The sequence below is a fragment of the Burkholderia stagnalis genome (assembly GCF_902830275.1).
Lineage (GTDB): Bacteria > Pseudomonadota > Gammaproteobacteria > Burkholderiales > Burkholderiaceae > Burkholderia > Burkholderia stagnalis.
The window spans coordinates 1-57,671 of record NZ_CADESW010000030.1 but is presented as its reverse complement, the minus strand read 5'-3'; the positions used below and the strand labels follow the sequence as shown (position 1 = coordinate 57,671).

The 57,671-nt window shown below is 66.6% G+C and carries 42 protein-coding genes and 1 pseudogene (1 of these 43 running past the window's edge); 29 read left to right on the top strand and 14 right to left on the bottom strand.

The window, feature by feature from the left end; all coding sequences use genetic code 11:
* Both HWY45_RS33455 and HWY45_RS33450 read left to right on the top strand, forming a co-directional pair.
* Positions 1-729, top strand: the 3' portion of a protein-coding gene (locus tag HWY45_RS33455) for a homocitrate synthase/isopropylmalate synthase family protein (RefSeq protein ID WP_059885805.1). 417 nt of this gene lie to the left of the window's left edge; the window shows 729 of its 1,146 coding nt (coding positions 418-1,146); its start codon lies beyond the left edge, outside the window; its stop codon occupies positions 727-729.
* A gap of 158 nt (positions 730-887) precedes the next feature.
* Positions 888-1,277, top strand: coding sequence for a cytidine deaminase (locus HWY45_RS33450; RefSeq protein ID WP_059558859.1), 390 nt, complete (start codon positions 888-890; stop codon positions 1,275-1,277).
* Positions 1,278-1,347: 70 nt separating this feature from the next.
* Here the strand turns inward: HWY45_RS33450 and HWY45_RS33445 are convergent, their stop codons facing one another.
* The 4 genes from HWY45_RS33445 to msrB all read right to left on the bottom strand — a co-directional run bounded on the left by HWY45_RS33445 (position 1,348) and on the right by msrB (position 5,881).
* Complete coding sequence (locus tag HWY45_RS33445; protein WP_059558956.1) at positions 1,348-2,457, bottom strand: aromatic ring-hydroxylating oxygenase subunit alpha; 1,110 nt, start codon at positions 2,455-2,457, stop codon at positions 1,348-1,350.
* A 220-nt stretch (positions 2,458-2,677) separates the two neighbouring features.
* On the bottom strand, positions 2,678-3,424 hold the full coding sequence (gene msrA / locus HWY45_RS33440; protein ID WP_059885835.1) for a peptide-methionine (S)-S-oxide reductase MsrA: 747 nt from the start codon (positions 3,422-3,424) through the stop codon (positions 2,678-2,680).
* A gap of 63 nt (positions 3,425-3,487) precedes the next feature.
* Positions 3,488-5,335, bottom strand: a complete 1,848-nt coding sequence (locus HWY45_RS33435) for a cytochrome c biogenesis protein DipZ (RefSeq protein ID WP_059885804.1) — start codon at positions 5,333-5,335, stop codon at positions 3,488-3,490.
* Between the two features lie 30 nt (positions 5,336-5,365).
* The gene (gene msrB, locus HWY45_RS33430; protein WP_059558852.1) at positions 5,366-5,881 is read right to left on the bottom strand and encodes a peptide-methionine (R)-S-oxide reductase MsrB; all 516 of its coding nucleotides are present in this window, start codon (positions 5,879-5,881) and stop codon (positions 5,366-5,368) included.
* 1,024 nt (positions 5,882-6,905) lie between these two features.
* Between msrB and HWY45_RS33425 the strand changes: the two genes are divergently transcribed.
* The 5 genes from HWY45_RS33425 (at position 6,906) to HWY45_RS33405 (ending at position 21,385) form a co-directional block, all read left to right on the top strand.
* Positions 6,906-15,851: a two-partner secretion domain-containing protein gene (locus tag HWY45_RS33425; RefSeq protein ID WP_437340670.1), complete on the top strand. Its 8,946-nt coding sequence runs from the start codon at positions 6,906-6,908 to the stop codon at positions 15,849-15,851.
* 685 nt (positions 15,852-16,536) lie between these two features.
* On the top strand, positions 16,537-18,510 hold the full coding sequence (locus HWY45_RS33420) for a two-partner secretion domain-containing protein (protein ID WP_230951004.1): 1,974 nt from the start codon (positions 16,537-16,539) through the stop codon (positions 18,508-18,510).
* A gap of 1 nt (position 18,511) precedes the next feature.
* On the top strand, positions 18,512-18,649 hold the full coding sequence (locus tag HWY45_RS33415) for a hypothetical protein (RefSeq protein ID WP_155631609.1): 138 nt from the start codon (positions 18,512-18,514) through the stop codon (positions 18,647-18,649).
* A 41-nt stretch (positions 18,650-18,690) separates the two neighbouring features.
* The gene (locus HWY45_RS33410; RefSeq protein ID WP_414143472.1) at positions 18,691-20,454 is read left to right on the top strand and encodes a ShlB/FhaC/HecB family hemolysin secretion/activation protein; all 1,764 of its coding nucleotides are present in this window, start codon (positions 18,691-18,693) and stop codon (positions 20,452-20,454) included.
* Between the two features lie 88 nt (positions 20,455-20,542).
* Positions 20,543-21,385: a peptidylprolyl isomerase gene (locus tag HWY45_RS33405; RefSeq protein WP_414143471.1), complete on the top strand. Its 843-nt coding sequence runs from the start codon at positions 20,543-20,545 to the stop codon at positions 21,383-21,385.
* A 261-nt stretch (positions 21,386-21,646) separates the two neighbouring features.
* Here HWY45_RS33405 and HWY45_RS33400 read toward each other — a convergent pair whose 3' ends face one another.
* Together HWY45_RS33400 and HWY45_RS33395 are read right to left on the bottom strand one after the other, a co-directional pair.
* Positions 21,647-22,048 carry a cupin domain-containing protein gene (locus HWY45_RS33400; protein WP_059802629.1) on the bottom strand — a complete coding sequence of 134 codons (402 nt, stop codon included), beginning with the start codon at positions 22,046-22,048 and terminating at the stop codon, positions 21,647-21,649.
* A 4-nt stretch (positions 22,049-22,052) separates the two neighbouring features.
* Positions 22,053-22,532: a carboxymuconolactone decarboxylase family protein gene (locus HWY45_RS33395; protein WP_059885797.1), complete on the bottom strand. Its 480-nt coding sequence runs from the start codon at positions 22,530-22,532 to the stop codon at positions 22,053-22,055.
* A gap of 396 nt (positions 22,533-22,928) precedes the next feature.
* Here HWY45_RS33395 and HWY45_RS33390 point away from each other — a divergent pair, with 396 nt between their 5' ends.
* The 6 genes from HWY45_RS33390 to yjfF all read left to right on the top strand — a co-directional run bounded on the left by HWY45_RS33390 (position 22,929) and on the right by yjfF (position 29,705).
* Positions 22,929-23,672, top strand: a complete 744-nt coding sequence (locus HWY45_RS33390; RefSeq protein ID WP_059885795.1) for an SDR family oxidoreductase — start codon at positions 22,929-22,931, stop codon at positions 23,670-23,672.
* A gap of 82 nt (positions 23,673-23,754) precedes the next feature.
* Positions 23,755-24,792, top strand: a complete 1,038-nt coding sequence (locus HWY45_RS33385; RefSeq protein ID WP_059885831.1) for a LysR family transcriptional regulator — start codon at positions 23,755-23,757, stop codon at positions 24,790-24,792.
* Positions 24,793-25,068: 276 nt separating this feature from the next.
* Entirely contained in the window at positions 25,069-26,031 is a 963-nt protein-coding gene (locus tag HWY45_RS33380) for an ABC transporter substrate-binding protein (RefSeq protein ID WP_059885793.1), read from the top strand.
* Between the two features lie 61 nt (positions 26,032-26,092).
* Positions 26,093-27,607 carry a sugar ABC transporter ATP-binding protein gene (locus tag HWY45_RS33375; protein ID WP_059885791.1) on the top strand — a complete coding sequence of 505 codons (1,515 nt, stop codon included), beginning with the start codon at positions 26,093-26,095 and terminating at the stop codon, positions 27,605-27,607.
* Entirely contained in the window at positions 27,604-28,644 is a 1,041-nt protein-coding gene (locus HWY45_RS33370) for an ABC transporter permease (RefSeq protein ID WP_059885789.1), read from the top strand. Before HWY45_RS33375 ends, HWY45_RS33370 begins: the two co-directional genes overlap by 4 nt.
* Positions 28,641-29,705 (top strand): galactofuranose ABC transporter, permease protein YjfF, encoded by a 1,065-nt coding sequence (yjfF, locus tag HWY45_RS33365; RefSeq protein WP_059885787.1) that lies wholly within the window; start codon positions 28,641-28,643, stop codon positions 29,703-29,705. The genes HWY45_RS33370 and yjfF overlap by 4 nt, the downstream gene beginning before the upstream one ends.
* A gap of 84 nt (positions 29,706-29,789) precedes the next feature.
* On the opposite strand, the gene HWY45_RS33360 is transcribed toward yjfF, so the two are convergent.
* Entirely contained in the window at positions 29,790-30,878 is a 1,089-nt protein-coding gene (locus tag HWY45_RS33360) for an aldose epimerase family protein (RefSeq protein WP_059885785.1), read from the bottom strand.
* 27 nt (positions 30,879-30,905) lie between these two features.
* A complete protein-coding gene (locus HWY45_RS33355; protein WP_059802644.1) occupies positions 30,906-32,099 on the bottom strand; it encodes a XylR family transcriptional regulator in 1,194 nt (397 codons plus the stop codon).
* Between the two features lie 270 nt (positions 32,100-32,369).
* Between HWY45_RS33355 and xylA the strand changes: the two genes are divergently transcribed.
* From xylA to HWY45_RS33295, 12 genes are all read left to right on the top strand, one after another.
* Positions 32,370-33,692, top strand: a complete 1,323-nt coding sequence (xylA, locus tag HWY45_RS33350) for a xylose isomerase (protein WP_059558812.1) — start codon at positions 32,370-32,372, stop codon at positions 33,690-33,692.
* 4 nt (positions 33,693-33,696) lie between these two features.
* Complete coding sequence (xylB, locus tag HWY45_RS33345; RefSeq protein ID WP_059885783.1) at positions 33,697-35,175, top strand: xylulokinase; 1,479 nt, start codon at positions 33,697-33,699, stop codon at positions 35,173-35,175.
* Between the two features lie 56 nt (positions 35,176-35,231).
* Positions 35,232-36,260 (top strand): D-xylose ABC transporter substrate-binding protein, encoded by a 1,029-nt coding sequence (gene xylF / locus HWY45_RS33340; RefSeq protein WP_059885781.1) that lies wholly within the window; start codon positions 35,232-35,234, stop codon positions 36,258-36,260.
* Positions 36,261-36,319: 59 nt separating this feature from the next.
* Positions 36,320-37,879, top strand: a complete 1,560-nt coding sequence (gene xylG / locus HWY45_RS33335; protein ID WP_059885779.1) for a D-xylose ABC transporter ATP-binding protein — start codon at positions 36,320-36,322, stop codon at positions 37,877-37,879.
* A complete protein-coding gene (locus tag HWY45_RS33330; RefSeq protein ID WP_059558803.1) occupies positions 37,876-39,087 on the top strand; it encodes a sugar ABC transporter permease in 1,212 nt (403 codons plus the stop codon). Before xylG ends, HWY45_RS33330 begins: the two co-directional genes overlap by 4 nt.
* Before the next feature lie 124 nt (positions 39,088-39,211).
* Complete coding sequence (locus HWY45_RS33325; protein ID WP_230946977.1) at positions 39,212-39,451, top strand: hypothetical protein; 240 nt, start codon at positions 39,212-39,214, stop codon at positions 39,449-39,451.
* 152 nt (positions 39,452-39,603) lie between these two features.
* On the top strand, positions 39,604-41,103 hold the full coding sequence (locus HWY45_RS33320; protein WP_059802658.1) for a sensor histidine kinase: 1,500 nt from the start codon (positions 39,604-39,606) through the stop codon (positions 41,101-41,103).
* Positions 41,085-42,464 (top strand): sigma-54-dependent transcriptional regulator, encoded by a 1,380-nt coding sequence (locus tag HWY45_RS33315; protein ID WP_059558795.1) that lies wholly within the window; start codon positions 41,085-41,087, stop codon positions 42,462-42,464. Before HWY45_RS33320 ends, HWY45_RS33315 begins: the two co-directional genes overlap by 19 nt.
* A 276-nt stretch (positions 42,465-42,740) precedes the next feature.
* Positions 42,741-43,421, top strand: a complete 681-nt coding sequence (locus HWY45_RS33310) for a hypothetical protein (protein ID WP_230941846.1) — start codon at positions 42,741-42,743, stop codon at positions 43,419-43,421.
* 43 nt (positions 43,422-43,464) lie between these two features.
* Entirely contained in the window at positions 43,465-44,010 is a 546-nt protein-coding gene (locus tag HWY45_RS33305) for a hypothetical protein (protein ID WP_059885777.1), read from the top strand.
* Entirely contained in the window at positions 43,994-45,289 is a 1,296-nt protein-coding gene (locus HWY45_RS33300; protein WP_059885775.1) for an MFS transporter, read from the top strand. The genes HWY45_RS33305 and HWY45_RS33300 overlap by 17 nt, the downstream gene beginning before the upstream one ends.
* 37 nt (positions 45,290-45,326) lie before the next feature.
* Positions 45,327-46,580: an arsenic transporter gene (locus HWY45_RS33295; protein WP_059885773.1), complete on the top strand. Its 1,254-nt coding sequence runs from the start codon at positions 45,327-45,329 to the stop codon at positions 46,578-46,580.
* A gap of 260 nt (positions 46,581-46,840) precedes the next feature.
* Here HWY45_RS33295 and HWY45_RS33290 read toward each other — a convergent pair whose 3' ends face one another.
* The 5 genes and pseudogenes from HWY45_RS33290 to HWY45_RS33270 all read right to left on the bottom strand — a co-directional run bounded on the left by HWY45_RS33290 (position 46,841) and on the right by HWY45_RS33270 (position 50,935).
* Positions 46,841-47,638 carry an alpha/beta fold hydrolase gene (locus HWY45_RS33290; RefSeq protein WP_059885771.1) on the bottom strand — a complete coding sequence of 266 codons (798 nt, stop codon included), beginning with the start codon at positions 47,636-47,638 and terminating at the stop codon, positions 46,841-46,843.
* A gap of 113 nt (positions 47,639-47,751) precedes the next feature.
* Positions 47,752-48,768, bottom strand: a complete 1,017-nt coding sequence (locus HWY45_RS33285; RefSeq protein ID WP_081069930.1) for a MerR family transcriptional regulator — start codon at positions 48,766-48,768, stop codon at positions 47,752-47,754.
* Positions 48,769-48,842: 74 nt separating this feature from the next.
* Positions 48,843-49,106, bottom strand: coding sequence for a hypothetical protein (locus tag HWY45_RS33280; RefSeq protein WP_230946976.1), 264 nt, complete (start codon positions 49,104-49,106; stop codon positions 48,843-48,845).
* Positions 49,107-49,446: 340 nt separating this feature from the next.
* Positions 49,447-49,899: pseudogene (locus HWY45_RS33275) on the bottom strand (TonB-dependent siderophore receptor); the annotation flags it as partial.
* Between the two features lie 145 nt (positions 49,900-50,044).
* A complete protein-coding gene (locus HWY45_RS33270; protein ID WP_059885765.1) occupies positions 50,045-50,935 on the bottom strand; it encodes a LysR family transcriptional regulator in 891 nt (296 codons plus the stop codon).
* 406 nt (positions 50,936-51,341) lie between these two features.
* On the opposite strand from HWY45_RS33270, the gene HWY45_RS33265 reads away from it, so the two are divergent.
* Positions 51,342-52,160: a recombinase family protein gene (locus tag HWY45_RS33265; RefSeq protein ID WP_081069929.1), complete on the top strand. Its 819-nt coding sequence runs from the start codon at positions 51,342-51,344 to the stop codon at positions 52,158-52,160.
* 25 nt (positions 52,161-52,185) lie between these two features.
* On the opposite strand, the gene HWY45_RS33260 is transcribed toward HWY45_RS33265, so the two are convergent.
* Entirely contained in the window at positions 52,186-52,767 is a 582-nt protein-coding gene (locus HWY45_RS33260; protein WP_059885826.1) for a recombinase family protein, read from the bottom strand.
* 575 nt (positions 52,768-53,342) lie between these two features.
* Here HWY45_RS33260 and HWY45_RS33255 point away from each other — a divergent pair.
* The 3 genes from HWY45_RS33255 to HWY45_RS33245 form a co-directional block, all read left to right on the top strand.
* Entirely contained in the window at positions 53,343-54,407 is a 1,065-nt protein-coding gene (locus HWY45_RS33255) for an EAL domain-containing protein (RefSeq protein WP_060080964.1), read from the top strand.
* A complete protein-coding gene (locus tag HWY45_RS33250; RefSeq protein ID WP_155631894.1) occupies positions 54,401-54,559 on the top strand; it encodes a hypothetical protein in 159 nt (52 codons plus the stop codon). Before HWY45_RS33255 ends, HWY45_RS33250 begins: the two co-directional genes overlap by 7 nt.
* Before the next feature lie 142 nt (positions 54,560-54,701).
* Positions 54,702-57,671, top strand: a 2,970-nt coding sequence (locus HWY45_RS33245; protein WP_279607759.1) for an ESPR-type extended signal peptide-containing protein, incomplete at its 3' end; no start/stop codon positions are given.

Below are 57,671 nucleotides of genomic sequence, written 5' to 3'. Positions count from 1 at the left end.
CGCTCGGAGCTCGGGTTCGTCGAGGAATACGCGGCGCATGTCGCGGCCGCCGGCGCGGACCGGATCCGGCTGTCGGACACGGTCGGCATCCTGACGCCGGAGCAGTACGGGTACATCGTCGGGCGCGTGAAGGCGGCCTCGGGCATCGCGGTGCAGTGCCATGCGCACAACGATTTCGGCCTCGCGACCGCCAATACGCTCGCGGGGTTGCGCGCGGGGGCGACGTTCTTTCACGTGACCGTCAACGGCATCGGCGAACGGGCCGGCATGCCGGATCTCGCACAGGTCGTGATGGCGCTTCGGCAGCTCTACCAGGTGGATCTCGGCATCGACACGACGCGGCTGATCGGCCTGAGCCAGCTGGTCAGCGCCGCATCGCGCGCCGAGTGCCCGCCGTGGCAGCCGGTGGTCGGCCATAACGTCTTCGCGCACGAATCGGGTATTCATGCAAACGGCACGCTGCAGAACACCAGTGCGTTCGAGCCGTTTTCGCCGGAAATCGTCGGCGGCAAGCGCCGCATCGTGATCGGCAAGCATTCGGGGCGTGCATCGATTGCCTACGTGCTCGAGCAGCAGGGGATTCGCGCGAGCGACGACGAACTGTCGGCCTGTCTCGGCGACATCCGCACGCGTGCGATGCGATACGAGCGCAGTCTCGACGAGGATGAGGTGCTGCGTCTGTTCGATCTCGTTCATGCGCGGCAGGCGCAGGCGCTGCAGCCTGCCTGAGCGGTTCGAACGCAGGGATGCATCGGGCCGCCGCGGGACGGCGAGGTCTCGCGGCGTGCCGGCCTGTTCTTATAATAGGCACCCGGGCACGTGCCGGTTTTCGATCGGGGCGCGGTTCCGCCGATTCATCCATTCACCCCACCCGAGGCATCGTCGCCATGGAACGAGACACACTGATCGAGCAGGCAAAGGCCGCGCGCGAACGCGCGTATGCGCCGTATTCGCGCTTCAAGGTCGGCGCGGCGCTGCAGGCGCGCGACGGCACGATCTTTCACGGCTGCAACGTCGAGAACGCGTCGTACGGGCTGTGCAATTGCGCGGAACGCACGGCGATGTTTGCCGCGATCGCGGCCGGCTATCGTCCGGGCGATTTCGCGCGGCTGGCCGTCGTCGGCGACACGGACGGGCCCATTGCGCCGTGCGGCGCGTGCCGGCAAGTGATCGTCGAGATCGGCACGCCCGACATCGAGGTGATCCTGAGCAACCTGAAAGGCGCGGTCGAGGTGACGACCGCGCAGGCGCTGCTGCCGGGCGCGTTCCGGCTGTAACGGGCGGCGCGGCGGCTGCCGCCGGCGCGCACGCGCACAGCGGCGGCGCGCGTGCGCGCCACCGTCTGCATCACGCGCTGTCGCCTGCCTCGCGAATCGGAATGACCGTGCGCCCGCCGCAACTGCGCAGCAGGTCGCGCAGTTCGTTGATGACCGGAAACACCTCGTGGTTCCAGTCGGCGCCCTGCGCGTCGTGCGCTTCCTGCTCGCGCTCGACGATCCAGCGGTCTTCCTTGAAGATGCGCTCCGTGAACCACACGAGCAGCGGCCACGCGAGATCCAGCGCGAACGGCACGCCCGGGCGGCGGATCGACAGCACGCCGAACGTGCGGTTGGTGCGCTGCGCCGCATCGAGCGGCACGTAGACGATCCACAGGTCCATCACCAGCGTGCCTTCGCTCGAGCGGATCCGCAGCGTCTGGTACGGATAGCCGGTGCGCACCGTCATCACGCTCTTGTCGGCCTGGTCGCCGGGCTTCTTGCTGGCGCCGAACACGAGCGCCTCGCCGACGGGCTGCTTGCCTTCCTCCCGGTTGAACGTGTAGTCCACCTCGACCCAGTCCTCGCCGCGCCGGCGGCCCAGCGAGCGTGCGCGCATCTGCCCCATCTGCCGCCGATGCAGGAACTGGTGGTTCATGTCCATCAGGTTCTCGTGCATGAACGAGTAGTGGCATTTGACCTCGCGGCCGAAGCGGCGCGTCTTGTAGGCCTTGTCGGCGACCGACGGCAACTCGGGCAGCGGCCGCGCGTCGGCCAGCGCGGCGTCGCCGGGAAACACGAAGATCAGCCCGCGCACCTCGCGGCACGGATACGCGCGCACGCCGTTGGGCAGGCGCTCGCGCCCGAGGTACGGCACGTCGATGCAGCGCCCGCTGCAGTCGTAGGTCCAGCCGTGATAGCAGCAGCGGATCGATTCGCCGGTCACGACGCCCGCGTGCAGCGGCACCTGCCGGTGCGCGCAGCGATCTTCCAGCGCGAACACCGCGCCGGACTCGGTGCGCACGAGCACGATCGGATCGCCGGCGAAGCGCACGCCGAGCGTCTTGCCGCGCTTGAGCTCGCGCGACCACGCGAGCGGATACCAGTGATCAGGATGGATCGGCACGCGCCGCAGGTCGCGCGCGGGCGCGCTGGCGGGCGGATCGATGGAATGGGTGTCCAGTACAGGCACTGCACGCATGCGCGACGCCTCCTTTCGGGTCGGGAGCGGCAACCGTCGCCGAATGCGAACGGTGGATCTGATGCAGTCTACGCGAAACTGGCCGCGCCGAGAGGGTCGGAGGCCGCATTGGGCGGCATGGCTAGGGTTGATCTCTACGCGAGCGCCGCGCGGATCGTTGTGCGCGCCTCGATCCGCGCGCCGCGCATCGCCCCGGGGATGCGCGGCGCGGGTGCGCGTGTCACAGGCGCGTCTGCCGCCACAGCACCGCGTCGGGCCGGTAGATCGACGGGAACAGCTGCTTCAGCCCCGCGACTTTCGGCATGTCGTTGATCGCGATGTACGGCGCGTCCGGGTGCAGTTCGAGATAGTTCTGGTGATAGGTCTCGGCGGCATAGAAGCCGTTGAACGTCTCGACGCGCGTGACGATCGGCGACGCGAACGCGTGCGCATTGCCGAGCTGCGCGATGTACGCGTTCGCGATCGCGCGCTGCTGCGCGTTGGTCGGGAAGATCGCCGACCGGTACTGCGTGCCGTCGTCGGGCCCCTGGCGGTTGAGCTCGGTCGGATCGTGCGCGACCGAGAAGAAGATCTGCAGCAGCCGGCCATAGGTGATCTGCGCGGGATCGTAGACGATGCTGACCGATTCCGCATGGCCGGTCAGCCCCGTGCCGACGAGTGCGTAATGCGCGGTCGCGGCCATGCCGCCCGCGTAGCCGGCCGTGACCTGCTTCACGCCCTTCACGTGCTCGAACACGCCCTGCACGCCCCAGAAGCAGCCGCCCGCGAACACGGCCGTCTCGTTGTGCGATGCAGCGGGCGTTTCGTCGAGCGTGGGCGCCGGCACGACCTGGGTCGGCTCGGCCGAGTTGACGATGCCCTGATAGCCGAACGCGGCCGCGGCGGCGAGCGCGAGCACGCCGAGATGACGCCGGACGAACGGGCCGAGCCGTCGCGGCGGGTGTTGTTGCGATGAGGGTGTGTTCACGATGTGCTCCTGCATGAATCCGGATGAAGGAAAAACGGGTGTCGGCCGGCGTGCGGCATGGGCTTAGCCGAACGTGAACGCATAGGCGCGCACGCCGGCGTCGAGAAACTCGATCGAGAACGTGCGGTCCGCGATCGGGCCGGCCTGGCGCACGAGCTGGTAGAGCCGCTGGCCGGTCACGGTGCCGTAGCCTTGCGCATCCACGTCGGCGCCGTGCGCCGCACCGGGCGCCGCGCCGTCGAGCGTGACGCGGAAGCGCACCGGGCGGCCGTTCGCGTCGGGCCCGAGCACGAGGTGCAGGTCGCGCGCATGGAAGCGGTAGACGATCCGGCCGGCCGGCGCCGCGAGCGCCGCATGCTCGGCGCCCACCTGCCACGTGCCGGCGAGCCCCCAGTCGTTGAGGCCGGGCCGCGCCGGCGCGTCGTAGCGATGCGCGGCGTCGCGCACCACGCCGCCGGGCGAGCTGAAATCCTCCGCGCGCGCATAGCCGACGTAGGTTTCCGGCGAGCGCACCGCCGCGCTGTCGGCGGCGGCCTGCGCGCCTTGCGCGGGCGCGCCGGCGAGCCCGACGGGCACGTTCAGTGCTTCCGGGTGGCCCGCCTCGGCGAGCAGCGCCTGGATCGCGCGCTCCGATTCCGCATATTCGCCTTCGCCGAAGTGATGGCGGCGGATCCGGCCCTGCGCGTCGACGAAGTAGTGCGCCGGCCAGTATTCGTTGCCGAATGCGCGCCAGATCGCATAGTTGTTGTCGATCGCGACCGGGTAGCCGATGCCGAGATCGTGCACGGCCTTGCGGACGTTGCCGATGTCGCGCTCGAACGCGAATTCCGGCGCGTGCACGCCGATCACGACGAGCCCGTACGGCGCGTACTTGCGCGCCCACGCGTTGATGTAGGGCAGCGTGCGCAGGCAGTTGATGCACGAATAGGTCCAGAAGTCGACGAGCACGACCTTGCCGCGCAGGCCGGCGGTGGTGAGCGGCGGCGAATTCAGCCATTGCACCGCGCCGTCGAGCGGCGGCAGCGTGCCTTCGACCGGCAGCGCTGCGGGGGCGGCGGCGCGCATCGCCTGCGGCTGCGACGTGGCGGCGGCCCGCATCATTGCGCCGTCCGGTTGCGCCGGTGCGCCGGCCGCGGCCATGACGGCGTCCGCCGGTGCGCCGGCTGCCGCCTTCGCGGGTTGCGAGCGCCCGCCGAGCCGGTCGACCAGCTTCGCCTCGAGGCCGCCGGTGGTCACCGTCGACAGCTGCGCGAGGGCGCCCGTATCGAGCCCGAGCGCGATCGCGCCGACGCCGGCCAGCAGCGCCGTGCCGATCCCGCGCTTGATCCATTCGCCGGCGCCGAGCGAGCGCTTCATCGCGGCGAACACCTTGCCGCCGATCAGCAGCGCGACGCCGAGCGACGTGGCCGCGCCGGCCGCGTACGCGACGAGCAGCAGCGTCGTGCCGACGTTCGCGCCGCGCAGCGCGGCGCCGGTCAGCACGAGCCCGAGGATCGGGCCCGCGCACGGCGCCCACAGCAGGCCGGTTGCGATGCCGAGCACGAACGACGAGCCGGGGCCCGCCGGACGGCCGTCGCGCTGCGCGAGGCCGGTGAGCCGGTTGCCGGCGGCGACGAGCGGGCGGGTCAGGTGCTCGGCCAGCCGCGGCAGCAGCAGCGTCAGCCCGAACACGGCGAGCAGCGCGAGGGCGGCCCAGCGGCCGGCCTGATTGGCCTGCGCGGCCCAGCCGCCGCCGACGGCGGCCAGCGTCGCGACGACCGCGAACGTGAGCGCCATGCCGACGAGCAGCGGCAGGCCGGAGCGGCGGAACGGCTGGTCGGCGCGGGCGAACACGAACGGCAGCACGGGCAGGATGCACGGGCTCAGGATCGTGAGCACGCCGCCGAGATAGGCGAGGACGATGAGCAGCATGGGGCGGTCTCCGGAAAGGTCGGGGCGGGATCAGGCGGCGGCCGGGTGGAACACCAGCGCGAGGCCGTTCATGCAATAGCGCAGGCCGGTCGGCTTCGGCCCGTCGTCGAACACGTGGCCGAGATGGCCGCCGCAGCGGCGGCACAGCACTTCGGTGCGCATCATCCCGAACGACAGGTCGGTCTTCGTCACGACTGCATGGTCGAGCGGCGCCCAGAAGCTCGGCCAGCCGGTATGGCTGTCGAACTTGGTCGTCGACGAGAACAGCGCAAGCTGGCAGCCCGCGCACGCGAACGTGCCGGGACGGTGCTCGGCGTTGAGCGGGCTGCTGTAGGGCCGCTCGGTGCCGGCCTCGCGCAGGATCTCGTACTGGGCGGGAGTGAGCAGCCGGCGCCATTCGGCGTCGGTGTGGGTGACTTCGAGGCCGGCGGCCGCGGGGGCGGCGACGGCCTCGCGCAGCAGCGCGCGGCGGCCGGCCGAGGTCAGCGCGGCAAGGGCGGCGAGACCGGTGGCGCCGGCAAACAGAAAGCGTCTGCGGGTGTGCATGATGGGCTCCTCGGGGCGGGTCCTGGAAACATGCGCCCATCGTAGGAACGGTGCGGTGTCGAAGTCCTCACGGAAAGTTAAAAGATTTGTGATGTTTGGCGGGGTGGGGCGGCGGGAGGAGGAATCTGTCCACGCCCGCGCTGACAAGGGCTTTCGGGGGGAAGGGTGATGGTCTGCCGACATCTGCCGAAAGTCTGTACGAGCCGCGACTTTTTAGTGTCCATGGTGGGCAGGCATCTACTTGGCCATGCATGGGCCAGCCTGAGGACGATATTAACTGCAGGGACAAATCCAGGCCGCGAAGGCGCTCGGAAAGTGGCATCTCCTGTCGGACGAGTGCGGGCTGTTCCTGCGCGTCGGCCCGGACGGTTCGAGAAATTTGCTTTTTCGCGTCAGAATCAATGCCGAGCAGCGCACAGTTTCGATCGAGAATACCGACGACTATCGGTGCACAGGTGCGCGACGGTGTGGACTATATCGAAGCCAAGAAGCGTGGACGCAAGACCAAGGCAAAAACAGCGGCGACAGCGAACTTCACACGCGCATGGGGAAAGTTACTCTGAAACGCTAACTCTCGTTTCTGTCCAGGAGTCCTGTAGCAGATCAAAAAAATTGTCGACCTGCTTTGCGAGAAAATCGAAGTCGTAAGACGCAGTTTCGCTTAATTCCTAAAGGACATAATGAATGTAAGAAATTTTCGCAGGGAGATTCCCTAAAGTTTCCTCGTGAAGCTGCCGTAATACAAGTTCAATAATCGTCAAATTTCGTCTCGAGCCGGTCTCAACAATATTCGGTATGCTAAGTTAGCGGAAACCATAATCTGATAGCAAGCTTCCGAGAAGCGTAGACCCGCATCAGAAGCACTCCAACAACAAGAACTACAAGTCAAAGAATGTGCATCGAGACCACCCGAAAGGCGCTTGCAGTGCGTCTGTTCCAGCGCGACATGGCACGCGGCTCAAAATGGGCCGACTGCCAAATTGCCGCTCCGACAAGCGGCATCGACGCGGCGCGTCCGTTCTGGATGCGCGTAACCGCGCTCATCATGGTCGCGGTTACGTATTTTGCGCCGGCTGTGTTTCTCGCAGATGAGGTTGCGCACGCTGAGCCGATCGTCGATCCACGTGCACCGATCACGTTCCAGCCGTCCGTCACACAGACCAGCACGGGCGTGCCCGCCATCAATATCCCGGCCGCCAACGGCAACGGCATCAGCGTTGGGCAATACCAGTCATTCGACGTCGATTCGCGAGGTTTGGTGCTCAATAACAGCACCGTGGCCGGGACTCCCTTGCTCGGCGGCACGCTCGGCGCGAATCCGAACCTGAACGGACGACCGGCATCGACGATTATCAACCAGGTCACGTCGAACGCTATTGCGACGTTGAACGGGCCGCTCGAGGTGTTCGGAGCACCCGCGACCGTCATCGTGGCGGCTCCTGGCGGCGTTTCCGTCAATGGCATGTCGCTGACGAATGCTCCCGGCGTGACCCTGACGACCGGTACGCCGCAATTCCTGACGGGCGTCGGCGGCACCGCGACCGATTTTGCGCACGCGGGTGCAGTGGCCTACGACGTGCGGTCGGGGGCCATCACGATCAGCGGCCCGGCCGGTGTGAACGGCCCCGGCGCGGGGATCGAGGGCACAGTGGGGAACATCGACCTGATCGGCCAAAGTGTCAGGATCAACGCGCCGCTGCGGGCGGATCAGCGCGTCAACGTGGTGACCGGCAACCAGATCGTCACGCCGGTGGCGACGGATGCGACCGGCACCACGTACGGGATGTCCCCGAACGGGACGACGAACACCGCTGCGGCGATCGGCAGGACCGTTGCCGTCGACGCGAACCAGTTTGGCTCGGTGACGAGCGGCACCGTCTACATCGTGTCGACCGCGGCGGGCATGGGCGTCAACACCCGAGGCCCGCTGTCGGCGACTGCGGGCAATGTGGTGGTCAATTCGAACGGCGATATCGCAGTCGGCCAGACGTTCGCCAATCAGAACGTCACCCTGACCGGCGCGGGCAACACCACGCTTGGCGGCACGGGGTTCGCGAACCAGAACTACACGGTCAACGCGAACGGCGACGTCAACGCGCCGGGCTCGGTGTCGGCCGGCCAGAACGTCACGATGACCGCTGGCGGCAATCTCAACGCGGCATCCGTCGCGGCGAACGGCGCCGCGAGTCTGATTGCTGGCCAATCGATGACGATCGGCACGCTGTCCGCGCACGACATTGCACTGCAGACGACGAATGGTGACCTGACGGTCGGCTCGGCGCTGTCCGCGCCAGGCGCGATCACGGCAACCGCCGGCCGTGATCTGAATATCAATGGGCAGGTGCAGGGCGGCAACACGGTCGCTTTGGCGGGCGGTCGCAATGCGACGGTGAACGGGGCGGTGTCGGGTATTGGCAATACGTCGATCACGGCGACGACAGGTACCACACAGATCAATGGCAACGCAATCAGCAATGCGGGGCTATCGGTCACGGCAGGGCAGAGCGCCGTTGTTGGCGGCAATGCATCGGCGCAAGGACCCTTGATGGTGACCGCGGCCAGCGGCGATGCGACGCTGGCTGGCACGGCCGTGACGCCCGGCGCGTTGACCGTCCAGGCAAGCGGCACCACGACGCTCGGCGGGCAGACGCAGGCCGGGACGGCCAGCGTGTCTGGCAGTAGCGTGGTGGTCAATGGCGCACTGGCAACGGCCGGCGACGCGACGCTCACCGCGACGAACGGCAGTTTGACCGGCAATGGTTCGATCCGCACGACTCAAGGGAACGTCAATCTGTCGGCGAGCCAGAACCTCGCCTATAGCGGCGCGGTGCAAAGCGGCGGTGCGGTAGTGGCGAAGGCTGGGCAGGACGTCACGCTGGCCGATGTTTCGGCACCGGGGGCAATCTCGATTACCGCCGGGCGCGATGCGACCGAAACGGGAAGCGTCGCAGGTGGCAGTACGGTCAGCGTGCAGGCGGGGCGCAATGCCGCCGTGAACGGTGCGGTTTCCGCCGTGGGTGATACATCGATCACGGTGCAGACGGGAACTGCCGCGGTCGGGGGGAATGTCCTGACCAACGGCGCGTTGTCGGTCACTGCCGCGCAGGACACGGCGCTGGGCGGCACGGCACAGGCCACAGGTCCGATTGCGATCGCCGCGCAGAGCGGTTCGATTACCGGAAACGGCAACCTCGCATCGTCGACCGGTGCGGTGTCGCTTTCGGCCGGCCAGAACATTGCGCTGGCGGGTGCGTTGCAGAGCGGCAGCACGCTGAGCTCGACGGCGGGAGGCAGCACGTCGCTCGGCGGTACGGTTTCGGCGCCCGGTGCGGTCGACATTCGAAGCGGCACGGACACGACGATTGACGGCAACGCCGTCGGCGGTTCGACACTGACCGTTACGTCAGGCGGCAACACTGCCGTCAACGGTTCCGCCGCGTCCTTGGGCGACATGTCGCTGTCGGCGGCCAACGGCACGCTGTCGACGTCTGGCAGCGTGACGACGCTCGGGCGTCTCACGGCCAATGGGCAGCAAGGCGCCAATCTTGGCGGCGACGTCTACAGCGCAGGCAACGCGCAGCTTAGCTCGGGGGCGGGCAATGTCGCGATCGCCGGCACGCTGGCGAGCCCCGGAACCATCACGGTAACTGCCGGGCAGGACGCGGCGATCTCTGGCAACGTCCATAGCGGGCAGAGCACATCGCTTACTGCGGCGCGCGACGTCAACCTGAACGGCGGGCTCGAGGTCGATGGCAGCGGCAATGCGAGCGTTGCCGCTGGACGAAACGTGACCGGAAACGGCGCAGTCAACGTCGCCAACGACACGACGCTGACAGCCGGCAACAACATCGGTATCACGGGCGCGATCCAGACGGGCAACAACCTGTCGGCGACGGCCGCCAACAACGTGAGCGTCGGTGCGACGATCGCAGTCGGCAGCAGCACATTGACCGCAACGAACGGCAGCGCCACGTTGGCGGGCAATGTGTTGTCCGGCGGGGCGGCGGCCATCACGGCGGGTGGCGACATCAATGCGCAAGGTAGCGTGGTGAGTCTTGGCGACCTGTCGGCGAACGCGAGATCGGGCAGTCTCACGGCTGCCGGCCCCGTGTCTACGGCAGGTAATGCCAATCTGAGCGCCGGACAGAACCTGACGCTCAACGGCCAGGCGACGGTGTCGAAGGATGCGACGCTTACCGGAGCGAACATTGCGACCCAGGGGCTGAGTGTCGGGGGCAATCTGACCGCAACGGCGAGCGGCAATCTCGACACGTCCGCCGGCCAACTGAACCAGCCGTTCAGCGCCAGTGCGCCGGCGGTGAGTGTCGGTGGCGATGCGGTGATGTCGGGTGCGAACGTTGTGACCGCGAACGCGGTGGTAGCCGGCACGACGCAGATTTCCGGCACGCAGAGCCTGACGACCGGTGGGACGGCGGCCTACAAAGGCAGCGCGACGCTGGCGGGCGGCACGGTGAATAACGTCGGCACCCAGATGGCGGCCGGCAATTTGACCGTATCCGGATCGAACGTCAGCAATACCGGTACGCTGTCGTCGCTGGCCACGACCAACGTGAACGCGTCAAACCTGACGAACAGCGGTTCGATTTACGGGGCCACGAGTGGCCTGAACGTATCGGGCACCACGACCAACTCGGGTTCGCTGCTCGCGACGAACGCGCTGAGTCTGACGACGACCGCGTTGATCAATCGCGGTGGGACGATTTTCGCGGGCGACGTCAATAACCAGAGCGCACCGACGGGCGACGTCGTCGTCACCGTCAATGGCAGTAGCGGCTCGTTCGACAACACGTCAGGCCAGATTCTGGCCCAGCATAACCTCACACTGAACCTGCCGAATCAAGCGTTCGATCCGTCGGCGGCAACGGCCGGCACGATCAACCTCGGTAATGCGCTGGCGATCAACGCGCAACAGGTCAACAACTCCGGCACGTGGGCGATGCCGGGCAACAGCGTGTCGCTGAACACGACCCAAGGCCTGACCAACACCGGCACGATCAGCAAGTCAGGCGACATCACGCTGTCGACGAGCGGCACGTTGACGAACAGCGGCACGATCTCGGCCGGCAACAACGTGAACCTGTCCGGCACGGTGCTCAACCAGACCGGCGCGACGATCACCGCGAATCAGGATGTCAATTTATCGGGCGCCGTGACGAACGCGGGGACCGTCAGCGCGGTGCGGGACGTCAATTTGAGCGGCACGAGCTACGACAACAGCGGCGCGACGACCAAGGCGGGTCGCGACTTGAATGCGAACCTGTCGGGCGACCTCGTCAATGTCGCCGGGACGATCTCCGCGCAGAACAACGTCACGATCAACGCGGCCAACGTGAACAACAGCCGTGCGGGCGGCAACACAACCAGCACCACGACGACCACGACCGACATCAACACGGCCGGTCTGGGCCGCGAGCTGCTTGCGTCGCCGATGGGAACCGAAACGCTCAGCGTGACGTACGAGAACATCGTCAGCGGATCGGTCTCGACCGACTCGGCGACGATTACTGCGCGCGTCGGCGACCTCCAGCCGTCGAGCGCGACGTCGATGAGCGCGCCAGACCTCAGCGGCGGCACGTTGTATGGCGTCGCGTTGCCCACCGTCACCCGCACAACGACCACGACGCAGGCCAGCGGCGCGGCTGGCGTGATCGCTGCTGGACAAGACCTGTCGATCACGACGGGGACGCTGAATAACCATGGCAGCACGATATCGGCCGGCCATAATGCGACGTTGAACGTCGCGGCGCTGGACAACGGTGGTGATGCGAAGGTGACGACGATCACCGACAGCATCGATGCGGCATCATATGCGGCATTCCTCACGCAGCTGAAGGCCGCTTACACCGCAGGCAGTCTTGTCGTGCTGCCGGACGCGAGTTTCACCACGACAGCGAATATCACACCTAGTCAGGTCAGCGCGCCGGCGTTGCAGACGTCGACGATTTCTTCCTATACGAGTCAGAATGCAGGGCAGATCATCGCCGGCAATAACTTGAATTTGAACGGCACGGGCTCCAACCTGACCAATGCCGGCAATCTGTATGCGGGCCAGGATCTGACGATCCACGCGAACGCGTTTACGAATCAGGGCTATCACGCCAGTAGCGTCACGTCGACGGTCGGCTGTGCTGCTGGTGTGTCCGATACGCAATGCGGCTACCAATACATCACGACGGCGTTCCCGTCGGGCTTCAGTTACGACCGACCGGGACAGGCATTCAGCGACGCCCGACCGATCATCGAGATGTACTTCCACAGCCAGTCGACGGCCTTGTTCACAAGCGGTCCCGGTAACGATTCGATCGGCATCTTTGGCGACCAGATTTCGACGCAGTCCTACAGCTATACGCAGACCAACAATACGGTCTTTGCCGGCCGCGATCTCACGATCGCCGCGCCGACGGTGTCGAACAACTACGGCAATTTGCTCGCGGGCCGTGACGTCGTGATCGGTGGAGCGGGCACGAGCCGAGATAACACAGATCCGACCAACTCGCAGACCACCCTCACGCAGAGCGCTAGCGTCACGAATTCGTCGGGAAACTTACAGGCCGGCCGTGACATCGCGATTAGCACGGCCACCCTGACGAACACGTTGTCTGCGCCGCAGCAGGTCTACCAGAACTACGGCACGACTGCACGCTACGGCTGTAGCGGGGCGTACCAGCACTACTGCGATGCGTTCGTCGATATGCAATCCGGCAGCGCATCGACGATCATCGCGAACCGGAACTTGTCGATCAGCGCGGGGGGCGTGGCCAACACGGGCAGCCTGATTACCGCAGGCGGTCAAGCGTCGATTGCCGTGGCATCGACCGTGACGAACCAGGACCAGACGCTGAACGCATATTGGCACGACGCGTTCTATGGCGGCATTGTCGGCGGCTCGCAGCCTCCGGACAATTTCGGATGCGGGAACTCCGGGACATGCTCGACGCTGTTCGGCAGCGCCTACCGGAGCAACGCGGGTATTCAGCCGCCGACGCCGTCCGCGAGCCTCCCGGGCACGATCCAGGCTCCGTCGTTGACAGTCACGGCCGGCGGGACATTGCAGAATTCCGGCAACGTGATGGGGCAACAGGTGGCGCTGACGGGCGCGACGCTCGTCAACGGCCTCACGTCCCCCAACGTCTATACGCCGCAGCCGACGGCTTCGCAGCAGGTGATCCCGCTCGGCCCGGTCGGAGTGCCGACAAACGCGGGCGCGGCGCAAAACGGCGCGAATGCAGTCGCGAATTCGGCGATCCAGTCGTCGATCGTTGCTGGCATGGTGACGCGCGGCACGACCACGGCGATCGCGTCGCAGACGGTCGGCGCGGCAGTGGCGCCGACGCTGGCGCAAGCCAGCGTGCCAGGCGCGGGCTCCAGTCTTGGCCTGAGCGCCGGTGCTGCCTCGATGCCCTCGACAAGTCCGGTTCAGACCATCTCGACGCAGTCGAACGGTCCGTCGCCGGCGTATCTGATCAACAACCCGGCTTCGCAGGTGATTGGCGGCATCGGGCCGTCGGACCTCGTGGCGAATCTGCCGGCGAACCTGCGCCCGGGCTCGACGCTGTTCTACTACGATCCCTTCAGCGAAAACCAGGTGCTTCAGCAGGTGGCACTGGCGCAAACCGGCAAGGCGAGCTTTATCGACGGGCTGAAGTTCGACAGCCAAAAGCAGAAGTCGGTGACCGAGCAGGAGAAGTCGGTGCTGTACGCGAATGCGATCGCGTATGCGAAGGCGCATAACATCGCGCTCGGTACCGCGCTGTCGTCGCAGCAGGTCGCGGCACTGGACGCGCCGATGCTTTGGTACGTCGAGGAGACGGTGCCTGAGCCGGGTTGTACCGCAACCGGCGTCGCAAGCTGCCCGACGGTCGCGGCGCTGATGCCGCAAGTGTATCTGCCGCAAAACTACGCGGTCGTGCAGCATGACGGCACCATCGTTGGTCAGGACGTGTCGTTGACGGCGACGAACAAAGGCACGATCACCAACACCGGGACCATCGCGGCAAGCGGCACGCTGTCGATCAACGCAGGCACGGTCACGAACCAGCAGCGCTCGACCGACGTCGGCACCATCTATACGTACCTGCCGGACGTGATGGGCCTGATGACGACGACCGGTACGGTGGCGCAGCAGGGCGGCTTCATGTCGGCCGCCAACTACGACCTGAACGTCGATCGGTTGAATCAGGTCGGCGGTGCACTGCAGAAGCTCGACCCGAACGGTCAAGCAAATGCGAGCGCGACGGCGGATCAGCTTGCCGCGCTGAAGAGCCAGCTCGGCGGGAATTTCACGCAGAGCACGGTCAGCGACAACCTGCATACGAGCTTCCAGTCGCTCGCCGAAAGTCCAGGTCTGTTCGAGCAAATCGGCATGGCGGTGACTGCGGTGGTGGCGTCGTTTATCACAGCGGGTGTGGCAACCGGGCTGATGGCCGGTGGCGCACTGGCGGGCACGGTTGGTGGCTCGATGGTCTCGGCAGGCGCGGGCGGTTTTAGTGCCAGCGCGATCTCGCAGGCGAGCACAGGGCAATTCAGCTTCACGGCAGCGCTCCAGAGCGGGCTGACGAGCGCAGTGACGGCGGGCCTGACGAACGGGATTACATACTCGCCGGATGCAGGCGTGGGTTGGGCGGGCCTGGGCGGTCAGATCGGTGACAACAGCCTGTCGGCGCTCGCCGGCGTCAAGAACGTGGGCGGCGCCATCGTGCCGCAAGCGGGTGCGTCGACGGCTACGACGATCGGGCAGACAGCGCTGGCGCTGGGCGCCGAGGCAACGATTCAGGCGGGTGTGCAGACGGCGATTCAGGGTGGCAGCTTTCTGACGAATCTGCGCAACAGCGCGGTCGCCGATCTTGCCGCTGCGGTCGCGTACGGCATCGGCGATGCAACGAATCCGTACTCCGTACAGAACGTCCTCGAGCACGCGGTACTTGGGTGTGCGGCAGGTGCCGCGATGGGGCAGGGATGCGGGGGCGGGGCGGTCGGAGCCGCAACGAGCGCGGTGATTTCGCCGTTGCTGGTCTATGCAGCCGCTAACAGCGGTGCCGACGCGGCTGCTCAGCAAGCCTTGGTGGGCGGACTTGCAACCGCAGTTGGCGGCGCAGCTGCTGCGGTCGCAGGGCAGAATGTTCAGGCCGGCATGACGGCGGCGCAAAACAATGCGCTGAACAACGATCTACAGCACGTCGACAAGGTCGTGCAACTGATCGACAAGCTGCGGGCTCGCAACCCCACGATCGCAGCGAAATACACCTCCGATGATCTGCTGAAGGCTGCGGAAAACGTCTACGGCGGAAATGGCGGTCCCAACGGGATGCGGGTCTGGAATAGTCTGGCGGATGCGCAAGCCAGTACTGTGGCTCGTGGCACGACTTTCTATCGGGATGCACAGGGACAATACGTCGAGTACTGGAAAGTGCCGGCGGGCGCGGAGGATGTCGCGCGCGGCATCGTTGACAACGCTGGCTATACCTACGGTCCGGGTTATGCGGATGTAACGAAGGGCAATCTGGGCCAGCTGATGTCGACGTACATCGCCAAGTTTGGTGCGGATACGTCAAACTTCCAGGGACTTGGGGAAGGGGCCGCTGGGTTGGGTCTCGCCGGTAGTCTGATCAAGAAAGAAACGTCCGCGATCACCGCTGGGGCGAACGCCTCTGGTGATTTCGTGCTGACCGACAACCGCGCGACTAAGATATTCGGTACGCGGGATGGCCATATTGCTGACACGCAGGAGAATCGGGCGCTGTTGACTAGCGTTGCGAACAATCCCGCAACAACCCTAGGGCCAGATAAGTACGGGACGATGTGGTCCGCCCAGCTGCAGTCAGATGGGACCCAAGTGTGGGTGCAAACGCGCAATGGGCAGATCTGGAATGGTGGTGTCAACAAGACGCCGCTGCCTTATAACCCTGAAACGGGACTTGCTGCACCGACTAAACCGGGATGGAAAAAATGAGCGAGCAGAAACTGACTATCGAGCAAGCGTATCGTGCGATGTTTTACTTCTTGGACCAGGAATATGAACGAACAAAGGCAGACGAGATTGGTGGTTTGTTGAGCTCCCTGTCTTGGGAAATAACTCAGGGACATGGGCCTGCAGACCCAGGGGCTTGGGAAGATTGGACAAGCGCTGTGGAGAAGGCATTGTCTACGAGCGAAAATGCATCGCCGCCACCAGCAAGATAAATCGAAATCACGCAGTGGCTATTGATTTCCTACCTGCGCTGCAAGAAATCGCTGCCGATTCGCAGTTCGGGCCGGATGAGATAAGCAAGAACGATTTGGAGACTGTATAGGAGTCAGCGGTGGTGAGGCGCCGCGTTTAGGTTTGGTTTAGATGGCTTGAGTGGCGATGTTGTTGCGCCGCAAAAGATCTGTCGCTTACGTTTGGCAAGTGGGTGTTCAGATTGACGCCGGCGAAGCATTGCATGCCTCTCGAAGTGTGGCAATGTGCCCGAATCTCCATTAAATTTCCTAACCTTCGCGAAATGCCGTTTCCGCACTTTGTAAGACGTGTCTGGCATATCAAATAAATCTTTTCGCATAACAAAATAAATGGAGTTTAGGGGCGAATCTTCATGCATGTAACTTCAAGTGCAAAGTGTCTTTTCCTCGCGTCGGTAGGTGTTTCATGCACTTCGATGGCGGCCGGAATTGTCGCCGACGGCGGCACCCCAACGACCGTGTCGACCGGCGCTAACGGCCATCAAACCGTCAATATTGCGCCCGCCGTCGGCGGCGTTTCGAACAATGCCTATACATCGTTCAACGTCTCGAAAGCCGGTGCCGACCTGAACAACGTCGGCATCAACGCGCGCACGATCGTTAACCAGGTCACGAGCACGAATCCGTCGCTGATCCAGGGCAACATCAACGTGCTCGGCCCCAGGGCGAACGTGATCCTGGCGAACCCGAACGGTATCACTGTGGACGGTGGCAGCTTCACGAATACCGGCCACGTCGTGCTGTCGACCGGGCAGGTGAGCTTCAGCGATCTGACGATCGCACCGGGCGTCATGCAGCGAAACGTGGTGCTGACGACTGACCGCGGCGCGATCACGATCGGCCCCGGTGGCCTGTCCGGCACGCTCGTCAACCTCGACCTGATCGCCAAGCGGTTAAGCGTCAACGGGCCGGTCACGAACGAATTCACGAGCTCGACGAGTGGCATCCGCGCGATCGTTGGAGACAGCACGTCGACCTACGACACGAGCTTTTCGCCGTCAGACAACGGACACGACTGGCTGAATGGCACCTCGACGCCCGGCACGAAGAGCAATGCGGTCGCCGTCGACATCACGGCCGCCGGTGGCCTGACCGCAGGCCGCGTGCAACTGATCGTCACCGATCTGGGCGCGGGGGTGCGCAACCTCGGCAAGATCTACGCAAACGCGGGCGATGCGGTCGTCATGTCGAGCGGGGACGTGACTGTCGCGAATGGCGCGATCAAGGGCGAGCATGATGTGTCGATCACGACACCGAGCACAGTATCGTTGCAGGGCGCGCAAGTAGTGGCCGCCAACAACACAAAGGTTCAGGCTGGCAGCATCGCACTGTCCGACGATGCGACAGGCCTGTCGACGCTGAGCGCCGGCAACACGGTCAATCTGACGAGCACGGGCGCGATTACCAACACGGGCAGCCTGATTCAGGCCGGCACGACCGCGAGCGATGGCACCGCGACCGGTGGCGACGTGATGCTGAATGCCGGTGGCGACCTCACGAATCGCTCGAGCGCCGGCAACCTCGGCGTCATTTTTTCCGCCAACGGCAAGACCAAGCTGACGGCCGGCGGCAATGTCATCAACGACAACGCCCGCATCCTGTCGAACGACGCGGTAAGTCTCAACGCGACGGGCGACGTGCAGAACATGATCGACCACACGGGCGGCACCAACGGTGGTCAGCCGACCGCCTATTCGAACCGCGGCGGCAGTTTCCTCTTTTTCACGCATACGACGAGCGGCTTCAACGTCGACTACGGTACTGTCAGCCAGCCCAACCAGCTCGCCTACATCGCGGCCGTCCACGGCCCGGTGACGATCGCCAGCCGAAATTTCACCAACGCGGGCGGCATCGTCCAGTCGAACGACGCTGGCGTAACCATCACCGCTCAGAACGCATTCACGAACGCCGCGGTGTTCACTGGTCAGGCGAGCTACACGCGCAGCTGTTGGATCTTCTGCCACGCCGACGCGTCGAGCAACGTCACGCCCTACGGCGGCACGATCCAGGCAGGCGGCAACATCGGCATCAAGGCGGGCACTATCGCCCGCAACATCGGCGGCAACGTCTTCGCGACCGGCAACATCAAAGTCGACGCCCCCGTCACCTACGCACAGGGCGTCACGGGCTATTCCGCGATCAACCAGCACCGCGGCTTCAAGGCGTTCTTCGGCAGCACGTGGGCGCAGATCATCGCGATGGATATCGGTGGCGGGTTCACCGCGAACGGCAGTGTGACGCTCACCGGCGACGGCGTGATCGACGGCGGCAACATCAGCGGCGGGAAGGGCGTCACGGCAGCCGGTGGCATCACGACCGTGCGCGCGCCGTCGCGCACGCCGGTGCAGATCGACCAGCACCTTGGCCTGACGACGTGGTGGTGGCGTTGAAATGAATAAAGCAATGCTCAGTATGTTCGGTCTGATGGTCACAGGGCTGATCGTAACCCTGGTGATTGTCCTGGAGACAGCACCGACGCCGCAGGAAAAAGCGGCACTGGCGGCGGCAAAGCCGGCGAAGGCGAGGTGAGGATGCGTGTCTTGTTGAAGCTGTGGGTCGGCGCGGCCGTAATGGTCGCCTGCGCGGTCTGGTTGGCCCATCGTTCTGCCCACGCCCAATCCCTGCCGCCTGGCGCTCGACCGGTTCAAGACCCGGCGCAACTGATCATCGAGCAGCAGCGCGAGCAGGCACGGCAACGCCAGCTCGAACAGCCGCCGGCGTCGATCATGATCGCGCCGACCTCGGAAACGACGCTCGAGATCCCGGCCGATACGCCGATCGACGCCATCGTCGAAACTGGCCCGACCTTCGCCGTCAGGCGAATCGTGCTACAAGCGCCCGACGGAAAACCGTTCGAACCGCCGGGCGGCATCTCCGGCAAGAGACTCGACGCGGTCGTCGTGCCGTTCACGGGGCAGGATCTGGGTTCGCACCGCATCAACGTGTTGCTGAAGCGGCTCACCGACGTCTTCATCGAACGCGGCTTCGTCACGACGCGTGCGCTGCTCGGCCCGCAGAACCTCGCGACCGGCACGTTGACGGTCACGATCCAGCTTGGCCGAATCGAGGGCTTCATGGTCAATGGCACACCGATCCACCGATTGAAGCCCGGTGAAAAATCATCCGGCGGCGGCTGGCTCACGGATGCCGGCTACGAGAACGCGTTCCCCGCCGCCTCCGGCGACCCGCTGCGCCTGTCCGACGTCGATCAAGGTGTCGCGCAAATCAACCGGCTGCGCCGCAATCAGGCGACGGTGCAGATCCTGCCTGGCCAGAACCCGGGCGAATCGATCGTCGACATCGGCAACAAGCCCGGCGATCGCCTGTACTACACGCTCGGCGTCGACAACTACGGCAGCTCGGCCACGGGCGTCACGCGCTATCGCGCGGGCGTCGAGGCCGACAACCTGCTCGGCTTGCAGGAATCGCTGAGCTTCAACTTCCTTGACAGTCTGGACAGCAACGCGCTGGTAGGATCGTTTTCGGTGCCGTTCGGCCGAAGCACGTTCAGCTATACGATCTCCGATTCCGAGTATCAGCAGGTGATCGGCACGACTGCGCTCGAATATGGCCGCACGCTGTCGCACATCTTCGGCTGGAACTATCTGGTGAGCCGCAGCATCAGCGATATCACGAGCATCGACGCGACGCTGTCGTGGCGACGCACCGATCGGGAAATCAACGGAATCGATCTCGATCCGCAACGGCTTGCGGTGTTCCGGCTCGGCGGCAATTGGCTGCACAAGTTCGTGATGAACGATGCGCAGGGGAATGTCACGGTCAACACGGGGATATCGCAAGGCCTGCCGTGGCTCGGCGCCAACCACGATCAGCACGGCATCAACCGTGACGACGCCCACAGCCAGTTCACGAAGGTCGATGCAACCGCTGCGTTCACGTTGCCGCTGCCGAGGATCGGGCGCGCGGTGCTCGCGTATCGTGGCGTGCTGGGCGGGCAGTACACGAACGCCGCGCTGTTTGGTTCGGAGCAGCTGTATCTGGGCGGTATGGATACGATCCGCGGCTTTCGGTCGGGCGAAATCGCAGGCGATCGCGGCGTCTATTCGCGCAACGAACTCGCATGGGTGAACGCGCCCGCGTGGAAGGACGGACGAATCGAGCCATACGTGTTCGTCGACGCAGGCAAGGTGAACCTGATCGCGTCGCCGGGCTTTCCGACGCTGGCCGGTGTCGGCGCGGGCCTGCGTGCGCAGTGGCAGTGGCGCATGCAGATGTTGTCAGGCGAAGTGCTGGTCGGGCGTGCCCTGGCGCAGCCGGCGTCGCTCGGCTCGAAAGCGACGCTCGTGCTGGCCACGATGAACTGGAATTATTGAATTGGTCGCACCGGGCCTCCCTCGGGTCGGGTGCTTTAGCGTGAGAACCTGCCTCCGCGCCCCTTTTACTCGAAGTGGTGAGACGATGATGAACACGACGCTGAACCGCGTGCTTACGGTGCTGGCACTTGCCGGTCTGCTGAGCAGCTCCGTCCATGCTCAGACGGCAACCGCGCCGCAGCCGGCGACAACCGTTGCGACAGTCAATGGCACGACGATCACGCAGGCCGAGGTGGACGCGGTGGTGCGGGCCTCGAGGCAAGCCGACACGCCGCAGGTTCGCCAGGCGATCAAGAACCAGCTGATCGCGCGCGTGCTGATCCAGCAGGCCGCCGAGAAGGCGAACTACGGTGGCAAGCCGGAAGTGCAGGCCGCGATGCAGGTGGCGAAGGCGAACGCCGAGACTCAGCTGTACCTGAAGGACAACGTGAAGCCGGAGCCAGTCGCGGATGCACAGGTCAAGGCGCGCTACGACGAGATCGTTGCATCGCTGGGCAACGAAGAATACAAGCCGCGCCTGATCGTTGTGCGGGACGCGGCAACGGCGGCCACCGTGCTTTCCGAACTGAAATCGGGCAAGTCGTTCGACGCGCTTGCGCGCCAATACAGCATCGCGCCGAGCCGGGACGCAGGTGGTGAATTGCCGTGGGTGAGCTTCAAGTCCCCTGCCACTGAGGGCAAGACGTCCGGGTTGCCGGTCGGGATCGCGCAGACGCTGACGAAGCTGCCCGTGGGCGCGATTACGCCCGATTCGATCCCGGTCGACGGCGCTCGCGCGATCGTGAAGCTTGACGCGAAACGGCCGACGCAAGTGCCGGCATTCATTCAGATACAAGCCGCGATCCGCCAGCAACTCGAGGCGCTGGCGCTCGAAAAGGCGAGTGCTCAGTTCGTCGGCGGCTTGTTGAAGAACGCGGCCATCCAGCAATAACCGAGGCCGTCGGTTTGGTACAAAAACGCCTGTCCCGTCGGCCGCCCTTGTGTGCGATATCTCTCTCAAAAATCAGCTCGTTCGCCTTTTTTGCTCGTGCCCGGCTGACGGAAAATGCATTTCAAGGCCCAGCGTGCAAAGCCTTGCGAGTCATACCCTATCCGAAATCCGGCACGAGCCGCGACTTGTTGGTTTTTTTCTGTTCCCGGTGTCACGCAGGCGTGCGACGGCCCGGCGTTGCCGGGCCTCGACAGCGATTGCCTACTTCACGGGCGTGAGGACCGGCGCACCCTTGTTCTTGATCAGCAACACGACGAACTTTGCCGGCTTTGTGCGGCTGGCATTCCGTCCGACCGTGTGCACGTCTTCCGGGCCTTCGTGGAACGTGTCGCCGGCGTGGAGCGTGACCTCCTTGCCGTTGTTCAGGCCCATCACGATACTGCCGTCGAGCACGTAGACGAATGCGTGCGCGTCGTGACGATGAACGGGATCGACGCTGCCCGGCGGATACTCCACGACGATCATCTCGACTTCCTTGCCCGGATACTCGGGCAATGGCTCGGTGGTCAGCGACGTGACCTTGGCTTGCGGTGCGGCGGTGGCCGGCTGGACGACCATCAGCAGCGACGATACCAGCGGCGCAAGAACGAGCATGCGTTTCATGTCGTTACTCCAGATTGGCCTTGTCGAGCCCGAACATCTTGTCGAACGAGCCGGGCACGATGCGGAACGCGACATTCAGCCGGTTCCAGCTATTGATCGCGCCCACGAGGAAGGTGAGATCCGACAGCTCCTTCTCGGAATAGTGCGCATGCACGCGTTCGTAGAGGTCGTCCGGCACGCCATGGGAGGGGAGGTGGGTCAGTGCGTCGGTCCATTCCAGCGCGGCGCGCTCGCGCGGCGAAAACAGCGTCGACTCGCGCCAGATCGCGACGTGATGCACGCGCAGTTCGCGCTCGCCGTGGATTTTTGCCATCTTGATGTGCATGTCGACGCAGAATGCGCAGCCATTGAGCTGCGAGGCCCGAATCTCGACGAGCTCGCGGACCGGCGCCTCGATCGTCGTCTTTTGGATCAGCCCGTCCAGCTCGACGAGTTTGTTGGTCAGTTCCGGTGATTGCTGAAAGTAGTTGATACGTTGCGTCATGATCCGTTCTCCTGATCTGTGGAAGCGGTACTACCGGCCCTGCGCATGACGATTCATCGCGGGACTGCCTGGCAACCATCGTATTCGCGCGCCCCGAGGGCCGGTAGCGCCGGGCACGTGCGCACTCTGTTGCCGCTTCGGCACCAATCGCCCGTCAGGTGCGGCTCTCGAACCTTGCGTATCGAGGCGGTGCGTCGTTTGTCGACATCTCGCGGGTGACGCGAACAGACGCGACATGGATCAGTCCGATCGACGATTCTTGGCACTGATGGACAGGACATGGTTCTTCCACAATGGCGTCACGCGATGCGACGGTGATGACCGCCTTCATCGGATACGGCACCCGTCACGTGCGTTACGCATTCCAATGAAATCCTTTCGTCAGGAGATTTTGCGATGAAGATCGTCGTCATCGGCGGTTCGGGCCTGATCGGCTCGCGTGTCGTCACGCTGCTCGGCGATGCGGGCCATCAGGCGCTTGCCGCGTCGCCGCGCACCGGCGTCAATACCATCACGGGCGAGGGCCTGACCGACGCATTGACGGACGCGGACGTCGTCGTGGACGTGGCGAATGCGCCGTCATGGGAGCCGCAGGCGGTGCTGGACTTCTTCCGCACGTCGGCACGCAATCTCGGCAAGGCCGAAGTGGCCGCAGGCGTGCGCCATCACGTCGCGCTGTCGATCGTCGGCTGCGACCGGATGCCGGAGAACGGCTATTTCGCGGCCAAGGTCGCGCAGGAACAGGCGATCGAAGCGGCGGGCGTGCCGTACACGATCGTGCGCGCCACGCAATTCATGGAGTTCATCGGCGGAATCGCGGATTTCGGCACGCAAGGCGGCACGGTCCGCATCGGCGACGGACTGTTTCAGCCGATCGCCGCGGAAGACGTCGCGGCGCTCATTGCGCAGACCGCGCTCGCCGGGCCGCAGAACGGCACGATCGAGATCGCGGGCCCGGATCGCGCACCGTTCGCGGAGATCGTCGCGCGCTATCTGAAGTCGGTCGGCGACACGCGCGCGGTGGTGACCGATCACGACGCCCGCTACTACGGCGGCTGCGTCGAGGAAAAATCGCTGGTGCCGCTCGGGCCGGCGCGACTCGGCCGCATCAGTCTCGACCAGTGGCTCGCGAAAAGCTGATTCGCGTTCGCGCGTGCGGCGGTTCGCCGGCGCAGGCCAGCGACGGGCAATCGGGATGAGCGGCATGTCAGGGGCAGTGGAATTGAATCAATCGGAACCATCGGAACATGGCGTTCGTCGCGATCTGGCCGGTCGTGCCGATGCCCTGTCGGCGAGCTTCGGTGCGAGCTATGCGGGCATCGTTGCATTCATTGCAGTGGCGAGCGAAGGGAGTTTTACCAGGGCCGCCGAACGTCTCGGCGTCGGCCGGCCGGCCGTGAGCCGAAACGTTCAGAAGCTGGAGGCGCAGTTGAGTACGCGGCTGTTCCAGCGGACCACGCGCACCACCGAACTGACGCGCGAAGGCCAACGATTCTTCGAGAACTGCCACCAGGGCGTGGCACAGATCGTGGAAGCCATGAACGACATGCTGGAACTGCGGCGGGGGCCGCTGCGCGGCCTCATCCGGATCAGCTCGGCGGTGGGATTCGGCAGGAAAATCGTTGCGCCGCTGCTGGAAACGTTTGCGCAGGCCTATCCCGACATCGCCGTCGATCTGCTGCTCGACGATCGGCCGATCGACCTGGTGTCGGAGCGAATCGACGTGTCGTTCCGCAATGGGCGCATCGAGGGCTCCAGCATCATTGCCCGGCAACTGATTCCGATGCGGATGGCGCTTTGCGCGGCGCCGTCGTATGTGGCCAGGCACGGCCTCCCGGAGAGTGTGGAGGACCTGGGCCGGCACGCGTGCATCAATTTCCGTTTTGCCAGCGGTCGCATATTCGAATGGGAGTTCAATGTCGACGGCCGCGTGCAAAAGTACCTGCCGACGTCGCGCCTCACGTTCAACGATGCCGATCTGGTGTTGCGCGCGGTTCTGAATGGATCGGGCATTGCGCAGATGGCGGGCTATCAGATTCGCGACCATATCGCGTCGAACGAGCTCGTCGTCGCGCTGGCCAGGCATGCGCCGGACGACCGCGGCCACTATATCTGCTATCTCAGCCGGCAACATCTTCCGGCGCGCATTCGCATCTTCGTCGACTTCATGACCGACCGGATACGCGCACTCGACCTGAACTGCATGACGCGCTTCGACCCGGACCTGACGGATGCTTCCTCGGCGGGGCTGGCGGCGTGATGCGTGAAAGAAGGCACCGAGGGGCCACGGACAGACATGTCATCCCCTCGCCGGCGCGCAACGAGCGCGTTGCATAGGTGTTGATACGCATGCCGATATCGATATCACCTCGATCCAATATTTCATTGGAAGGTTATCGGGCTTGCTCCTAGACTGATCCGGGGCGTGCACACCGGGCCGGCCGGCCTCGCCGGCCCGCTCGGCCCCGCACCGCGCCCGCGCCAAGCAGAAACAGAACAGCGCCGCGGCATACAACGACATCATCGGAGACGGACCATGACATTCATCAGGAAGCTGGCGGCCGGTGCGATCGCCGCCGCGGCGACGCTGCTCGCGCCGGGCGCGTTCGCGCAGCAAAAGCCGATCACGCTCGGGTTCTCGCAGGTCGGCGCGGAGAGCGCGTGGCGCACCGCGAACACCGTGTCGGTGAAGGGCGCGGCGAAGGACGCCGGCATCAACCTGAAGTTCTCGGACGCGCAGCAGAAGCAGGAGAACCAGATCCGTGCGATCCGCTCGTTCATCGCGCAGAAGGTCGACGTGATCGCGTTCTCGCCGGTCGTCGAATCGGGCTGGGAGCCGGTGCTGAACGAAGCGAAGGCCGCGCGCATCCCGGTGATCCTGACCGATCGCGCGGTCGACGTGAAGGATCCGTCGCTGTACGTGACGATGATCGGTTCGGACTTCCTCGAGGAAGGGCGGCGCGCCGGCCACTGGATGGAAGAGCGCTACCGGAACGACGCGGGCCCGGTCAACATCGTCGAGCTGCAGGGCACGGTCGGCTCGGCGCCGGCCAACGATCGCCGCGCGGGCCTGCTCGAGGTGATCAAAAGCAATCCGAAATTCAAGGTGATCGCGTCGCAGAGCGGCGACTTCACGCTCGCCGGCGGCAAGCAGGTGATGGAAGCGTTCGCGAAGACCTACGGCAAGCAGATCAACGTGGTCTACGCGCACAACGACGACATGGCGCTCGGCGCGATCCAGGCGATGGAAGAGGCCGGGATCAAGCCCGGCAAGGACGTGAGCGTCGTGTCGTTCGATGCGACGAAGGGCGGCTTCCAGGCGATGATCGCCGGCAAGATCAACGTCGACGTCGAATGCAGCCCGCTGCTCGGCCCGCAACTGATGAGCGCGGTGAAGGACGTCGTCGCCGGCAAGCCGCTGCCCAGGCGCATCGTGACGAACGAGACCGTGTTCCCGATGAACGTCGCGGCGCAGGTGCTGCCGACCCGCAAGTACTGATGTCCTGCACGGGCGGCGGCGTCGCGGCCGCCCGGATGGCAACCGCTTCGAGGGAGGGGGCATGACGCATCCGCCGGTGGTCGAGATGATCGGCATCGACAAGGCGTTTCCGGGCGTCAGCGCGCTGCAGCGCGTGAGCTTCCGGCTGTTTCCGGGCGAGATCCACGCGCTGATGGGCCAGAACGGCGCGGGCAAGTCGACGCTGATCAACGTGCTCACCGGCGTGCATGCGCACGATGCGGGCGAGATTCGCGTCGGCGGCCGGCCCGTGCGCTTCGCGGCGCCGCGCGAAGCCGAGGCGGCGGGGATCCAGACGCTCTACCAGGAAGTGAACCTGTGCGCGAACCTGTCGGTCGCCGAGAACATTTTCGCGGGCCGGCAGCCGATGCGGCGCGGCGCGATCGACTGGAAAACGATCCATGCGCGCTCGCGCGCGGCGCTGGCCGAACTCGACCTGTCGCTCGACGTCACGCGCTCGCTCGACGCGTATCCGATCGCCGTGCAGCAGATGGTCGCGATCGCGCGCGCCGTATCGGTCGACGCGCGCGTGCTGATTCTCGACGAGCCGACGTCGAGCCTCGACGACGGCGAGGCCGCGCGGTTGTTCGACGTGCTGCGCCGGCTCAAGGCGTCGGGCATCGCGATCCTGTTCGTCACGCATTTCCTCGAGCAGACCTATGCGGTGTCCGACCGGATCACCGTGATGCGCAACGGCGAGCGCGAAGGCGAGTACCTGGCGCGCGACCTGCCGGTCGATGCGCTGGTCGCGAAGATGACCGGCCGCGAGCGGATGTCCGACACGCTGCGTGCGGGCGCGGCGGCCGTCGTTCCGGCCGCCGGCGCAGCCGCGCCGTTCCTGTCGATGCAGCAGGTCGGCCGGCGCGGGATGATGAGCGCGCTCGATCTCGACGTGCGGCCCGGCGAAATCGTCGGGCTCGCCGGGCTGCTCGGCTCGGGGCGCACCGAAACCGCGCGGCTCGCGTTCGCCGCCGAGCGCACCGACACCGGCGCGATCGAGATCGACGGCGCGCGCAAGCGGCTTGCTTCGCCGCACGATGCGGTCCGCCACGGAATCGCGTATTGCCCCGAGGACCGCAAGAAGGAGGGCATCGTCGCCGCGCTGTCGATCCGCGAGAACATCATCCTCGCGCTGCAGGCGCGGCGCGGCTGGTGGCGGCTGATCGGGCGCGCGCGCCAGCGCGAGATCGCCGACGCGTATATCGCGCGGCTCGGCATCAAGGCGCGCGACGCGGAGCAGCCGATCGGCCTGCTGTCGGGCGGCAACCAGCAGAAGGTGCTGCTCGCGCGCTGGCTCGCGACGGCCCCGAAGCTGCTGATCCTCGACGAGCCGACGCGCGGCATCGACGTCGCCGCGAAGTTCGACATCATGGAGCGCGTGCTCGCGCTGTGCGCGACCGGGCTCGCGATCCTGTTCATCTCGTCGGAGATCGGCGAGGTCGTGCGCGTGAGCCACCGGATCGCGGTGCTGCGCGATCGGCGCAAGGTCGCGGAACTGACCGGCGCCGACGCGTCCGAGGAGCAGGTTTACCGGCTGATCGCGGGAGGCCAGTCATGACGCGCGTGCGCACGCTGTTTCGCCACCCGCTTGCATGGCCGGTGCTGACGCTCGCGCTGCTGTTCGCGCTCGACGTCGCGCATCGCCCGGGCTTCCTGTCGATCGTGCTGCTCGACGGCCACCTGTTCGGCGCGCCGATCGACATCCTGAACCGCGCGGCGCCGCTCGTGATCGTGTCGCTCGGGATGACGCTCGTGATCGCGACGCGCGGAATCGACATCTCGGTCGGCGCGATCGTCGCGATCGCCGGCGCGGCCGCGGCGATCGTGCTCGAAGCGGACCCGTCGCGGGTCGGTGCGGCGCTGGCCGCCGCGCTCGGCGTCGGGCTGCTGGCGGGCGCGTGGAACGGGCTGCTCGTTGCGTTCGTCGGGATGCAGCCGATCATCGCGACGCTGATCCTGATGGTGGCCGGCCGCGGCGTCGCGCAACTCCTGACGGGCGGCCAGATCATCCCGATCGGCGCGCCCGGCTACCTCGCGCTCGGCGGCGGCTATCTCGCGACCGTGCCGTGCGCGGTGTGGATCGCGCTCGCGACGCTTGCCGCGACCGCGCTGCTCGCGAATCGCACGGCGCTCGGGCTGTTCATCCGCGCGATCGGCGTGAACCCGGTCGCGACGCGGCTCGTCGGGCTGCGATCCGGCGCGGTCGTGTTCGGCGTCTATCTCTGTTCCGGCGTGATGGCCGCGATCGCCGGCATCCTCGCAAGCTCGAACGTGCGCAGCGCCGACGGCAACAACGCGGGGCTGCTGCTCGAACTCGACGCGATCCTCGCGGTGACGCTCGGCGGCACGTCGCTGCTCGGCGGCCGCTTCAGCTTCGCGGGCTCCGTGCTCGGCGCGCTGATCATCCAGACGCTCACCTACACGACCTATTCGATCGGCGTGCCGCCGGAGGCGACGCTCGTCGTCAAGGCGTTCGTCGTGATCGTCGTGACGCTGATCCAGTCCGACGCGGCGCGCGCGCTGGTCGTCCGGCATGCGTCGCGGCTGCTGCCTTCCGCGCGTTCGCGCGCCACCCCCGGAGCCACGCCCCGATGACCCGCTTCCCTGGCCGGCTCGCCGACCCGCGCAAGCTGCCGATCGTCGTGACGATCGTGCTGTTCGCCGTGCTGTTCGGCTTCGGGTCCGTGATGTACACGGGCTTCTTCTCGATGCAGGTGCTCACCGGCCTGCTCGTCGACAACGCGTTCCTGCTGATCGTCGCGATCGGGATGACGTTCGTGATCGTGTCGGGCGGCATCGACCTGTCGGTCGGCTCGGTCGTCGCGCTGACGACGATCTTCTGCGCGGTCGGCGCCGAGCGGCTGCACTGGTCCGTGTGGATCATCGTGCCGCTCGTGCTCGCGTTCGGCGCGCTGTACGGCGCGGCGATGGGCGCGCTGATCCATTATTTCCGGCTGCAGCCGTTCATCGTCACGCTGGCCGGCATGTTCCTCGCGCGCGGCGCATGTTTCCTGATCACGACGCAGTCGATCACGATCAACGAGCCGACGTTTCATGCGATCGCCGGCATCAGCGTGCCGGTCGGCGGCGGCATGCTGAGCGCGGGCGCGCTGATCGCGCTCGCGACGCTGGCCGTCGCGATCTACGTCGCGCATTTCACGCGCTTCGGCCGCAACGTGTACGCGATCGGCGGCAGCGAGCGCTCGGCGCTGCTGATGGGGCTGCCCGTCGCGCGCACGAAGATCGGCGTCTACGCGCTGAGCGGGCTGTGCTCGGCGCTCGGCGGCGTGGTGTTCACGCTGTACGTGCTGTCGGGCTACGGGCTGCAGGCGCAGGGGATGGAGCTCGACGCGATCGCCGCGACCGTGATCGGCGGCACGCTGCTCACGGGCGGCGTGGGTTACGTGATCGGCTCGGTGTTCGGCGTCGGCATCCTCGGCACGATCCAGGTACTGATCACGTTCGACGGCACGCTGAGTTCGTGGTGGACGCGGATCGTGATCGGCGCGCTGCTGTGCGTGTTCTGCGTGCTGCAGCGGGTGATCGAGCGGCATGCCGCGCGGCGGCGCACGGGCGGCACGGGGCTCGGCGCGCAGCGGCGGCCGGCCGGAACCGGCGAGGACGCCGCGCTCGTATCGGCGATGCGGCGCGTGTAGTGGGGCGCACGACACGCACGACGCGTGCCGCGCCGCGCCGCGTCACGCAGCGACGTGACGGGCAACGGAACGGCGCCGCGCGCGTTACGCGCGAACGGCTACCCGGTACAGGGTCGTTTGACGATAGACGGCGCCCGGATGAAGGATGACCTCGTCGCGCAGCTCGGCCATGTTGACCTGATCCGGAAAGCCGCCGGCTTCGACGCACAGCGCGGCATGTCGCGCGCAGCGCGTGCCGCCGCTCACGCGCACGCCGTCCAGATAGTTGCCCGTATAGAGTTGCAGGCCGCGCTGATCGGTCGACACGACCAGCTCGCGGCCGCTTTCCGGATCGTAGATGCGTGCGACGGGCCTGACCGCGCGCGCGCCGTCGCGCAGCACGAAGCAATGATCGAAGCCGCGCGCCCGCGCGAGCTGCGCATGCGGCCAGTCGAGGCGCGCGCCGAGCGGCGCGCTCTGCCGGAAGTCGAACGCCGTGCCCGTCACGTCGGCGGCGCCGGTCGGAATCAGCGCGTCGTCGACTTCGAGGAACGCGTCGGCATCGAGGCTCAGCACATGGCCGCGCACGTCGCTGCCCGCGCGGCCGCTGAGGTTGAAATAGCTGTGATTCGTGAGGTTGAGCGGCGACGGCGCATCGGTGACGCCGGTGTAGTCGATCGTCAGCGTGCCGTCGTCGTCGAGCGCGTAGCGAACCTGCACGCTCACGTTGCCGGGAAAGCCCGCGTCGCCCTCGGGCGAATCGAGCCGCAGCGTCAGCCCGCCGCAGTCGTCGACGACTTCCCAGCGCTGGCGGTGAAAGCCGCTCGCGCCGCCGTGCAGCAGGTTGCCGTTCTCGTTGCGATCGAGCGGATAGTCGACGCCGTCGAGCGTGAAGCGCGCGCCGGCGATCCGGTTCGCCCAGCGGCCGATCGTCGCGCCGAGGTAGGCGCTTGATTCGAGATACTCCGCCGGCGTGTCGTGCGCGAGCACGATATCGGCGAAGCGTCCGGTGCGATCGGGCGCGAGCCACGACACGACGGTGGCGCCGAGGTCGCTGACGGCGACACGCATGCCGTGCGCGTTGCGCAGCGTATAGCGCCGCACCGCGTCGCCGTCGGGCAGCGTGCCCCACGGCTCGGCATGCACCCGTGCGGCGCCGGGCGCCAGGCGGGAAGAATCTGTTTCGATGGGCATGGGCGGATTCGAAGTGATCGGCAAGCTTCAATGCGCGGCGACCGCGCGTTCCTGGTATTCGCGCGGCGTGCAGCCCAGCTCGCGCCGGAATACCGCGTACATGTACTGGAGCGACGTGAACCCGCAGCGGATCGCGACCTCGGCGCTCGACGCCTGCCTGCTCGCGAGCAGCGCCTGCGCCGCTTCGAGCTTGTGGCGCAGGATTTCCTGGTGCACGGTGCGCTGCAGTTCGCGCCGGAAGTGCTCTTCGAGCAGCGAGCGCGACACGCCGACGTAATCGGCGACCTGCTCGGTCTTGATGCCCTGGCACGCGTACTGGCGAATGAAGTGGCGCGCGCGCATCACGTGCGGGCTCGCGAGCGGCTGGTGGCGCGTCGATTCGAGCACGTTGATGCCGACCGGCGGCACGAGGATCCGCCGGTCGGGAAAGCGCGCGCCGCGCAGCATCCGGTGCAGCAGGTGCGCGGCGGTCCGCCCCATTTCCTCGGTGCCCTGGATCACGGACGACAGCGGAATGCGCGTCAGCGTGCGCGTGAGCGGATCGTTGTCGATGCCGATGATCGCGACCTGTTCCGGCACCGCGAGGCCGGCGATCAGGCACGCCTGCAGCAGGTGCCGCGCGCGCGCGTCGGTCACCGCGATCACGCCGACGGGCTTCGGCAGCGCGTGCAGCCAGCCGGTGAGCTGCTCGATCGCATGGTTCCACGCCGATGCGCTCGTCGACAGCCCGCGGTAGATCGGCGCGTCGAGCCCGTCCGCGCGCGCCAGCCGGTCGAACGCAAGCTCGCGCTGCTGCGCCCAGCGGTTCTGCTGCGCGACCGGCAGGCTGTACATCGCGAAGTGCGCGAGCCCGGCGCCGATCAGGTGCGTGTAGGCGAGCGACACGAGCTTCGCGTTGTCGGTCGCGATATACGGCACGCCGTCCGGATACTGCGCCGGATCCTCGTACGACGAACCGAGCGCGACGATCGGCAGCGGCGAGCCGGCGAGCGCGGCGGCGACGGCCGGATCGTCGAAGTCGGCGATGATGCCGTCGCCGTCGAAGTGCTCGATGCCGGCGAGCCGGCAGCGGAAATCGTCTTCGAGGAACAGGTCCCATACCACGCGCGTCGAGCGCAGGTACTGGCCGATGCCGCTGATGATCTCGCGGTCGTAGACCTTGTTGGCGTTGAACAGCAGCGCGATGCGGTGCGGCGTCTGGGCGGAAGGGGCGCGGGTCATCTCGGTCTCGCGGCGCGCGCCGTCCGCGGCGTCGCGCCATTGTCTCCGGGCACGCGGGCAGGGCCGCGCGGTTCTCGTCTGTGCTGTCGTCGATTGTAGGGCGGAACGCATGCCGTGCGCAGCGCGCTGGCGAGAATCGTTAAGCGTGCTGCGCAATTTCGCAATTGCGGGCGCGGGGGCGCACGGGCACGATCCAGCCAGACCGAATTCGGCGCGCAACGCCCATCGCGATGCGCGCCGCACCGCAACAAGACACCGGACGGAGACGCCATGTCGTATTTCGAACCTGTTCCCGCGATTCGCTACGAAGGTCCGCAGTCGGACAACCCGCTGGCCTACCGGTATTACGACCGCACGAAGCGGGTGCTCGGCAAGACGCTCGAGGAGCACCTGCGGATCGCCGTGTGCTATTGGCACACGTTCGTGTGGCCGGGCCACGACATCTTCGGGCAGGGCGCGTTCCGGCGGCCGTGGCAGCAGCCGGGCGACCCGCTCGAGCGCGCGCGGCAGAAGGCAGATGCGGCGTTCGAGTTCTTCACCAGGCTCGGCACGCCGTTCTATACGTTCCACGATACCGACGTTGCGCCGGAGGGCGACAGCCTGCGCGAATACGTGGAGAACTTCGCGCGGATGACCGACTGCCTCGGCGAGCGCCAGCAGGCGACGGGCGTCCGGCTGCTGTGGGGCACCGCGAACCTGTTCTCGCATCCGCGCTTCGCGGCGGGCGCGGCGACCAACCCGAACCCCGACGTGTTCGCGTGGGCCGCCACGCAGGTGCGCCATGCGCTCGACGCGACGCACCGGCTCGGCGGCGAGAACTACGTGCTGTGGGGCGGCCGCGAAGGGTACGAAACGCTGCTCAACACCGATCTCGTGCGCGAGCGCGAGCAGTTTGCCCGCTTCCTGTCGATGGTCGTCGAGCACAAGCACCGGATCGGCTTCAAGGGCGCGCTGCTGATCGAGCCCAAGCCGCAGGAGCCGACCAAGCACCAGTACGACTACGACGTCGCCACCGTGCACGGTTTCCTCACGCAATACGGATTGCAGAACGAAATTCGCGTGAACATCGAGGCGAACCACGCGACGCTCGCCGGCCATTCGTTCCATCACGAAATCGCGAACGCGTTCGCGCTCGGCGTGTTCGGCAGCGTCGACGCGAACCGCGGCGATCCGCAGAACGGCTGGGATACCGACCAGTTCCCGAACAGCGTCGAGGAGCTGACGCTCGCGTTCTACGAGATCCTGCGCCACGGCGGCTTCACCACCGGCGGGATGAACTTCGACGCGAAGGTGCGCCGCCAGAGCGTCGATCCGGAAGACCTGTTTTACGGCCACGTCGGCGCGATCGACGTGCTGGCGCTCGCGCTCGAACGCGCCGCGGTGCTGGTCGAAAACGACCGGCTCGATGCGCTGCGCCGCCAGCGCTACGCGCAGTGGGACAGCGCATTCGGCCGCGAGATCCTGTCGGGCGGCTACACGCTGGAGTCGCTTGCCGCCGACGCGCTCGCGCGCGGCGTGAACCCGCAGCATGTGAGCGGCGCGCAGGAACGGCTCGAGAACATCGTGAACCAGGCGATCTACGGGCTGCGCTGACCCCATGTATATCGGACTCGATCTCGGCACGTCGGGCGTGAAGGCCGTGCTGCTCGATCGCGACGGTGCGGTGCGGGCCGGCGCGAGCCATGCGCTGACGGTGAGCCGGCCGCGGCCGCGCTGGTCCGAACAGGCGCCGCGCGACTGGTGGGACGCGGCGTGCGGCGCGCTGGCGGCGCTCGTCGCCGACGCGCGCGCGGCCGGCATCGACCCGCACGACATCGGCGCGCTCTGCCTGAGCGGGCAGATGCACGGCGCGACGCTGCTCGATGCGCACGGCGAGGTGCTGCGCCCGGCGATCCTGTGGAACGACGGCCGCTCGGACGCCGAGTGCGCGGAACTCGAGCGGCGGGCACCCGCGCTGCGTGCGGTCGCCGGCAACCTCGCGATGCCGGGCTTCACCGCGCCGAAGCTGCTGTGGGTGCGGCGGCACGAACCGGACGTGTTCGCGCGGATCGCACGCGTGCTGTTGCCGAAGGACTATCTGCGCTACCGGCTGACCGGCGTGTTCGCGACCGATCCGTCGGATGCCGCGGGCACGCTGTGGCTCGACGTCGCGAAGCGCGACTACGACGACGCGCTGCTCGCCGCGTGCGGGCTGTCGCGCGCGCAGATGCCCGCGGTGTTCGAGGGCAACCGCATCACCGGCACGCTGCTGCCGGCGGTCGCGCGCACGCTGGGGCTGCGCGAGATTCCGGTCGTCGCGGGCGGCGGCGACAACGCGGCCGGCGCGGTGGGCGTCGGCATCGTGCGGCCCGGCGATGCGCTGCTGTCGCTCGGCACGTCGGGCGTTTATTTCGCGGTGTCGGACGGCTTTCGCGCGAATCCCGAATCGGCGGTCCACAGCTTCTGTCACGCGTTGCCGCACACCTGGCACCTGATGTCGGTGATGCTGAACGCGGCCGGCTGCATCGATTTCACCGCGCAGCTGGCCGGCTACGACGGCGTCGCCGCGCTGCTCGCCGACGCCACGGCAAACGCGCGCACGGACCGCCCATGGTTCCTGCCTTACCTGAGCGGCGAGCGCACGCCGCACAACGACGTGAACGCGAAGGGCGTGTTCTACGGGCTGACACCCGACACGCAGCGCGCGGATCTCGCGAACGCGACGCTCGAGGGCGTCGGCTTCGCGCTGCTCGACGGGATCGATGCGCTGCACGCGGCCGGGCTCGCGCCCGACGGCATCACGGTGATCGGCGGCGGCTCGCGCAGTGCGTACTGGACCCAGATGCTCGCCGACCTGAGCGGCCGCGCGCTGACGCTGCGTGCCGGCGGCGAAGTCGGCCCGGCGCTCGGCGCCGCGCGGCTCGCGCATCTGGCGCTGGAACCGGACGCGCCGCTCGACGCGGTGTGCCCGCAGCCGCCGGTCGTGGCCGTGCGCGAGCCCGACATGGCGCGCCACGCGTGGTATCGCGATGTGCGGCGCCCGACGTTTCGCGCGCTGTATCGCGCACTCGAACCGGTGTTTGCGGCCGGTGCGTGAACCAGCCGGTCGCCCGGCATTCGTGGAAGCGGTCCAATAAAGAGGAGTGGAGACAGATGAAATCCGTGACGCGTCGTACCGTATTGAATGCGCTGGCCGGCGCCGCCGCGCTGGCGGCTCTCGCGCTTGGCGCGCCGCTCGCGCATGCGAGCAGGGACAAGCCGGAAATCGGCTTCTGCATCGACGACCTGCGCGTCGAGCGCTGGTCGCGCGACCGCGATTACTTCGTCGCCGCCGCCACGAAGCTCGGCGCGAAAGTGTCGGTGCAATCCGCGGACGCGAGCGAGGCGCGGCAGATCTCGCAGATCGAGAACCTGATCTCGCGCGGCGTCGACGTGATCGTGATCGTGCCGTTCAATTCGAAGACGCTCGGCAATGTCGTCGCCGAAGCGCGCAAGGCGGGCATCAAGGTCGTGTCGTACGACCGGCTGATCCTCGACGCCGACGTCGATGCGTACATCTCGTTCGACAACGAGAAGGTCGGCGAGCTGCAGGCGCAGGGCGTCGTCGATGCGAAGCCGAAGGGCAACTATTTCCTGCTCGGCGGCGCGCCGACCGACAACAACGCGAAGATGCTGCGCGAAGGGCAGCTGAAGGTGCTGAAGCCGGCCGTCGACCGCGGCGACATCAGGATCGTCGGCCAGCAGTGGGTGCCTGAGTGGAGCGCGTCGACCGCGCTGCGGATCGTCGAGGATGCGCTGACCGCGAACAACAACCGGATCGACGCGATCGTCGCGTCGAACGACGGCACCGCGGGCGGCGCGATCCAGGCGCTCGCCGCGCAGCATCTGGCCGGCAAGGTGCCGGTGTCCGGGCAGGATGCGGACCTCGCGGCGGTCAGGCGCGTGATTGCCGGCACGCAGACGATGACCGTCTACAAGCCGCTCCGGCTGATCGCGAGCGAAGCGGCGAAGCTCGCGGTCGATCTCGCGAAGGGCGCGAAGCCCGCCTTCAACGCGCAATACGACAACGGCAGGAAGAAGGTCGACACGGTGCTGCTGCAGCCGACGCTGCTGACCAAGCGCAACGTCGACGTCGTCGTGAAGGACGGCTTCTACACCCAGGCGCAGCTGGCGAGCCAGTAACGGCGCAACGCGCGCGGCCGGCCGCCTGCGGTCGCGCGCCCATCGCGGGGCATGAAGGTATGACGGAACCCTTGCTGACGATGCGCGGCATCGTCAAGGAATTCGACGGCGTGAAGGCGCTCGACGGCATCGACCTGACCGTGCGGCCCGGCGAATGCGTCGGCCTGTGCGGCGAGAACGGCGCGGGCAAATCGACGCTGATGAAGGTGCTGTCGGGCGTCTATCCGCACGGCACGTGGGACGGCGAGATCCGCTGGGAAGGCGCGCCGCTCGCCGCGTCCGGCGTGCGCGACACCGAGCGCGCGGGCATCGTGATCATCCACCAGGAGCTGATGCTCGTGCCCGAGCTGTCGGTGGCCGAGAACATCTTCCTCGGCAACGAGATCACGCTGCCGGGCGGGCGCATGAACTACGCGGCGATGGTCCGGCGCGCCGACGAGCTGCTGCGCGAGCTGCGGATCGATTCGATCAACGTCGCGCAGCCGGTGATGAACTACGGCGGCGGCCACCAGCAGCTGATCGAGATCGCGAAGGCGCTGAACAAGCGCGCGAAGCTGCTGATCCTCGACGAGCCGTCGTCGTCGCTGAGCGCGGCCGAGACGCGGATCCTGCTCGACATCGTGCGCGACCTGAAGCGCCGCGGCGTCGCGTGCGTGTACATCTCGCACAAGCTCGACGAGGTCGAGGCCGTTTGCGACACGGTGACCGTGATCCGCGACGGCCGCCATGTCGCGACCGAGCCGATGCGCGCGCTGACGACCGACCGGATCATCGCGCTGATGGTCGGCCGCGAGATCCGCGACCTGTACCCGCGCGAGCCGCACGAGATCGGCGAGGTCGTGCTGGAAGCGCGCCACGTGACCTGTCGCGACGTGACGAACACGCGCCGCAAGCGGGTCGACGACGTGTCGTTCAGCGTGCGGCGCGGCGAGATCCTCGGCGTCGCCGGGCTCGTCGGCGCGGGCCGCACCGAGCTGATGCAGGCGATCTTCGGCGCGTATCCGGGCGTGAGCACGGCAACCGTGCTGATGAACGGCCGCCCGCTGTCGATCCGCTCGCCGGCCGACGCGATCCGCGCCGGCATCGCGATGGTGCCCGAGGACCGCAAGCGCCACGGCATCGTGCCGCAGCTCGGCGTCGGCCACAACATCACGCTGACGGTGCTGCGGCGCTTCGCGGCGCGCGGGCGGATCGACGCGGCCGCCGAGCTGGACGCGATCCGCACCGAGATGCAGCGTCTGTCGGTGCGCGCCGCGCATCCGTTCCTGCCGATCGCGAGCCTGTCCGGCGGCAACCAGCAGAAGGCCGTGCTCGCCAGGATGCTGCTGGCCGAGCCGCAGGTGCTGATTCTCGACGAGCCGACGCGCGGCGTCGACGTCGGCGCGAAGGCGGAGATCTATCGCCTCGTGTTCGCGCTCGCGAAGCGCGGCGTCGCGCTGATCGTCGTGTCGTCGGAACTGCCCGAGGTGCTCGGCCTCGCCGACCGCGTGCTGGTGATCGGCGAAGGCGAGCTGCGCGGCGATTTCGTCAACGACGGCCTCACGCAGGAACAGATTCTCGGCGCCGCGCTGCAAGCCGGCCGGCGGCAGGCCGAACCCACCGCAATGAGTGCGATATGAATTCCGAACTTTCTTCCTCCACCCCGGCGGTGCCGGACGCCGAAGCGCGCCGCCCGACCGGCCGCTCGACCGGTCGTCAGCTTCGCCAGGCGTTCGTCCGCTACAAGCTCCTCGCGCTGCTGTTCGCGGTGGTCGCGATCTGGGCGTTCTTCTCGGTGCTGACCGACGGCGCGTTCGTCACGCCGCGCAACGTGTCGAACCTGCTGCGGCAGATGTCGATCACCGGCATGCTCGCGTGCGGGATGGTGTTCGTGATCATCGCGGGCGAGATCGACCTGTCGGTCGGCTCGCTGCTCGGGCTGCTCGGCGGCGTCGCGGCGATCCTCGACGTGAACCGCCACTGGCCGGTCGCCGCGACGGTGCCGGCCGTGCTCGCGCTCGGCGTGCTGGTCGGCCTCTTCAACGGCTGGTGGTCGACCTACCGGCGCGTGCCGTCGTTCATCGTCGGGCTGGGCGGGATGCTCGCGTTTCGCGGGATCCTGCTCGGCGTGACGGGCGGCGCGACGATCGCGCCCGTGTCGGACGGCTTCGTGTTCCTCGGCCAGGGTTATCTGCCGCGCATGGCGGGGGACGGCCTCGCGCTGCTGCTGTTCGCGCTCGTCGTGCTGCTGGTCGTGCGGCAGCGCGGCACGCGGCGCCGCTACCGGCTCGCGGTTGCGCCGCCGTGGCAGGACGTCGTGAAGATCGCGGGCGCGGGCGCGGTGCTGTTCGCGTTCGTCGCGACGCTCGACCGCTACGGCGGCATCCCGGTGCCGGTGCTGCTGCTGCTCGCGCTGCTCGGCATCTTCTCGTGGATCGCGACGCAGACCGTGTTCGGCCGGCGCATCTACGCGGTCGGCTCGAATCTCGAGGCGACGCGGCTGTCGGGCGTCGATACCGACCGCGTGAAGCTCGCGATCTTCGCGCTGATGGGGCTGATGTGCGCGTTCGCCGGCATCGTGAACACCGCGCGGCTCGCGGCCGGCTCGCCGTCCGCGGGCACGATGGGCGAACTCGACGCGATCGCCGCGTGCTTCATCGGCGGCACGTCGATGCGCGGCGGCTCGGGCACCGTGTACGGCGCGCTGATCGGCGCGCTCGTGATGGCGAGCCTCGACAACGGCATGTCGATGCTGGACGTCGACGCGTACTGGCAGATGATCGTCAAGGGCGCGGTGCTGGTGCTGGCGGTGTGGATCGACGTGGTGTCGCGGTCGAACCGGCGGTGACGCGGCGCTCGACTGCCGGTCAACGGGGGGAAGACATGAAACGGAACGCGGTTTCCATGCCCGGCATCGCGACGCCGGCGGCCCGCCGCTCGCGCAGCCGGACGCCGAACGGCACCCCGGGCCGGTGCTCGGCCTCGGCGATCCGCGCGACCGCCGCGTCATCGCGGATGCGCTGCGCGCGCTGCTGCGCGAGCGCGCCGAGGCGCTCGCGTTCGCGATGCGCATGGCGGACGAGCGCGAGCGGCCGAGGCCCGATGCGAGCGATTTCGCGCTGACCGACATCATTCGGCTGGCGCGCATCGTCGAGCGGGCGGAGCGATACGGCGACGCGATGAGCGAGGTCGTCCCGACCGGCGCGCGCTGAAGGGCGGCGTGCCGTTCGGTCCGCGGCGGCGGCAGCCGTGGCGGAGCGGTGCGATGCCTGACCGATCGGGCAGGGCGTCGATGTGATGCGCGGCGGTCCCGGCGTCGCCGGCTTTACGCTATCCTGTCGCCCCCAACCGACCGCCCGATCCGATGAAGCGTCCGCCGTTCTCCACCCAACTCGTCATGCTCTGGGCACTCGTCGCGGCGCTCTGCGCGACGCTCGTCGCGGTCGTCTGGGTGATGGCAAGCTCCGCCGAGGGGCAGCAGATCGCCGGCGCCGCGTCCGCGGGCGAGGCGGCCTGCGAAGCGGTCGCGTCGCGTTACGACGCGTCCGCGCCGCCGGCGGGCGCCGCGCCCGATCCGGCGCTGATGCATGCGATTCTCGACATCGTCCTGGCCCGCGCGCCGGACGTGGAGGGCGGATTCTGGGCGGCCGGCGGCGCATCCGCCGCGGGCGGTTTTCTCGCGTATTCCTTTCCCACCTATCAGGGGAGCGGCATCAAGCGCGACGTTCCGGAAGCGGAAACGCCGCTGATCCTGCGCACGGTGCGGGCCGCCGCCGCGACGCACGCCACGAGGTCGAACTTCGTCGAGGGCGCGCAGGACGCCGTGATTGCGGCGGCCTGCCCGGTGCGCGACGGATCGGGCCTGTTCGTCTGGATGCTGACGCGCGCGCGCCCGCCGCTCGGCCCGCACGGGGAACTCCTGGCGACGGGCCTGGCGGCCGTGCTCGCGGTGATTCTTGCGATCGCGGCGGCGCTGGCCGTTGCGCTGCGCCGATGGAGGTGCAATCTTGCCCGGATCGAGGCCGGGCTGGCGCCCGACGGTCGCGAAACGCACCTGCCGCACGTCGGCGAGACGGATCTCGACCGGATCATCGATGCATTCAACGCGCGTGCACGGCGCGCCGAACGCCTGCAACAGCAGGCCGCCGAGCTTCGCACGCGGCTGGCGCAGGCCGAGCGTTTCGGCATGCTGGGCAAGCTGGCCGCGCAGCTGGCGCACGAAATTCGCAATCCGATGGGGGCGATGCGGCTGAAGGCGGAAAATGCGCTGGCCGGCGACAGCCGGCGGCAGCAGGATGCACTGCGCGTGATTCTGGCGCAGATCGAGCGCATCGATGCGCAGTTGTCGGGGCTGCTTGCGCTGACGCAGCCGGTTCGCCCGCACGCGACGCGCGTGGATGTCGATCAATGGCTCGCGCAGGTCGTCGAATCGCACCGGGAGCTTGCGCAGCGGCAAACGATCGACCTCGTGCTGTCGCGCGCGGGCAATCGCGAGCGGCTCGCGCAGCCGGCGGATAGTCCCGCATTCGATCCCGACCAGATGCGGCGGGCGCTCGACAATCTGTTGCTCAACGCGCTGCGCCATGCGGGCGACGGCGGTGCGGTCACGCTCGCCGCCGCGCGTTGCGCCGTCGCCGGACGCGACTGGCTGAGAATCACCGTGTCGGACAGCGGCCCGGGGGTGCCCGCCGCGCAGCGCGAGCGGATTTTCGAACCGTTCGTGACCGGGCGTGCGGACGGCGCGGGCCTCGGTCTCGCCGTCGTGCGCGAAGTCGCCGCCGCGCATGGCGGGCGGGCGTGGCTCGACGACGCCCCGGGGGGCGCATCATTCGTCATTGAAATCCCATGGCAACCATCCTCATAGTCGACGACGACGCGGCATTTCGCGACAGCCTTGCCGAGACGCTGGCCGATCTCGGTCATCGGGTCGTCGAAGCCGCGTCCGGGCGGGCCGCGCTGAGCGCGCTGCGCGACGGCGGCCGCGTCGAATGCATCTTCCTGGACTTCCGCCTGCCGGATCTGGACGGGCTCGCGGTGCTCGCGCAATTGCGCGACGATCCCGCACTGGCCGCGATTCCGGTCGTGGTGCTCACCGCCCACGCGACCAGCGACAACACGATCGACGCGATGCGGCTCGGCGCATTCGATCATCTGACGAAGCCGATCGGGCGCCGCGACATCGCGCAGTTGCTCGAGCGCATCGTTTCCGCGAACCAGCCGCCGGCGCAGGCCGAGCCGCACGGCGGCGGGTTCGCGCGCGAGTCGGCCTCGGACCGCCCGCGGCTGCTGGGCGTGAGCGCCGCGATGCGCGACGTGCAAAAGCAGGTCGGCCGCGCCGCGATGAGCGATGCGACGGTGCTCGTCACCGGCGACACGGGCACGGGCAAGGAGGTGGCGGCTCGCGTGCTGCACGCCGCGTCGATGCGGCATGCGCAGCCGTTCGTCGCGGTCAACTGCGCGGCCATTCCGGCCGACCTGCTCGAAAGCGAATTGTTCGGGCATCGCCGCGGGGCGTTTACGGGCGCCCACGTCGATCGTGCCGGGCGGCTCGTCGAGGCCGACGGCGGCACGCTGTTCCTCGACGAGATCGGCGACATGCCGGCCGCCATGCAGGCCAAGCTGCTGCGTGCGCTGCAGGAGCGCCAGGTGACGCCGCTCGGCGCGGATCGTCCGACGGCCATCGACATTCGCGTGGTGGCCGCGACGCACCGCGATCTCGCGGCGGCCGTCGCGAACGGGACGTTTCGCGAAGACTTGTTCTATCGCCTGAACGTCATTCCGCTGCACCTGCCGCCGCTCGCGGATCGCGTGGCCGACATCCTGCCGCTCGCGGCCCATTTCCTCGCGTGCGCGGCAGGCGCGCGCGCGTTGCACCTGACGAACGACGCGCAGCGGGCCTTGCTCGATCATCGCTGGCCGGGCAACGTCCGGGAACTGCGCAACGTGATGGAGCGCGCGGCCGCGCTGGCGCCCGGGCCGGCCGTCGCCGCGGCCGATCTCGGGCTCGTCGCCGCGCCGGCGCTCCAGTCCGGCGCCGACGCGCTGCCGGCATCCCTGTTCGACATGCCGTTGCCCGATGCCCTGGCGGCGGTCGAGCGTGCCGCGATCCTGCGCGCGCTCGAGCGCGCGAACGGCAATCGCGCGGAGGCGGCGCGGCAACTCGGCATCGGCCGTCAGTCACTGTATGCGCGCATGGCGAACCTGGGGATCGCGCGCGACGACTAGCCGCGCCGACTAGCCGCGCTGTTTCGACTGTCGGGATGCCCGACAACCGGCGGTGAAACGTGTCGGGAAACCCGACACGTTCGGCGCGGTGCGTCGTTCGACGCGCCGCCGTGCGGGCGCCCGCGAGCTGGCATGCGGGTTGCAATAGTGATGCATCGCAACCCGTCGCCGGAGCCCGAGATGATGTCCCGTCCGCCCGCCATTCGATCGCGGCCGCCGTGCCGCGCCGCCCTGCGCCGAACGTATCGCGGCATCTGCGCCGCTTCGCTGATCGTCATGGCGACGGTCAGCGCGGCGCAGATGCCGCCCGCACCACGCGCCGACGAGCCGCCCGGTGCGCCGCCGCGCGCCGGCGCCGTGCCGCCCCCCGCGCCTTTGCCTGCCGGTGCCGGGAACGACATCGCAGCGGATGCGCTCGTATCCGGCACGCTGTCGCGCCTGACGATCAACCCGGAAGGCGAGGTCGACGGCTTCGTGCTGACCGACGGCACGCTCGTCGGCCTGCCGCCGCATCTCGGCACGCAACTGATCGCGCTCGCGCGGCCGGGCGAGCGCGTGACGGTGGCCGGCGAGCGCCGCTTCGGCGACGACATCCGCGCGCGCGTCGTCCGCAACGATGGCACCGGCGCGTCGCTGTCCGACCAGCCGCCGGCGCCGGCCGCGCATGCGCCGCCCGCGCTGCGTGGCGTCAATCTCGCCCGGCTCGGCGTGTCCGGCGTCGTGCGACGCGTCACGCGCGCGCCGCGCGGCGAGCCGGACGGCGTGATGCTCGACAACGGCACGATCGTCAAGCTGACCGTGCCGGCCGCCCAGCAGTTCGGCGGGCTGCTCGTCCCCGGTGCGCATGTTGCCGCGGTCGGCTACGGCACGCGCAATGCCTACGGCGAAGCGTTGCAGGCGACGGCCTTCGGCTCGCCGGGCCGGGTCGTGAATCTCTACGACGATGCCGTGCGCTGATCGCGTGGCGCCTTGTCGCTATCTCCGCACGAGGCGCCCTGCCATGCACTGGATCGATCCCGCCCGCCTGCCTGAAACGCGCGGCCGCGTCACGCAGTTCCTGCTCGATCCGCACGGAGAAATCGACGGCCTGGTCCTGAACGGCGACCTGCAGGTTCACGTGCCGCCGCATCTGGGCCGCGGGCTGGTCCGCCATGTCGCAAGGGGCGATCGCATCGGCGTGCGCGGCGTCAGGTCGCGCGGCGCCGGGATGATCGCGGCCGTGCAACTGACCGGGCGCAACGGCGTCGACATCGTCGACGACGGGCCCGCGCACGATGCGCCGAAGCCGCCGCGCCCCGGCCGCAAGCTGATGGAGATGAGCGGCGAAGTCGCGTTTGCGCTGCACGGCCCGAACGGCGAGCTGAACGGCGCGTTGCTGACGAGCGGCGTCGCGCTGCGGCTGTCGCCGCGTGCGGCAGCCGAGCTGCACGACTATCTGCGCGCCGGTGTGCATGTGCTGGCGTGGGGGCACGGCGTCGTCACGCCGCACGGCGCGACGCTCGAGGTGAGCGAGATTGGCGAGCTCGTCGATGTGGACGACGCGTGACCGGGCGGCGGCCGGGCGGCCGGCGCGCGCGCTCGAAGCGCTCAATTTCTTTCTGGCCGACGTGCAGGCCGGCGTCGGCCCGTTCGTCGGCGTCATCCTGCTGTCGCGCGGCTGGAGCGCCGATGCGATCGGCTCGGTGATGACGCTGGCCGGGCTCGCCGCGATGGCCGCGACGCCGCTGGCCGGCGCGCTCGTCGACACGCTGCGCGCGAAGCGTGCGCTGATCGTGGCGGCGGCCGCCGCCACGGCGCTGGCCTCGCTGGCGCTGAGGTTCGCCGACGCCTATCCGGCGGTGGCGGCGTCGCAGATCCTCGCCGCCGTCAGCGGGGCGGTGCTGGCGCCGGCCGTCGCGGGCGTGACGCTCGGCATCGCGCGCCCGCAGGGCTTCGACCGGCAATTCGGCCGCAACCAGATGGCGAACCACGCGGGCAACGTCGCCGGCGCGGCGCTCGCGGGGTGGCTCGGCTGGCATGCCGGATTCGACGCGGTGTTCGCGCTCGTCGCCGTCTTCACGATCCTCGCCATCGCGAGCACGTTGGCGATTCCGGGGCAGGCCATCGACCATGCGTGCGCGCGCGGCCTCGACACGGCTGGCGCCGCGCCGCGAACAGATGTTTCGCACGGCGATGCATTCGACGCCGCGCCGATGCCGCGCGCCGGCAGCCTGCGCACGCTGGCCGCGAACCGGCCGCTGCTGCTGCTCGGCGCGTCGCTCGCGCTGTTTCATCTCGGCAACGCCGCGATGCTGCCGCTCTACGGGATGGGCGTGGTCGCCACGCATCGCAGCAACGCGAGCGCGTTCACCGCGCAATCCGTCGTCATCGCGCAGCTCGTGATGGTCGCGGCGGCGTGGCTCGCGCCCCGGCTGATTCGCGCGCACGGCTATTGGCGCGTGTTGCTGCTCTCCTATCTGGCGTTGCCGGTGCGCGGCGCGCTCGCCGCCGTGCTGATGAGCGAGGCGGGCGTCTGGCCGGTGCAGGTGCTCGACGGCATCGGCGCCGGCCTGCAGAGCGTCGTCGTGCCGGCGCTCGTCGTGCGCCTGCTGCACGGTTCCGGCCGGGTCAACGCCGGGCAGGGCGCCGTCGCGACCGCGCAGGGTATCGGCGCGGCGCTCAGCCCCGCGCTGGGCGGCATGCTTGCGCAGCACTTCGGCTATCCGGCCGCGTTCGTCGTGCTGGGCGCCGTGTCGACGGGGGCGCTCGCGCTCTGGCTCGGCCATGCGCGATCGCTGAGCGGCGTGTGCGGCAAGCCGGCCGACCTGCCGGCCGCGTCGTCATGAAAGTCGTTTCGATCTCCCTGCCATTCGCGGCCTGCCCATGAATCCTGCTTCGCTTGCCTGGCTGATTTCCGCGCTCGCCACAGCCGGCGTCATCGCGCGCCCGTTCGGCTGGCCCGAGGCGACCTGGGCCGTGAGCGGCGCGCTGCTGCTGGTCGTATTCGGCCTGTTGCCCGTGCATCCGGCGCTGGACGCCGTCGCGAAGGGCAGCGACGTGTACCTGTTCCTGACCGGCATGATGCTGCTGTCCGAGCTCGCGCGTCGCGAAGGGCTGTTCGACTGGGTCGCGGCACGCGTCGTCAACCTCGCGCAGGGTTCGCCCCGGCGCTTGTTCGCACTCGTCTATCTGGTCGGCGCCGTCACGACGATCTTCCTGTCGAACGATGCGACCGCCGTCGTGCTGACGCCCGCGGTCTTCGCGGCCGCGCGCCGCGCGAAGGCCGATCCGATGCCGCTGCTGTACATCTGCGCGTTCGTCGCCAACGCGGCGAGCTTCGTGCTGCCGATCTCGAATCCGGCGAATCTCGTGCTGTACGGCGCGCGCATGCCGTCGCTCGGCGTTTGGCTGGCGCACTTCGCGATACCGTCGGCCGCGTCGATCGCGTGCACGTTCCTGATGCTTCGGATGACGCAGCGACATGCGCTTCGAGGCCGTTGCGCATCCGGCCTGCCGGTGCCGCCGCTCGCGGGCGGCGGACGCATCGCGCTGGCCGGCATCGCGGCCACGGCCGCCGCGCTGATGGCGGTGTCGGTGACGGACCGCCCGCTCGGCTTGCCGACCGCGGCGGCGGGCGTCGTCACCGCCGCGTGCGTGCTGTATCGCGAACGATCGGCATGCATGCCGATCGTTCGCGCGATTTCGTGGAGCGTGTTGCCGCTCGTCGCGGGGCTGTTCGTCGTCGTCGAGGCGCTCGACCGGACCGGCGCGGTGCGCGCGCTGGCCGGGCTGCTGCGCGCGCTGACGGCAAGTGGCGAGCACACCGCCGCGGCCGCATCGGGCCTTGCAATCGCGCTGGCGTCGAACTTCGTCAACAACTTGCCCGCCGGGCTCGTCGCGAGCTTGACGATCGACGCCGCGCGAAGCCCGCAAGCGGTGATCGACGCGATACTCATCGGCGTCGACCTTGGGCCGAACCTGTCCGTCACCGGATCGCTCGCGACGATTCTGTGGCTCGCGGCAATCCGGCGCGAAGGGCAGCAGGTCGGCTTCGGCGAATTTCTCGCGGTCGGCGCGTGCGTGATGACGCCGGCCTTGCTGCTCGCGCTGGCCGCGCGGCTCGCGCTCGGCGGCTGACGGGCGATGCCGGTCGGGAAACCGGATCGACCTGCAACGAGCAGGCGGGCTGCGAATGTCAGGGTGGTAAGCGGAATGCAGCAGCAGCGGAAAATGCGCGACATTGTTTCGACGTATCAGGAGGTCCAAGAGGCCGTTTTTTGAGCGTTCTGCGAGGGGACGACGGCACTTTGGGGATACGCCTGTCCCCAAGGCAGTGGCATGGCCTCGTGGATATCACCGGATCGATCGTGTGCAGGCGTATTCGCTGGACGCGCAAATCAAGACCGCGGGTCGAGCCAGTTCCGAACGAGTCGCGCAACCTGCCTCCGGCGCTCGATCATCACCATATGCCCTTCGCCTGGCAGCGCATGATGGGTCACCGACGGCACCCACGCGGAAGTCTCGCGCGCCGCCTCGGCGAATATCGGGTCGTCGGCGCCGCCGACGATCAACGTATCTGCGCGGATCCGCCGCGGCCACGGCGAATCGTCGCGTGCGTCGTCACGCAATGCGCGCAGGGTGCGGACAATGACGTGCCGTTCGTTGACCGATGACGCGACGTGGCGGCGTCGACCGAGCAACGCCGCGCGCAGCAGCATGTTGCGCCAGCCCGCGCGGAAGCATCCGGACATCGTTTCGAGCAGGCGCACGAAATCGGAGCGGGTCGTATGCACGATTTGCTGCTCGATGAGCCGGCAGCCGTCCGGGGCAAGGCGATGCGCACTCGAAACCAGCCCGAGCCGCGACACGCGTTCCGGGTGGGCAGCCGCGATGCGCGCCGCTACGACGCCCCCGAACGAGATGCCGATGAGCGTCGTGCACCGCCAATGCGCGGCGATGCCGCGCGCGACATGCTCCGCGATGTCGGCGATCCGGTATTGCGTACCGGGCTTGTCGGGATACCCGAGCAGTACGAATGGCGTGCCGGGCGGCAAAATGCCGGCAACGCGGCGCAGGTCGCGCCGCAGCCGACGCGAGGTCGGCTTCGAGACGAATGCTTGTCCGCCGTTCAGTACGATGACCGCCGGCGGTTCGCTGCCCACCTGTGCGGCGAGGATGCCGCCATCCAGCTGCATCGTTCGAACGGGACGAGCACCGATCCGGAACGGGTTCGATTCGTCCGGTATGAGGGTCATGCGCTTTCTCCGAGGAAAAGGCGCCAGCATGAACCCTGACGCCCACGTGAGGGTCAAGCGTCGGACTCGACGTTGCCGTCATATGCGATGGCGGCTTCCTGACGTTGGAGCCAGGCGAGTACGTCGGGACCGATCGGATGGCCCGCTTGCAGAATCGGCTCGTGAAGCAGTGCCCGTAGCAGCTTGCCGCGTAACGCGACGTCGCCGCGCGTCGTTTGCTCGAGCAGCGCGTGCCAACGGCTCACGAGCGCGAAGGAATCTCCGTTGCCCGCGCCACCCGCGATTGCGCGTCTGACGTCTGCGCCGAGTGCGATCCATTGCGCCGACAGCGTCTTGTCGAGGCGTTGAATGTCGTCTTCCGTCAGGTGGCGCCGCCAGGCCGCCACGTGCAGACGGGTCGCCTGTTCGATGTAGGCGATCAGCGCAGGATCGAGCCCTGTATGGGCCGGCGCCGCGCCCTCATGCAACTGCCGCCAGCGCCGCGTGACAGCGATGTCGCCGTTCATCCATTGCATCGCGGCGGCAAGCCAGCGATACGCGAGCTTCTGCGCTTCGCCGGAGTCGGGCGGGACGTGCCGATCCATTGCGTCGCGCATGTCCGCAAACAATGCCGACAAGGCCGCTTCCATGTCCTTCCAGCGCGCGAGAATCTTCGCAATCTCGGCCGTGTCGAAATGTGCGCGATATCGCTTGAGCCACGCGAGCGTTTCCGGCCAATCCGCATCGAGCCAGGTCACGCCGGAATCGGAGGCGGCTTGCAGCACCTCGAGCCGCGCGTTCAGGTTATTCAGCCTGGTCAGCTCGGCGTCGATCGCAAGCCGGCTCTCGGCAATCACTTCCGCCGTGGCGACCTGCCGCTTGCACAGCATCCGTGCAATCGCGTCAAGCGTCAGCCCCAGGCCACGCAGTGCCTGGATCGTTCTGATCGTCGACACACTGGCTTCGTCGTACAACCGGTAGCCCGACGTGGAGCGGCCGCTCGGCTTCAGCAGGCCTGTCTGATCGTAGTAGTGCAATGTGCGGACGGTAATGCCGCAACGCCGGGCGAGCATGCCAACTGTCAATGGCATATAGACTCCGTCGACAATATAAAGGCGGATATCCGTCGTACACGACTTCCCAAAGCCTGACAACGGGCAATGGGTTAAAGACCGCGCTTTAAACGCCCTGCATAATCGCGCGCTGCTTCATCCAGTGAATTGCTGGTGTTGGCTGTCGCGATCAGCTCCTCGACGAACCACGGAAGGACGAGCGTCGTTTCCTTGCTCGACAAACCGACTTTCACGCGCTGCGAAGCGTCATCCGGTTGAGGCAGCGTCACCGGCTGGGCGCCATCGGATCGTGGTTTGTCGGCGGGAATGGCTTGTGCGTTCGAAAGCTGCGCGATTATCGAAAGCGCAAATGCCATGGTTGCGTGCCGGATATGCATCCTCATATTTCGCTATCCCTTGAGAAAATATGAATCGGAAAAACGGTGCAGTGATCCTAGCGAATGTGTTGCGTGAAAGGTATGTGAAATTTGTGAATATCTGTGCGAAAGGCCATGCCTCCTTTTATAAGCCATCGATAAACGACGCCCTTCCGGCGAGGGGCAGAGGGTCATGCCAGGTGTCCGCGTGGACACCTGCACTCAGACCGTGATGACCGATAAACAAGACCTTCGAAGCAGATGGGTGGTGGGCCGCCGACGGGACAGCCGTCGGCAAACCGGATCGAACTAGAACGCGTAGGCGAGCGACGCGAACAGGCTGCGCGGCGCGCCCGGTGTGAGACAGGTCGGTGGTGCGCTGCGCGAAGCCGGCGTTGATCGACCAGTTCGCATCGACGCGATGCTCGAGCGTGAACTGGTGGCCCGTGTTGCGCACGTCGTAGTCGCCGTCGCGCGGCTCGCCGAGGAAGCGCGATGCCGGAATCGCGCCGAGCTGCCCGTTCACCGCCACCACGCCGCGATCGAGCGGCGCGCGCTGGCGCACGCTTTCGAACTCGTAATGGAGCGTCGTGTCCGCGCCGATGTCCCATGTGAACGACGGCGCGAACAGGTAGCGTTTGCTCGACACGGTATCGCGGAAGCTGCCGTTGTTCTCGTTCATCGCGACGAAGCGGTACGCGAGCGATTTCGTGACGGGCCCGGTCGAATCGAGCGTCTGGCGCAACGCGCCGTAGCTGCCGGCGGACACGCCGATGGTGTTCGAGCGCGCGAACCAGGCAGTGAGTCTCGCGTCGATATGATCGGAATCCAGCCCGGCTCGACGGACCGTGGCCGGAGGTTGCCGGCAATGCACGCCGCTGTACGTACGCTTCAACAGGCCCGGCGGCAATTCACACGAAAATGTCGCAGCAACCCGATCACTCAGGGTCACGTAACCTCTCGTAAATGAATGTACGAATCAGTTTGGACGCCACCGGCAACGTACGCCCCTTCAGCGACACCCAGGAAAACCTGGCACTTATGTTGACCGCAGGTTGAACGGGAATTTCCACTAAATCGGGCGCAGCAAGGCGGACGCAGAATACGATGGTCTCACTCTGTCGCGCCAATTCCAGAAGATTGCCCAACTCCCCGCATTGCAGATTGAACAGGCGATCCGGGTGACCGTCCGGACCAAGGTACTCGATCAGCTCTCGCCGACTCTGCTCGGGCATGATCGGGCCCGCAATCGGATAGCGCTTGAACTCATGCAGCGTGACGGGTGACTTGCACTGCAGCAGCGGATGCCCCGGCCGGCACATGAAAGCCGCTCTCATCACGCTGATGGGCTCAACCACCAAATCATGATCGGCCGGTATCGCTCGCGACTCGACAATCAGAATATCCAGCGAACGCTCACGCAACGACTTCAGAAGCTGGTCCGGCTGCGCCTTCATGATCTGAAGTTTCAGGTTCGATTGATATCTGGCGAAGTGCAGCAACAGCGGCGTGATCAAAATGGCCCCCGGCGCCGCCCCTAAGCCAATCGAGAGCCGTCCAAGCGATCCATCGATCATTTGAGCGGTGGAGTCGATCAACGCATCGGCGTTGGAGCAAATCGTCAGTGCCTGCTCGGCGACATGTTGACCAAACGGTGTGAGTTCCGTGCGATGGCCAATGCGATCGAACAGCGCTCCACCCAGTTCCTCCTCGAGCGCGCGGATGCTGCGACTCAACGCGGGCTGAGTCAGACATGCAGCATCAGCGGCACGGCTGAAAGACCCCAACTCGGCCAACAGGATGACGTGCCGCAACTGGTTTAGTGTCATGGTGCGACTCGGGTATAACTAAAACTCATCATATTCGACAAAACAATGCATTGGACGTTGCTTTTGGCCCATCATATGCTATCTCAAATACACAGTATTTGACTTGGGGTATGTCATGAGGCGCACTTGGAAATTTGAGGATCGACCAAGGGCATGTACCCACTTCATGGCACTGAGCATGACCGTGCGTCGACCGTCGCAATCGTTGCGCGGCCGATTGGTTCCACATGACGCATCAGCCAACTTGCCCGCCGCACCATATTCCTCATATAAAACGGGCCGACACATTTTCGAATCGGTAAAGCGACTCGGAACGTCGGGAAAATAGCGCACGAAGTCCCGCTAGTCGAACGCACTCTGCTATCGACCATGGCCTGACACGTCACGCATAGAATTAGTGGTACGAATGAAAATAGGCTACGCACGAGTCTCTACGGACGAGCAGCATCTCGATTTGCAATTGCATGCACTTCAGCAGTCAGGCTGTGACCAGATTTTCTCCGACCGTGGCATGTCCGGCGCACGAACAGATCGGCCAGGCTTGCGGCAGGCATTGGCTGCGATACAACCCGGAGACACCCTGACCGTTTGGAAGCTAGATCGTCTCGGGCGTTCGCTCGGTCATCTCGTTACCATAATCGGCGACCTGGATCGATCCGGCGTGCGAGTCGTATCGCTAACCGAAGCGATAGACACGCGGTCGTCAGCGGGGCGGTTCACGTTTCACCTGATCGCCGCTCTCGCAGAATTTGAACGCTCCCTGATCAGCGAGAGAACACGGGCCGGGCTCGCAGCGGCGCGCCGGCGAGGCAGGAAGCCTGGCCGCCCCGCCGTTCTGGATGCTCAGAAGCTGGAGAAAGCACGCGCGTTGCTTGCGTATAAGTCGGAAGTCGCCGTGGCACGAATCCTCAACGTTCATCAACGAACACTGCGGCGTAAGCTGGAAGTCACGTGCGACGGAAACGAGCCGAGTTCCGCGAAACAAGATGCACCACATGATCCGGCGCACCTCACCGGGCCTGCGACGCCATTGCTCGAATACTCATGGTGCAGGCAGGAGATCTTTGAAGTTGAAAATACCGCGACATCCGGCTTCTACCGTTCCAGAGCACAGTGGCGCAGGATCAAACTTCTGTCGCCTGGAAAGAAGCCGCGCATGAGCGTCGGCGTGAGCGTGCCTCCAAGCCGTGCGATAGCCCTGCAATACGCGCTTCGGTGGAAATAGTGGACATCGGCCCCGGCCGAACCACTTATCCGACTGTCGGAACTTGCGCGGCCACCTCTTTCTTCGCAACGAGAGCCCGTTTGATTGTTCGAGGGTGAACATTGAATTTTGCCGCGACTTCGATAAGAGAGTGTGTCTCGAGCAGGACGCGCGCTTGCGCGCATTGATCGGGCGTCATCTGTCGCCGCCGTCCGAGTTGCTTGCCACGTGCGCGCGCGGCGGCCAATCCGGCACGGGTACGTTCGCTGATGAGGCTGCGTTCGAATTCCGCGAGCGCGCCCATCATGTGGAAGACCAATCGTCCGCCGGACGAAGTCGTGTTGATCGATTCGGTAAGCGAAATGAAGTCGACACCTCGACGGGCAAGAAAGTTGATCAGATCGATCAACTTGCTCAACGATCGCCCTAACCGGTCGAGACGCCAGACGACAAGCGTGTCGCCTTTCGTGACTCTCTCCAGTGCCGCGTCGAGGCCGGGACGATGGAAATCGGCTCCGGAGATTCCCTGGTCGGTAAACACGACCTCACAGCCCGCGCGTGTGAGCGCATCGATTTGCAGTCCGAGGCTCTGCTCGTCCGTAGATACACGGGCATACCCGATATTCATGAGCAAGCTCCGCAGACCAAGCCGGCTGCGTGCCGGCGAATGCCGGCCGGCGCATGCATCCTGTCCATCATGTCGCGTGCCGACCAACGATGACCCGCGCAACGGCGCAATCTTGGCGGCGGAGCCGGTCGACATCATGTGAGCGCACATCGCCTGGTTCCTGTCTGTATGGCCGAATACAGCAAGCATTCTTCTTCACGGCAAGTTTTCCTTTGTGGGAATCGTTCTTTTGCAGGCAAAAGGACGGGCTCCGGTAGCCGTCGAGGGGCACCGGAGCCCGTCGATTTGCAAATCTTCGTCAAATCCGTGGCTGGTAGGGGAAATATTAATGGACTTAAAGGGACGTTTTTGTCCGACAAACCTTACAGAACGGCACCCCCTGTAACGACGGGACTTTGCGCGTATCGGTGAATTTTTTTGTAACTCTGATGCAAACGTCCGTTTTTGCCTTTCATTCCTGCTCATCCCGGTTTGCAGGACAGGCGCAGCGCGAAATATGAAGAGGGAGTTGGCGGCTCGAAGATGGCATGTCACAGGCGGATATGGTGGGGAGATATTTGAGGATGGGTTGCGCATTGCTCATCGAGATCGTCAATCGTTCCGAGTTGGTACGTTGCTTCGGCCACGAGTTTGTCGAGGCCATCGATGTCGAGTTGAGCGAGCGCGCGCGGCGACTGTGTGGCTCCGTCGCTCGGATTCGGGCGATGGGCGACGGGCATCTCCTGATATCCACGGCAACGTCGAAGGACTCGTTCGAGGATCGTTCCATGACGGACCTTTCGACGACAGGCTGGCTTCTTCGATTGAGCGGACGAAGGGCGCCGCACTCGCAAGCGGCGTGGCTTGCGGAATTGCGGGCGAAGTGGGTCGGGGTTCACGACGACGTAGCTTGCTTGAACGAGGCGCGGCGCGGCAGGTCGAGTGCCGAAGCGGTGAGGCGAGCCGACTTTGCGATTACCGATGCCGTGATGCATGCAATGAAGGTCGATGCATTCGCGCTCGTGATGTCGCCTGTTCACACGCCGGACGACGAGCGCAAGGTGCTCTATTTCGACTGCACGACATGGTGTCGCGCACTAGAGGGTGACCTGTCTTCGCCGAAGGCGTATTTGCCGAGTATCGCCCGTATGGGGCTGATGTCTCATTTCGATCGCTACGTGCTGACGCGTGTGCTGGATTTGCTGGCGCGCTCGCCAGAACTGAACGTCGGCGTGAGTGTGTCGGGGCACAGCCTCGCGGAGGGGTTGCAATGGGAGAGTTTGATCGACCGTCTCTACAAATCTCCCGACCTGGCCGCGCGCCTGGTGGTCGAGGTGTATGAAGGCGAGAAGATCGGGGCCGGGAATGCTCGCGCATTTCTCGATCAGATCAAGACTTGCGGCTGCCGCATCGCAATCGACGACTATGGTCTGGCTTATGGCGTGGACGTGGGCATCGAAATCCCGGAGCCCGATATTGTGAAGATTGCGTCCGCATTTATCGATGCTGCCCGTTGCAGCGAGGAAGCGCTATGCAGGCTTCGTGGTCTTGTGGAACTCGGCGCAAGCATGGCCCGTGACGTCGTCGTGCGTGGCGCGCGAGGCGTAGCCGACATGGCGATCGTCCGTGACGTCGGGGCGGGTTGGGCGCAGGGATGTTGATTGAGCAGGCTTTGTCCGACGTGACCGGCGCCCTGATTCTGATGCCCGGGAGAAGCGGCGATTCTATGCAGGCGTTGCCGCAGGGTTTCAAAGATCCGGCAATCGCGCCGGATCGCAAAGGGAAGCTCGAGTGCGCTGAAGTTCAAGAATAAACACATTGTATCGGCTGGAATTTCGAGCTCGCATGAAAACAACGAAATCTTATTAATTCGCATTACTACATAAATAACAAGGCCCGTTGATGAGGTGAGCGACGAGCCACTTTATTGGCGTATACCGAGAGATTCGCAAATCATGAACCGCACATATCGCACCATCTGGAACGAGGCGCTCGGCGCATGGGTCGCCGCATCGGAGATTTCTTCCGCTCGCGGCAAACCGAACAAGTCCGCCGTGGCGAAGGCCGTCGTGGCTACCGTGATGGTCACCGGGGCGGCACTCCTGAGCGTCGTTCCGCTGGCGAACGCCGCGACCTTCACCAGTGCACAGATTTGCAACTCGGTCGCTGGAGTCGGGCCGGACGGGGTCACGAATTACGCTGCCGGAACGGGCCCCATCGACGGAAGCGGCACGTGGTCGAGCGTGGCGGGATGCAACGCGAACGGTGGCAACCTGCTTGGGGTCACGTTGTTCGGAAGCTATACGACTGCCGCCGGTCAAGCCGCCACGGCGGTCGGCATGGGGGCCTATGCAGCCCAATTCGGCACGGCGGTCGGCCACCAGGCGACCGCGTCGGGCGCGTACTCGGCTGCCTTTGGCTTTAGCGCACTGTCGTCCGGTGCGTCAAGCTATGCGCTCGGGAACGGCGCCTCGGCAACGGCGGCGAACGCCGTCGCGATCGGACACTTGACGAATGCGCGTTCGGCATCGACCGTTGCAATCGGCGACAGCAACACGGTATTGGCCACCGCCGGCCTCGGCTCGACGGCAATCGGCTATCAGTCGACGGCGAGCAGCGGCATCGGCGCGGTCGCGATCGGTAACCAGCAGTCGGCCAGCGGCAACGGCGCGGTCGCGATCGGCGACCCGAACGTTGCGACCGGCACCGGCGCCGTTGCGGTAGGCGCGAACAATACCGCGAACGGACAAGGCGCCATTGCGCTCGGCAACTCCAATACGTCGACCGGGAATGGTTCTGTCGCACTGGGCAACACCAGCGTGGCGACCAGCAGCGCGGTGGCGATCGGCCAGGCGGCCGTTGCCAACGGCACGAACGGCTCGGTTGCAATCGGCAACTCCGTGACGGCGGCCGGCACCGGCGCGATAGCGATGGGCAACAGCGGAAGCTTCGGCGCCAAGGCCCTCGCCTCCGGCTCGGATGCCGTGGCGCTCGGCAACGGCTCGACCGCGAGCGGGGCGGCTGGTTCGGTCGCACTGGGTTCGAGCAGTGTTGCTTCGAATTCGTTCGCGACCGCATTGGGCGCCAACTCCAACGCGTCCGGCAGCGGATCCGTCGCGATTGCGCAAGGGTCCAGCGCAACGGCCACCAATGCGCTGGCGCTCGGTGTCAGCTCGACGGCAAACGTCGCGAACTCGGTTGCCCTCGGCAACGGCTCGGTGACGAGCGCCACTGCGACGACGGCAACCGGCGGCACCGGGACAGTCAGCAGCACCACGATCGGCACTCAGACGATCGGCACCTACGCCGGCGCGAGCGCGGCGAACGGTGTGGTCAGTGTCGGCGCGCCCGGCTCGGAGCGCCGTATCCAGAACGTCGCCGCCGGCCTCGTCGGTGCGGCAAGCACGGATGCGATCAACGGCAGCCAGCTTTACGCGGTCGCCAGCACGACGACGTCGAGCATCGCGAGTTTGTCCACGTCGGCGTCGACGGGGATCAGCACCGCGCAGAGCGGGGTCAATTCGTTGTCCACCGGTTTGTCGACGACCAACAGCACGGTCACTTCGTTGTCGACGTCTGCTTCGACGGGCATCAGCACGGCGCAAAGCGGGGTCAATTCGCTGTCGACGGGACTGAGTGCGACCAATAGCTCTGTTACTTCGCTTTCGACGTCCGCGTCGACCGGTATCAGCACGGCGCAAAGCGGTGTCAATTCGCTGTCGACGGGACTGAGTGCGACCAACAGCTCGGTTGCTTCGCTGTCGACCTCGACATCGACCGGTATCTCGTCGGCCAATAGCGCAATCGGTTCGCTGTCGACGTCGGCTTCGACCGGTATCAGCACGGCGCAAAGCGGTGTCAACTCGCTGTCGACCGGCCTGAGCGCGACCAACAGCTCTGTTACTTCGCTTTCGACGTCCGCATCGACCGGTATCAGCACGGCGCAAAGCGGTGTCAATTCGCTGTCGACGGGACTGAGCGCGACCAATAGCTCGGTGACGTCGCTGTCCACGTCCACGTCGACCGGTATCAGCACGGCGCAAAGCGGCGTCAACTCGCTGTCGACCGGCCTGAGCTCGACCAACAGCTCCGTTGCTTCGCTGTCCACGTCGACGTCGACGGGCATCAGCTCGTTGTCCACCGGCCTGAGCACGGCCGTCTCCACGACCAACAACCTCGGCAACAGCACGGCCGCAGCACTCGGCGGCGGCTCGACCTACAACCCTGCGACCGGTACCGTCTCCGCGCCGTCGTACACCACGTACAACGCGAACGGCACCACCACCACCGCCAACAACGTCGGCTCCGCGGTCGACAACATCAACAGCCAGGGCATCAAGTACTTCCACGCGAATTCCACCGCGCCGGACAGCCAAGCCCTCGGCACCAACTCCGTCGCGATCGGCCCGAACGCCGTCGCGAACAACGCCGGCGACGTCGCGCTCGGCAACGGCTCCGTCACGGCAGCTGCGAATCCGACCACCAGCGCCACCATTGGCGGCACGAGCTACTCGTTTGCCGGCACGACCCCGAGCAGCGTCGTCAGTGTCGGCGCAGCCGGCGCCGAGCGTCAGGTCACCAACGTTGCCGCAGGTCGGATCTCCGCTTCCAGCACCGACGCGATCAACGGCTCGCAGCTCTATGCGACCAACACCGCGATCAATACCCTGTCGACGTCCACGTCGACGGCCGTCGGCTCGTTGTCGACCGGTCTGAGCTCGAGCTCGTCCGCCATTTCCTCGCTCTCGACGGGCGTCAGCTCGCTGTCGACGGGCCTGAGTTCGACCAATAGCTCTGTCACTTCGCTCTCGACTTCGGCTTCGACCGGTATCTCGTCGGCCAACAGTTCGATCGCCTCCCTCTCGACGTCAACGTCGACGGGCATCAACTCGCTGTCGACTTCCGCTTCGACGGGCATCAGCACC

Excerpts from the sequence above, each read along its gene's own strand:
- HWY45_RS33270 (WP_059885765.1), bottom strand. The coding sequence starts at position 50,935 with ATGACACTAAACCAGTTGCGGCACGTCATCCTGTTGGCCGAGTTGGGG.
- HWY45_RS33375 (WP_059885791.1), top strand. The coding sequence starts at position 26,093 with ATGACGCATCCGCCGGTGGTCGAGATGATCGGCATCGACAAGGCGTTT.
- HWY45_RS33315 (WP_059558795.1), top strand. The coding sequence starts at position 41,085 with ATGGCAACCATCCTCATAGTCGACGACGACGCGGCATTTCGCGACAGC.
- HWY45_RS33295 (WP_059885773.1), top strand. The coding sequence starts at position 45,327 with ATGAATCCTGCTTCGCTTGCCTGGCTGATTTCCGCGCTCGCCACAGCC.
- HWY45_RS33260 (WP_059885826.1), bottom strand. The coding sequence starts at position 52,767 with ATGAATATCGGGTATGCCCGTGTATCTACGGACGAGCAGAGCCTCGGA.
- HWY45_RS33280 (WP_230946976.1), bottom strand. The coding sequence starts at position 49,106 with ATGGCATTTGCGCTTTCGATAATCGCGCAGCTTTCGAACGCACAAGCC.
- HWY45_RS33355 (WP_059802644.1), bottom strand. The coding sequence starts at position 32,099 with ATGACCCGCGCCCCTTCCGCCCAGACGCCGCACCGCATCGCGCTGCTG.
- HWY45_RS33380 (WP_059885793.1), top strand. The coding sequence starts at position 25,069 with ATGACATTCATCAGGAAGCTGGCGGCCGGTGCGATCGCCGCCGCGGCG.
- HWY45_RS33445 (WP_059558956.1), bottom strand. The coding sequence starts at position 2,457 with ATGCGTGCAGTGCCTGTACTGGACACCCATTCCATCGATCCGCCCGCC.
- HWY45_RS33415 (WP_155631609.1), top strand. The coding sequence starts at position 18,512 with ATGAATAAAGCAATGCTCAGTATGTTCGGTCTGATGGTCACAGGGCTG.
- HWY45_RS33305 (WP_059885777.1), top strand. The coding sequence starts at position 43,465 with ATGCACTGGATCGATCCCGCCCGCCTGCCTGAAACGCGCGGCCGCGTC.
- HWY45_RS33395 (WP_059885797.1), bottom strand. The coding sequence starts at position 22,532 with ATGACGCAACGTATCAACTACTTTCAGCAATCACCGGAACTGACCAAC.
- HWY45_RS33405 (WP_414143471.1), top strand. The coding sequence starts at position 20,543 with ATGAACACGACGCTGAACCGCGTGCTTACGGTGCTGGCACTTGCCGGT.
- xylF (WP_059885781.1), top strand. The coding sequence starts at position 35,232 with ATGAAATCCGTGACGCGTCGTACCGTATTGAATGCGCTGGCCGGCGCC.
- HWY45_RS33290 (WP_059885771.1), bottom strand. The coding sequence starts at position 47,638 with ATGCAGCTGGATGGCGGCATCCTCGCCGCACAGGTGGGCAGCGAACCG.
- xylB (WP_059885783.1), top strand. The coding sequence starts at position 33,697 with ATGTATATCGGACTCGATCTCGGCACGTCGGGCGTGAAGGCCGTGCTG.
- HWY45_RS33410 (WP_414143472.1), top strand. The coding sequence starts at position 18,691 with ATGGTCGCCTGCGCGGTCTGGTTGGCCCATCGTTCTGCCCACGCCCAA.
- HWY45_RS33250 (WP_155631894.1), top strand. The coding sequence starts at position 54,401 with ATGTTGATTGAGCAGGCTTTGTCCGACGTGACCGGCGCCCTGATTCTG.
- HWY45_RS33265 (WP_081069929.1), top strand. The coding sequence starts at position 51,342 with ATGAAAATAGGCTACGCACGAGTCTCTACGGACGAGCAGCATCTCGAT.
- HWY45_RS33360 (WP_059885785.1), bottom strand. The coding sequence starts at position 30,878 with ATGCCCATCGAAACAGATTCTTCCCGCCTGGCGCCCGGCGCCGCACGG.
- HWY45_RS33330 (WP_059558803.1), top strand. The coding sequence starts at position 37,876 with ATGAATTCCGAACTTTCTTCCTCCACCCCGGCGGTGCCGGACGCCGAA.
- HWY45_RS33390 (WP_059885795.1), top strand. The coding sequence starts at position 22,929 with ATGAAGATCGTCGTCATCGGCGGTTCGGGCCTGATCGGCTCGCGTGTC.
- HWY45_RS33320 (WP_059802658.1), top strand. The coding sequence starts at position 39,604 with ATGAAGCGTCCGCCGTTCTCCACCCAACTCGTCATGCTCTGGGCACTC.
- HWY45_RS33450 (WP_059558859.1), top strand. The coding sequence starts at position 888 with ATGGAACGAGACACACTGATCGAGCAGGCAAAGGCCGCGCGCGAACGC.
- msrB (WP_059558852.1), bottom strand. The coding sequence starts at position 5,881 with ATGCACACCCGCAGACGCTTTCTGTTTGCCGGCGCCACCGGTCTCGCC.
- xylA (WP_059558812.1), top strand. The coding sequence starts at position 32,370 with ATGTCGTATTTCGAACCTGTTCCCGCGATTCGCTACGAAGGTCCGCAG.
- HWY45_RS33420 (WP_230951004.1), top strand. The coding sequence starts at position 16,537 with ATGGCGGCCGGAATTGTCGCCGACGGCGGCACCCCAACGACCGTGTCG.
- HWY45_RS33310 (WP_230941846.1), top strand. The coding sequence starts at position 42,741 with ATGGCGACGGTCAGCGCGGCGCAGATGCCGCCCGCACCACGCGCCGAC.
- yjfF (WP_059885787.1), top strand. The coding sequence starts at position 28,641 with ATGACCCGCTTCCCTGGCCGGCTCGCCGACCCGCGCAAGCTGCCGATC.
- xylG (WP_059885779.1), top strand. The coding sequence starts at position 36,320 with ATGACGGAACCCTTGCTGACGATGCGCGGCATCGTCAAGGAATTCGAC.
- HWY45_RS33435 (WP_059885804.1), bottom strand. The coding sequence starts at position 5,335 with ATGCTGCTCATCGTCCTCGCCTATCTCGGCGGCGTGCTCACGATCCTG.
- HWY45_RS33370 (WP_059885789.1), top strand. The coding sequence starts at position 27,604 with ATGACGCGCGTGCGCACGCTGTTTCGCCACCCGCTTGCATGGCCGGTG.
- HWY45_RS33400 (WP_059802629.1), bottom strand. The coding sequence starts at position 22,048 with ATGAAACGCATGCTCGTTCTTGCGCCGCTGGTATCGTCGCTGCTGATG.
- HWY45_RS33425 (WP_437340670.1), top strand. The coding sequence starts at position 6,906 with ATGCGCGTAACCGCGCTCATCATGGTCGCGGTTACGTATTTTGCGCCG.
- HWY45_RS33300 (WP_059885775.1), top strand. The coding sequence starts at position 43,994 with ATGTGGACGACGCGTGACCGGGCGGCGGCCGGGCGGCCGGCGCGCGCG.
- HWY45_RS33285 (WP_081069930.1), bottom strand. The coding sequence starts at position 48,768 with ATGCCATTGACAGTTGGCATGCTCGCCCGGCGTTGCGGCATTACCGTC.